General features: G+C 41.4%; 59 protein-coding genes (2 of these 59 only partly in view). All 59 read left to right on the forward strand.

What is annotated here, in order from left to right; genetic code table 11:
• Positions 1–934: the 3' portion of a signal recognition particle-docking protein FtsY gene (gene ftsY / locus DFO72_RS12000; protein WP_113881914.1), read on the forward strand. 71 nt of this gene lie to the left of the window's left edge; 934 of the gene's 1,005 nt are visible here — the last part of the coding sequence; its start codon lies beyond the left edge, outside the window; it ends in the stop codon at positions 932–934.
• Positions 935–1,225: 291 nt separating this feature from the next.
• Entirely contained in the window at positions 1,226–3,601 is a 2,376-nt protein-coding gene (locus tag DFO72_RS12005; RefSeq protein ID WP_113881915.1) for a hypothetical protein, read from the forward strand.
• The gene (locus DFO72_RS12010; RefSeq protein ID WP_009330794.1) at positions 3,598–4,533 is read left to right on the forward strand and encodes an ABC transporter ATP-binding protein; all 936 of its coding nucleotides are present in this window, start codon (positions 3,598–3,600) and stop codon (positions 4,531–4,533) included. The genes DFO72_RS12005 and DFO72_RS12010 overlap by 4 nt, the downstream gene beginning before the upstream one ends.
• A complete protein-coding gene (locus tag DFO72_RS12015; RefSeq protein ID WP_113881916.1) occupies positions 4,530–5,378 on the forward strand; it encodes an ABC transporter permease in 849 nt (282 codons plus the stop codon). The genes DFO72_RS12010 and DFO72_RS12015 overlap by 4 nt, the downstream gene beginning before the upstream one ends.
• Before the next feature lie 55 nt (positions 5,379–5,433).
• Positions 5,434–7,020, forward strand: coding sequence for a hypothetical protein (locus tag DFO72_RS12020; protein WP_243856137.1), 1,587 nt, complete (start codon positions 5,434–5,436; stop codon positions 7,018–7,020).
• A gap of 5 nt (positions 7,021–7,025) precedes the next feature.
• On the forward strand, positions 7,026–8,030 hold the full coding sequence (locus tag DFO72_RS12025; protein WP_113881918.1) for an AAA family ATPase: 1,005 nt from the start codon (positions 7,026–7,028) through the stop codon (positions 8,028–8,030).
• Entirely contained in the window at positions 8,030–8,896 is an 867-nt protein-coding gene (locus DFO72_RS12030) for a DUF58 domain-containing protein (protein WP_113881919.1), read from the forward strand. The genes DFO72_RS12025 and DFO72_RS12030 overlap by 1 nt, the downstream gene beginning before the upstream one ends.
• Before the next feature lie 7 nt (positions 8,897–8,903).
• Positions 8,904–10,676: a vWA domain-containing protein gene (locus tag DFO72_RS12035; protein ID WP_113881920.1), complete on the forward strand. Its 1,773-nt coding sequence runs from the start codon at positions 8,904–8,906 to the stop codon at positions 10,674–10,676.
• Positions 10,660–13,452, forward strand: a complete 2,793-nt coding sequence (locus DFO72_RS12040; protein ID WP_113881921.1) for a VWA domain-containing protein — start codon at positions 10,660–10,662, stop codon at positions 13,450–13,452. Before DFO72_RS12035 ends, DFO72_RS12040 begins: the two co-directional genes overlap by 17 nt.
• A gap of 177 nt (positions 13,453–13,629) precedes the next feature.
• The gene (locus DFO72_RS12045) at positions 13,630–13,962 is read left to right on the forward strand and encodes a putative DNA-binding protein (protein WP_009330786.1); all 333 of its coding nucleotides are present in this window, start codon (positions 13,630–13,632) and stop codon (positions 13,960–13,962) included.
• 12 nt (positions 13,963–13,974) lie between these two features.
• A complete protein-coding gene (gene ffh / locus DFO72_RS12050; RefSeq protein WP_113881922.1) occupies positions 13,975–15,327 on the forward strand; it encodes a signal recognition particle protein in 1,353 nt (450 codons plus the stop codon).
• A gap of 110 nt (positions 15,328–15,437) precedes the next feature.
• Positions 15,438–15,710, forward strand: coding sequence for a 30S ribosomal protein S16 (gene rpsP / locus DFO72_RS12055; protein ID WP_009330784.1), 273 nt, complete (start codon positions 15,438–15,440; stop codon positions 15,708–15,710).
• Between the two features lie 11 nt (positions 15,711–15,721).
• Positions 15,722–15,952, forward strand: coding sequence for a KH domain-containing protein (locus DFO72_RS12060; protein WP_009330783.1), 231 nt, complete (start codon positions 15,722–15,724; stop codon positions 15,950–15,952).
• Positions 15,953–16,291: 339 nt separating this feature from the next.
• Positions 16,292–16,678 (forward strand): YlqD family protein, encoded by a 387-nt coding sequence (locus tag DFO72_RS12065; protein WP_113881923.1) that lies wholly within the window; start codon positions 16,292–16,294, stop codon positions 16,676–16,678.
• Between the two features lie 12 nt (positions 16,679–16,690).
• Complete coding sequence (gene rimM / locus DFO72_RS12070; RefSeq protein ID WP_113881924.1) at positions 16,691–17,212, forward strand: ribosome maturation factor RimM; 522 nt, start codon at positions 16,691–16,693, stop codon at positions 17,210–17,212.
• Complete coding sequence (gene trmD, locus DFO72_RS12075) at positions 17,212–17,949, forward strand: tRNA (guanosine(37)-N1)-methyltransferase TrmD (protein ID WP_113882146.1); 738 nt, start codon at positions 17,212–17,214, stop codon at positions 17,947–17,949. The genes rimM and trmD overlap by 1 nt, the downstream gene beginning before the upstream one ends.
• 290 nt (positions 17,950–18,239) lie before the next feature.
• Complete coding sequence (rplS, locus tag DFO72_RS12080) at positions 18,240–18,584, forward strand: 50S ribosomal protein L19 (RefSeq protein ID WP_009330779.1); 345 nt, start codon at positions 18,240–18,242, stop codon at positions 18,582–18,584.
• 199 nt (positions 18,585–18,783) lie between these two features.
• Entirely contained in the window at positions 18,784–19,335 is a 552-nt protein-coding gene (lepB, locus tag DFO72_RS12085; RefSeq protein WP_113882147.1) for a signal peptidase I, read from the forward strand.
• A 42-nt stretch (positions 19,336–19,377) separates the two neighbouring features.
• Positions 19,378–20,250 carry a ribosome biogenesis GTPase YlqF gene (gene ylqF / locus DFO72_RS12090; RefSeq protein WP_113881925.1) on the forward strand — a complete coding sequence of 291 codons (873 nt, stop codon included), beginning with the start codon at positions 19,378–19,380 and terminating at the stop codon, positions 20,248–20,250.
• Positions 20,251–20,336: 86 nt separating this feature from the next.
• Positions 20,337–21,110, forward strand: coding sequence for a ribonuclease HII (locus tag DFO72_RS12095; protein WP_113881926.1), 774 nt, complete (start codon positions 20,337–20,339; stop codon positions 21,108–21,110).
• A 15-nt stretch (positions 21,111–21,125) separates the two neighbouring features.
• Positions 21,126–22,985, forward strand: a complete 1,860-nt coding sequence (locus tag DFO72_RS12100) for a hypothetical protein (RefSeq protein ID WP_113881927.1) — start codon at positions 21,126–21,128, stop codon at positions 22,983–22,985.
• Positions 22,982–23,278, forward strand: coding sequence for an EscU/YscU/HrcU family type III secretion system export apparatus switch protein (locus DFO72_RS12105; protein ID WP_113881928.1), 297 nt, complete (start codon positions 22,982–22,984; stop codon positions 23,276–23,278). Before DFO72_RS12100 ends, DFO72_RS12105 begins: the two co-directional genes overlap by 4 nt.
• 306 nt (positions 23,279–23,584) lie before the next feature.
• Complete coding sequence (gene sucC / locus DFO72_RS12110; RefSeq protein ID WP_113881929.1) at positions 23,585–24,745, forward strand: ADP-forming succinate--CoA ligase subunit beta; 1,161 nt, start codon at positions 23,585–23,587, stop codon at positions 24,743–24,745.
• A 132-nt stretch (positions 24,746–24,877) separates the two neighbouring features.
• A complete protein-coding gene (gene sucD / locus DFO72_RS12115; protein ID WP_113881930.1) occupies positions 24,878–25,780 on the forward strand; it encodes a succinate--CoA ligase subunit alpha in 903 nt (300 codons plus the stop codon).
• Between the two features lie 112 nt (positions 25,781–25,892).
• On the forward strand, positions 25,893–26,765 hold the full coding sequence (dprA, locus tag DFO72_RS12120) for a DNA-processing protein DprA (protein ID WP_113881931.1): 873 nt from the start codon (positions 25,893–25,895) through the stop codon (positions 26,763–26,765).
• A 500-nt stretch (positions 26,766–27,265) separates the two neighbouring features.
• The gene (gene topA / locus DFO72_RS12125) at positions 27,266–29,341 is read left to right on the forward strand and encodes a type I DNA topoisomerase (protein WP_113881932.1); all 2,076 of its coding nucleotides are present in this window, start codon (positions 27,266–27,268) and stop codon (positions 29,339–29,341) included.
• 243 nt (positions 29,342–29,584) lie between these two features.
• On the forward strand, positions 29,585–30,892 hold the full coding sequence (gene trmFO / locus DFO72_RS12130) for an FADH(2)-oxidizing methylenetetrahydrofolate--tRNA-(uracil(54)-C(5))-methyltransferase TrmFO (RefSeq protein ID WP_113881933.1): 1,308 nt from the start codon (positions 29,585–29,587) through the stop codon (positions 30,890–30,892).
• Between the two features lie 64 nt (positions 30,893–30,956).
• Positions 30,957–31,859: a tyrosine recombinase XerC gene (gene xerC / locus DFO72_RS12135; protein ID WP_113881934.1), complete on the forward strand. Its 903-nt coding sequence runs from the start codon at positions 30,957–30,959 to the stop codon at positions 31,857–31,859.
• 72 nt (positions 31,860–31,931) lie between these two features.
• On the forward strand, positions 31,932–32,474 hold the full coding sequence (gene hslV / locus DFO72_RS12140; protein WP_113881935.1) for an ATP-dependent protease subunit HslV: 543 nt from the start codon (positions 31,932–31,934) through the stop codon (positions 32,472–32,474).
• Between the two features lie 18 nt (positions 32,475–32,492).
• Positions 32,493–33,896: an HslU--HslV peptidase ATPase subunit gene (gene hslU / locus DFO72_RS12145; RefSeq protein WP_113881936.1), complete on the forward strand. Its 1,404-nt coding sequence runs from the start codon at positions 32,493–32,495 to the stop codon at positions 33,894–33,896.
• 138 nt (positions 33,897–34,034) lie between these two features.
• Positions 34,035–34,814 carry a GTP-sensing pleiotropic transcriptional regulator CodY gene (gene codY, locus DFO72_RS12150; RefSeq protein WP_113881937.1) on the forward strand — a complete coding sequence of 260 codons (780 nt, stop codon included), beginning with the start codon at positions 34,035–34,037 and terminating at the stop codon, positions 34,812–34,814.
• 428 nt (positions 34,815–35,242) lie between these two features.
• Positions 35,243–35,638 (forward strand): flagellar basal body rod protein FlgB, encoded by a 396-nt coding sequence (gene flgB, locus DFO72_RS12155; protein ID WP_113881938.1) that lies wholly within the window; start codon positions 35,243–35,245, stop codon positions 35,636–35,638.
• Positions 35,639–35,640: 2 nt separating this feature from the next.
• A complete protein-coding gene (gene flgC / locus DFO72_RS12160; protein WP_113881939.1) occupies positions 35,641–36,093 on the forward strand; it encodes a flagellar basal body rod protein FlgC in 453 nt (150 codons plus the stop codon).
• A gap of 12 nt (positions 36,094–36,105) precedes the next feature.
• Positions 36,106–36,411, forward strand: a complete 306-nt coding sequence (gene fliE / locus DFO72_RS12165; protein ID WP_113881940.1) for a flagellar hook-basal body complex protein FliE — start codon at positions 36,106–36,108, stop codon at positions 36,409–36,411.
• Between the two features lie 151 nt (positions 36,412–36,562).
• Positions 36,563–38,164: a flagellar basal-body MS-ring/collar protein FliF gene (gene fliF / locus DFO72_RS12170; protein ID WP_113881941.1), complete on the forward strand. Its 1,602-nt coding sequence runs from the start codon at positions 36,563–36,565 to the stop codon at positions 38,162–38,164.
• 12 nt (positions 38,165–38,176) lie between these two features.
• Positions 38,177–39,193, forward strand: a complete 1,017-nt coding sequence (gene fliG / locus DFO72_RS12175; protein WP_113881942.1) for a flagellar motor switch protein FliG — start codon at positions 38,177–38,179, stop codon at positions 39,191–39,193.
• Entirely contained in the window at positions 39,177–39,962 is a 786-nt protein-coding gene (fliH, locus tag DFO72_RS12180) for a flagellar assembly protein FliH (RefSeq protein ID WP_113881943.1), read from the forward strand. Before fliG ends, fliH begins: the two co-directional genes overlap by 17 nt.
• Complete coding sequence (gene fliI / locus DFO72_RS12185) at positions 39,959–41,275, forward strand: flagellar protein export ATPase FliI (RefSeq protein WP_113881944.1); 1,317 nt, start codon at positions 39,959–39,961, stop codon at positions 41,273–41,275. The genes fliH and fliI overlap by 4 nt, the downstream gene beginning before the upstream one ends.
• A 3-nt stretch (positions 41,276–41,278) precedes the next feature.
• On the forward strand, positions 41,279–41,722 hold the full coding sequence (gene fliJ / locus DFO72_RS12190; RefSeq protein ID WP_113881945.1) for a flagellar export protein FliJ: 444 nt from the start codon (positions 41,279–41,281) through the stop codon (positions 41,720–41,722).
• 8 nt (positions 41,723–41,730) lie between these two features.
• Complete coding sequence (locus DFO72_RS12195) at positions 41,731–42,342, forward strand: MotE family protein (RefSeq protein WP_113881946.1); 612 nt, start codon at positions 41,731–41,733, stop codon at positions 42,340–42,342.
• Positions 42,343–42,371: 29 nt separating this feature from the next.
• Positions 42,372–43,625, forward strand: coding sequence for a flagellar hook-length control protein FliK (locus tag DFO72_RS12200; RefSeq protein WP_113881947.1), 1,254 nt, complete (start codon positions 42,372–42,374; stop codon positions 43,623–43,625).
• Between the two features lie 12 nt (positions 43,626–43,637).
• Positions 43,638–44,090: a flagellar hook assembly protein FlgD gene (gene flgD, locus DFO72_RS12205; protein ID WP_113881948.1), complete on the forward strand. Its 453-nt coding sequence runs from the start codon at positions 43,638–43,640 to the stop codon at positions 44,088–44,090.
• Positions 44,091–44,104: 14 nt separating this feature from the next.
• Positions 44,105–44,494 carry a TIGR02530 family flagellar biosynthesis protein gene (locus tag DFO72_RS12210; RefSeq protein WP_113881949.1) on the forward strand — a complete coding sequence of 130 codons (390 nt, stop codon included), beginning with the start codon at positions 44,105–44,107 and terminating at the stop codon, positions 44,492–44,494.
• Between the two features lie 77 nt (positions 44,495–44,571).
• Positions 44,572–45,378: a flagellar basal body rod protein FlgG gene (gene flgG / locus DFO72_RS12215; RefSeq protein ID WP_113881950.1), complete on the forward strand. Its 807-nt coding sequence runs from the start codon at positions 44,572–44,574 to the stop codon at positions 45,376–45,378.
• A gap of 54 nt (positions 45,379–45,432) precedes the next feature.
• The gene (locus DFO72_RS12220; protein WP_113881951.1) at positions 45,433–45,657 is read left to right on the forward strand and encodes a flagellar FlbD family protein; all 225 of its coding nucleotides are present in this window, start codon (positions 45,433–45,435) and stop codon (positions 45,655–45,657) included.
• The gene (fliL, locus tag DFO72_RS12225; protein WP_113881952.1) at positions 45,644–46,072 is read left to right on the forward strand and encodes a flagellar basal body-associated protein FliL; all 429 of its coding nucleotides are present in this window, start codon (positions 45,644–45,646) and stop codon (positions 46,070–46,072) included. The genes DFO72_RS12220 and fliL overlap by 14 nt, the downstream gene beginning before the upstream one ends.
• Before the next feature lie 40 nt (positions 46,073–46,112).
• Positions 46,113–47,111, forward strand: a complete 999-nt coding sequence (gene fliM, locus DFO72_RS12230; RefSeq protein WP_113881953.1) for a flagellar motor switch protein FliM — start codon at positions 46,113–46,115, stop codon at positions 47,109–47,111.
• Positions 47,101–48,399, forward strand: coding sequence for a flagellar motor switch phosphatase FliY (fliY, locus tag DFO72_RS12235; protein ID WP_113881954.1), 1,299 nt, complete (start codon positions 47,101–47,103; stop codon positions 48,397–48,399). The genes fliM and fliY overlap by 11 nt, the downstream gene beginning before the upstream one ends.
• A gap of 18 nt (positions 48,400–48,417) precedes the next feature.
• Positions 48,418–48,780 (forward strand): response regulator, encoded by a 363-nt coding sequence (locus tag DFO72_RS12240; protein ID WP_113881955.1) that lies wholly within the window; start codon positions 48,418–48,420, stop codon positions 48,778–48,780.
• Positions 48,781–48,806: 26 nt separating this feature from the next.
• Positions 48,807–49,493, forward strand: a complete 687-nt coding sequence (locus DFO72_RS12245) for a flagellar biosynthetic protein FliO (RefSeq protein ID WP_113881956.1) — start codon at positions 48,807–48,809, stop codon at positions 49,491–49,493.
• On the forward strand, positions 49,486–50,151 hold the full coding sequence (gene fliP / locus DFO72_RS12250) for a flagellar type III secretion system pore protein FliP (protein WP_113881957.1): 666 nt from the start codon (positions 49,486–49,488) through the stop codon (positions 50,149–50,151). The genes DFO72_RS12245 and fliP overlap by 8 nt, the downstream gene beginning before the upstream one ends.
• A 17-nt stretch (positions 50,152–50,168) precedes the next feature.
• On the forward strand, positions 50,169–50,438 hold the full coding sequence (fliQ, locus tag DFO72_RS12255; RefSeq protein WP_009330744.1) for a flagellar biosynthesis protein FliQ: 270 nt from the start codon (positions 50,169–50,171) through the stop codon (positions 50,436–50,438).
• 4 nt (positions 50,439–50,442) lie between these two features.
• On the forward strand, positions 50,443–51,219 hold the full coding sequence (gene fliR / locus DFO72_RS12260) for a flagellar biosynthetic protein FliR (protein ID WP_113882148.1): 777 nt from the start codon (positions 50,443–50,445) through the stop codon (positions 51,217–51,219).
• A 1-nt stretch (position 51,220) separates the two neighbouring features.
• Complete coding sequence (gene flhB, locus DFO72_RS12265) at positions 51,221–52,306, forward strand: flagellar biosynthesis protein FlhB (RefSeq protein WP_113881958.1); 1,086 nt, start codon at positions 51,221–51,223, stop codon at positions 52,304–52,306.
• A gap of 90 nt (positions 52,307–52,396) precedes the next feature.
• Positions 52,397–54,433, forward strand: a complete 2,037-nt coding sequence (flhA, locus tag DFO72_RS12270) for a flagellar biosynthesis protein FlhA (protein ID WP_113881959.1) — start codon at positions 52,397–52,399, stop codon at positions 54,431–54,433.
• Positions 54,430–55,578: a flagellar biosynthesis protein FlhF gene (gene flhF / locus DFO72_RS12275; RefSeq protein WP_113881960.1), complete on the forward strand. Its 1,149-nt coding sequence runs from the start codon at positions 54,430–54,432 to the stop codon at positions 55,576–55,578. The genes flhA and flhF overlap by 4 nt, the downstream gene beginning before the upstream one ends.
• Positions 55,575–56,447, forward strand: coding sequence for a MinD/ParA family protein (locus DFO72_RS12280; protein WP_113881961.1), 873 nt, complete (start codon positions 55,575–55,577; stop codon positions 56,445–56,447). Before flhF ends, DFO72_RS12280 begins: the two co-directional genes overlap by 4 nt.
• Before the next feature lie 6 nt (positions 56,448–56,453).
• Positions 56,454–57,551 carry a protein-glutamate methylesterase/protein-glutamine glutaminase gene (locus DFO72_RS12285; RefSeq protein WP_113881962.1) on the forward strand — a complete coding sequence of 366 codons (1,098 nt, stop codon included), beginning with the start codon at positions 56,454–56,456 and terminating at the stop codon, positions 57,549–57,551.
• A 19-nt stretch (positions 57,552–57,570) separates the two neighbouring features.
• Positions 57,571–57,671, forward strand: the 5' portion of a protein-coding gene (locus DFO72_RS12290; RefSeq protein ID WP_113881963.1) for a chemotaxis protein CheA. It continues 1,936 nt past the right edge of the window; 101 of the gene's 2,037 nt are visible here — the first part of the coding sequence; the start codon lies at positions 57,571–57,573; its stop codon lies off the right edge, out of view.

Genomic DNA, 57,671 nt, shown 5'->3' on the forward strand with positions numbered 1-57,671 from the left:
CGGATTAACCAAAACGCGCGATAATTTTTCAAATAAGGTAAATGACCTTGTTTCCAGGTACCGTAAAGTGGATGAGGAATTTTTTGAGGAACTGGAAGAAATCTTAATTGGGGCGGATGTTGGATTTGACACTGTTATGGAATTGGTCGAAGAGCTGAGAAGGGAAGTAAAGCGCAAGAATATTCAGGATCCTCGCGATGTGCAGGCTGTCATCTCAGAGAAGCTTGTAGAAATTTATGACAGCGCAGGCGAAACCTCCACAGAATTAAATATTCAGACTGAGGGACTAACTGTTATCCTATTTGTTGGTGTAAACGGAGTCGGTAAAACGACGACGATCGGAAAACTTGCCCATAAGTTCAAAAATGAAGGAAAAAGTGTCCTGCTTGCTGCAGGGGATACCTTCCGTGCAGGAGCTATTGAACAGCTTGAGGTTTGGGGAGAACGTGTCGGCGTTGATGTCATTAAGCAGGGAGCTGGCTCTGACCCTGCGGCTGTCATGTATGATGCCGTTCAAGCTGCCAAGTCCCGCAATGCTGATATTTTAATCTGTGACACTGCGGGACGCCTGCAGAATAAAGTCAATCTGATGAAAGAATTGGAGAAAGTAAAGCGTGTAATAGAAAGGGAAGTACCGGGGGCCCCGCATGAAGTATTGCTAGTACTTGACGCTACCACTGGACAAAATGCCATGATTCAGGCTAAGACCTTCAAGGAAGCCACTGATGTTTCTGGTATAGTTCTTACAAAACTGGATGGAACTGCAAAGGGCGGCATCGTTCTTGCAATCAGAAATGAACTTGAAATCCCGGTGAAATTTGTAGGTTTAGGAGAAAAAATGGATGACCTGCAGGAATTCAATGCAGAACAGTATGTCTATGGACTCTTTGCCGACATAGTCGAAAAAGAAGCAGAAGAAGAAGAGGAAGAATAACAATTGATACACAGCCGGAGAGCGAGTTCTCCGGCTGTTTTTTATGAAATTTAAAATATGTAAAAATAGTTTGAAAATTATATTTTTTAGTGTAAAATTACACTATGTTAATAAATGTCTTTCAAATTAGGTCTGGCAAACTAATTAAATAATTATCAGCAGGAACTTTTTGTCAGCCGGCTGCGTCTATACTATGGAAGAAGTCATCAGGCTGGCAATAATTTATAGTTATAAAGACTGCCTAAAAAAACATAAGGCTGATACTTAAGATTTTTAATGGGGGAGATTGGGTTGCACGGAAAATTAAAAGTGATCATTATGGCTATATTCTGCTTTGTGTTAATGTTTCATCCATTCCAGACAGCAGAAGCTGCCAGCACAGACATCAAAGTTTCTCTGGATGAGGGCTTTGGCGGAAAAGTGAAAAGAGGAGAAGGCTTTCCTCTGCGGATTAAGATGGAAAATACAGGAGAGGCATTTAGCGGGGATTTGCTGATAAGTTACCATCCATCCTACAATACGAGCGGTACGGTTACTGTAAAAGTAGAGCTTCCTGCCGGAACAGCTAAGGAATACCTGGTTTCCATCCCTGGCATGACAGAGGACCACCCTTCCATGTATCAGAACATTCCATTGCTGACTCTTTATGCAGGAGATTGGAAAGACGGAAAAAAGGTTAGTTTTAAAGGCGAAAATACTTTAAAGCCGAAATTTATCGATATGGCAACTGAAGTAATTGGTGTTCTCAGTGAAAACTATGACCGTGTAAAAGAATTGAGGACTCTTCCTTCAAAAACGATGATTGAACTCAGTAAGGAAGATTTGCCGGATGAAGCGACAGGATTGGAAACACTCGATTATTTGCTGATTGATGAATACAAGATGTCCCAGCTTAGTGACAGACAACAACATGCTATAAGGGACTGGGTTTACAACGGTGGAGCATTGATTGCCGGAGGCGGACCTGATGCAAGCGGTGCCTATGGAGAGCTATATTCTTTGCTGCCAATGAAATCTGAAAACGAGGCAGCCGGTGCAGTAAAATTCCTCCAGGCAGCTAAGGGCGAGGAGCCGGATTTTAAAGAACTCAACTTCTTTACTGGTCCAATTGATACCGGTGCTGAAGTTATTGCTGAAAGCGGGGATCTTCCAGCAGCAGTGAAAAAGGAGTATGGAAGCGGGACGATCCTGCAGACAGCTTTTTCACTGGGAGATGAGCCTTTTTCTTCATGGGAGGGATACGACACATGGTTTGCAGACTTTATTAATCAGGCATCAGGTGCCGGCATTGGAACCAGTACATATTCTCAGGATTACCTGGACCAGCTGTATTGGGAATTTGCAGAAGTGAATGAATTCTTTCCTGCATCCAATTTTTCAATTGGGCAGCTTATTGGGCTTTTTGCCGGTTATATTATTCTGATAGTGCCTGTTCTTTATTTTGTATTAAGGAAGCTTGATAAACGGGAGCATTCCTGGTGGATCATTCCTTCCATCGCCATACTAATGGGTGCAGCGGTCTTTGGAATGGGGGCAAAAGATAGAATTTCTCAGCCGCAGCTGAACCAGATGGGGATATATAAAGTGAATAACAATCTGCTTACCGGATATCAGGCTTCAACCCTGCTTTCAAATAAAAGCGGCGGATATACCCTCTCAATCCCCAAAGGTGAATTTAATGCAGTGGTTTATTCAAACAATTCCACTTCATCTGATCCCCTTAGAGGAGGAATCATGGCTGAAAAGGTGAAAAACAATGAGATTATTTTTCCTGAGGTAGAATATTGGTCGTCCAAAACGATTTACGGAAAGGCCCAGACAGAAATCAATGGGAAGTTTAAAGCGGACCTCACCCTTAAGGAAAAAAGATTAACTGGAACAATCAAAAACGAGAGTGAGTATAATTTTGAAGAATTATATATTTGGTCAGGCAATGAAGCAATCAAATTAGGGCCAATCAATAAAGATGAGACAATTAAAGTGGATAAAACCATAAAGCAAACCCTGCTGAGCAGACCATATGGAGGAACTTTAAACGGGGCATACCCTGCCAATGGTCAAAATGATATAAATAGATTAAGAAGAGAAAAGCTTGAATACGCCTCCACTACATTTCTGCTTGGGGATGTTGCTCAGCCAGTCCTTGCGGGTATAACAAAAGAATCAATTATTGATGTAGCCATGATAGGGAAGAAGGAAAAACAGAATAACACAAATATGATCCTTCAGCCATTTGAGGCCATAAATGAGTTCTCCGGATCCTTTACACTGAAAGATGGAATGATGGCAGCTGATTGGAATGTGATTCAGGGCCAGATTTATGAAAAAGGCATGGGCAGCACGAATGCAGAAATGATGCTGGAAGACGGAGAATATGAATATATTCTCAGCCTTCCAAAGCAGCTAAAAGAGAAAACATATAGATTAGAAGAAATTTCGGTAAGGATCAATAGCCAAAACGTACTGTATTCGATAAAAAACCATAAAACTGGTGAGTGGCTGCCGATTGAACCGGATCAAAGGAGCATAAAGCTGACAAGTAAAGATGACTTAACCCAGTTTATTTCAAAAGAAGGCCGTTTTATTATAAAGCTGAATAAATCGGCTCAGGGAGATCCTTTCGTTCAATTGCCGGCTGTTACGATCAAAGGGGAGGTGGCAAAATGATCGAAATTATGGATTTATCGAAAAGATACGGAAAATTTACAGCACTTGATTCTTTAAATTTAAATATAGAAAAAGGCAGTGTATTTGGTTTTGTCGGACAGAATGGTGCAGGAAAATCCACAACATTCTCCATTTTGGCAACCCTACTTGCCCCCACTTCGGGCTCTGCTTACGTAAACGGGTATGATGTTCAAAAGGATTCAAAGCTCGTGAGAAAGCAGATAGGTTATATGCCGGATTTCTTCGGGGTTTATGACCAGCTTAAGGCTGATGAATATCTGCACTTCTACGGTGCGAGTTACGGCATACCATTCGCAGAACGTGAGAAGCTGATTCCGCAGCTTCTCGACTTAGTCAACTTGTCAAATAAAAGAGAGTCATATGTAGACCTATTATCAAGAGGCATGAAACAGCGTCTCTGTCTGGCCAGGTGCCTTATCCATGATCCTGAAGTGCTGATTCTGGATGAACCTGCATCAGGACTTGACCCAAGAGCAAGGGTTGAAATGAGGGAAATATTAAAAGAATTGAAAAGCATGGGCAAAACGATTTTAATATCCTCACATATACTGCCTGAACTTGCAGAAATGTGCGATACCATCGGCATTATTGACCAGGGAAAACTGGTGGCTCAGGGGTCTGTTGCTGATATTCAGTCACAGCTGAGGGGAGAAAGGCTGATCATTGTAAAAGTTCATGGAAGTTCAGAAAAGGCAGTTTCTTTCTTTGAGGATGATCCTAATATCTTCAAATTGGCTTTACTGGAAGACGGAGCATCTTTTCAATTTATTTATAAAGGGACCGCTGAAGAACAAACTGAACTGCTGAAAAGAGCCATTTTAAATAATTTAGCGATCACCAGCTTTGCTGAAGCAGAAACTGATCTGGAAGATGTTTTTATGGAAATTACAAAGGGAGTTGAGCTGACATGAAGAATTTAGTCGTAAATCCTGTTCTGAATAAAGAGTTTAAGCTCCGCTTCCGCAGCTTTAAAAGCTACCTGGGGGTACTCTTTTACCTCTTGGCATTAGGGCTTATCATTGTTGGTTTTATCTTTATAGAATCATTGTCAAATAACATGCAGGGCTTTTTTAAGCCTGATCAGAGCAGAACAATGTTTATGGTTTTATCTATATTGCAGCTTGGCTTAATTCTGTTTATTACTCCCGGTTTAACAGCTGGGGTTATCAGCAGTGAAAGAGAAAGGCAGACCTTAAATATCATGCTCACGACGACCCAAAGCTCTTCAAGCATTATATTAAGCAAGCTGATCTCTTCCATTTCATATTTGATTTTGCTTATTGCGGCAAGTCTGCCTCTTTATAGCTTTGTGTTTTTATTTGGAGGCATTTCCCCAGGTCAGCTGCTTACAACAATGGGATTTTATTTATTTACCATCCTGGTTTATGGAAGCCTCGGGGTCTTATTTTCAACGCTCATTAGAAAAACAATTGTCTCGATGGTTACTACCTATGGGGTTACTTTATTTCTAGCAGGAGGAACGGCATTCCTGACTTTGATCTTTATGCAATTAACCAATGCATATGGCTATTCAGGGACTCAGCCAACAAATCCTCTTGCATATTTCCCGGCTATGCTCAACCCGGTCATTATACTGATGAGCACCTTTGAGCCGGAAATGACCAATGAAATTACCAGATCAACAGGCATTGAATTTCCTTTATGGATTTCATACTTAATTTCGTACACATTGATTTTCATTGGAGCTATTCTGCTGAGCATAAAAAAACTCCGTCCCAATATGAAAAAGGGCTAGTATTTATTCGGGCAAATCCCTGAAAACGGGATTGCCCGTAAATTTTAATAAGGGAATGATATCGGTGGAAAACCGCAATCAATATCTTAGACTTTTAAAACCGGTAAAAAGACAGCTCCTATTTCAGCTGATAGTTAAGGAATTCCAGGTGTTCCTTTTATCAGCTGCTGTCTTGGCCTTTTTTCTTATGATGGCAGCAAGATTTTTGGTTATCCCATTTCTGCAAAACTATCTCTTCTTGATTTTATTTCTGTCTGCTCTTTATACAGCTTTTCGAATTTTGAAGAAGCGTCCTGACTTGATCCAGGCTGCCTCACTGTATAACACGTTTGTAGCGGAAGACAGGGTCATTACAGCCCATTCTTTCCTGCACGATGATGGCATTCTTGCAAGATTGCAGCTGGCAGATGCAGTAAAGCATATGAAAAAGGTGCATCATCTTGTTTTAGGCAGGAAGAAAACTTTCATTCTTCCCAAACCTTTTCTAATGTTTTTGCCCTTTCTTGGTTTGGCTGTGCTCTTATACATGATTCCCGGCGAAAAAATGGAATTGGCGCTAAAACAGGAGAAGGAAATCAAGATAGTTGAAGAGGCTAAAGAGAAACTTGAGAAAAAAGCTGAGAAAGAAAAGAATCCTGAAGTGAAAAAAGCATTAGAAGAAGCACAAGACAAGATTGCAGAAAAAAAGTCAGCTGAGGAAGCTTTGAAGGAATTAGAGAAGCAAACAAAAAGCTTAGAATTAAAAGCAATTAAAGAAAAAGAAAAATCAATAGCCCTGGAAAAGGTTAAAAATAATCTTGATAAGAGCGGGTTAGAACAATTAAGCCGAATGCTGAAAGAAAAAGATCTGGTTTCCTTTAGGGAAGAGTTGTCAAGGCTTGATAAGCAGAGGAAGGAACTTAATAAAGATCAAAGAAATGCCTTGAAGGAGCTTACTGGCAGTGATGCACAGTTGTCTAAAGAAGAGCTGTCAAGTCTCCTGGATCAGCTCGAAAAGGCATCGCAATCAGAAGAGCTTTTAAAACAGCTGGCTGCAGCACAAGAAGCTCTGCAGAGTTCAGGGGTTTCATTACAGCAGCAAATGGCTGCGAATGGAATGCCGCCGGGACAGCTCGCGTTTTCGCCGCCTGGCAAGCCAGGCAGTTCAGGAAACGCCTCCAATACTCCTCAGCAGGGGCAGCAGAATAATTCAAATCAGCAAAATAATCAAAATCAAGCCGGCAATAGCTCAAACAGCAGCAATGGCAGCGGATCGGGTTCAGGCAACGGCTCAGGAAATGGAACGGGCTCAGGAAATGGTTCGGGATCTGGTACCGGGGCTGGCTCAGGGAATGGGTCGGGCGGCGGTCTTGGAGGAGGTGCCGGGCTCGGACAGGGATCCAGGGATCTGCTCACCATTCCATCTGGCATGGAAGGGAAGACGAATATTGAAAATGACAGCGGCAGCCTTGGACAGGGAAGTCCAGGAGAGCAGCTTGAAGGGGAAGGTCCTGTTTTAAAAGGGAATATCAGACCGTACAGTGAAGTTTTTGGGAATTATGAAAAAGCATACAGACAAAGTACCGACCGGTATAAGCTTCCGGCTGATTTAGAGGAAATCGTTAAAAATTATTTTACTAGTATAGATCCTGACAAGGAGTGACTGTGATGTCGGTAATACAGGAAAAAGAACAGCAATTCGCACAAGCAGCAGATATTATAGCAAGAGTAAAAGATGAAATTCAATTATTTATAGTCGGCCAGGAAGAAGTGGTCGAACATGTACTATGGAGCATATTCTCAGGAGGGCATGTTTTGCTTGAAGGTTTGCCAGGGCTGGGTAAAACTATGCTGATTAAAACCATTGCTGAAGTACTTGATCTTAAATTTTCACGCATTCAATTCACCCCTGATATTATGCCATCCGATATAACTGGAACCATGCTGCTTCAGCCTGATGAGGCTGGCAGGCAAACATTCAGTTTTCATAAAGGACCCATTTTTGCCAACATCATCCTTGCAGATGAAATTAACAGGGCAACACCAAAAACACAAAGTGCCCTGCTCGAGGCAATGGGAGAAAAAACGGTCACTATTATGGGCGAAACCAAAAAGATGGAAAAGCCATTTTTTGTACTCGCAACTCAAAACCCAATTGATATGGAAGGGACTTATCCCCTGCCGGAAGCACAAACGGACCGGTTTTTATGCAAGGTGAATGTTGTGTATCCGACGAAAGAAGAATTAAAAGAAATTGCCCGGAGGACTACGGGGACGCAAAAAATCCATATAAATAAAGCTGCTGGATTGAAGGATGTCATTGCTCTACAGGAGCTTTCGAGAGAAATTCTCCTATCAGATGAAATCCTGGATTATGCCGTTTGGATGATCACTGCCACGCACCCGGATTCAGAGGGGGCACCAGAAACAGTGAAAAAGCACGTCCAATATGGCAGCGGTCCACGCGGCCTTCAGAGTCTGATAAGTATGGCAAAAGCAAGAGCCATGTGCTCCGGTCGATTCCATGTATCAATAGGAGACATTAAAAACGTTGCCTTTCCGGTTTTGCGGCATCGTCTTATTTTGAACTTTGAGGGAGAGGCAGCGGGTATTTCAGCGGATTCGATTATTGAAGCTATGTTAAACGAAACTTCCTGGGGAGCTAAGAGCTGATGAACATCCATCATGCTTTTCTTGGAAAGCTTCAAAAACGAAAGATTGCTGCAAAGACAAGGAAAAGAGGATTTCATTCAGGCTCCAGGCAATCCCATAAATTCGGATCTTCCATGGAATTCTCTGATTTCAGGGCCTATCAGCCTGGTGACGATATTAGACAAATAGATTGGAATGTCTATGGCAGAACACAAAAACATTATATCAAACGCTTCCTGGATGAGCAGGAGCTTTCTATTGCAGTTTACCTGGATGCAACGTCATCAATGACAAAAATCCAGCAGAAATGGGAATATGCCAAAGCGCTGGCATCAGCTTTGAGCTTTATGGTGCTTTCAAGTGAAGACCGGCTTTTCTTTTCAGCTGTTTCTTCTGCAGGAGTACAGCCTATCAAGAGGAAAGGCTCTGTTTACAGCAGGCGAACGTTCATGGAAATCCAAAAAATTGAACCTGCAGCTCTGTCCACAAACTTTCTGGGCTGTCTGAAAGAAACTCTTTCTAAACATCAGCAGCTTGCGGTATTAATAGCGGATGGCTTTGAGCCTCTCCAGGAATGGGAAAACCTTTTTAGGAAGCTCAGGGGGTTAAAACAGGAGTTCTGGCTATTTCAGGTGCAGGCAGATGAAGAACTGACTCCTGCATATTCTGGAGATATAAAGTTGATTGATAGTGAGATAGGGACTGCAGTAAATGTCAGCATGAGCCCTTCCGTATTAGCTGAATATGAAAAGCGCCTAAAAGAACATAATGAACAGCTTGAGACTTTATGCAAACGGTATGGCGGCCAGTATATCTATGCCCCGGAAACAAGAGATCTTCAGACCGTTCTTTTCAGGGATCTGTTTGCGAAGGGGCTGGTCAGGTGAGGACACAATGCAATTTTTAAATCCTATCTATTTTATATTAGCCATTTTCATAGGAGCAGTTATCCTATTTTATTTCTTTCGGAAGCAATACACGGAAAAGACCGTTTCATCCAATCTGCTCTGGGAGCAGGTGCTGAACGAATGGCAGGCTTCCCCTTGGCTGAAAAAGCTTCAGCAGAATCTATTATTTTGGCTGCAATTATTGGCTCTGATCTTATTGATGCTGGCCCTTGTGCGCCCATTTTGGCTTGAAGATTCTTTAAAAGGAGAACATTTAATCATCATTATAGACCCATCCGCCTCTATGTCGGCTGAACGCGGAGGAAAGAGCCGTTTTGAGATGGCAAAAGAGGAAATGCTTGAACTTGCCGGCAAGCTTAATGGTCAGCAGGTAACCTTGATTAAAGCAGGAGAGAAAAATGAGATCCTATTAAGCCGTGAAGATGATCCAACTGCCATTCGCAGAACCATTGATGGGCTGAATCTTACTTATGAACATGAAAATATGGATAAAGCCCTCTTATTGGCAGGTTCCTTATCTTCTGGAAAAGACACAGCTCTTCATATTTTTTCAGATTCGGCTGTGAAGAATGATTTAATGGAGGATCTGGCTGGTTTATACACTGTTGTACATAATATTGGAGAGGATGCAAGGAACGTCTCGCTCCAATCGTTTGGGACTGCTGCAGCTGGTGATGGAATCTCAGCCATTGCGGTGATAGAAAACCAGTCTGCCGGAAATATAGAAACAGGTTTTACCGTCCAATTTGAGAATGAAGTTTTGTTTGAACAAAATTTATCATTGAAAGCAAATGAACAAACAACCGTCCAAATTAAAAACCTGCCTGAAAAACCATATTATGAGGCATCCATCTCCATTAATGACGGCTACAGTGCAGATAATTTCGCAGCCTCTATTTACACAGACCCAAAACCAAAAGTTTACACAATGGGGGATGTAAATCCGTTTGCGGTGAAGGGTTTTCAAACCATAGGAGCCGAATTGCTGCAGACAGACCCAGCTGCTCTCAAAGGTTTTGAAATGAAGGGTGTGGTTGTAGCAGAAGGAAGCACATTATCGGAACTTCCTGAACTGCCAACGATCTTTTTTAACACAGGCAAGGAAAAAACAATACTTAAAGAGGCAATTTCAGGGGATAAGGATCCTTTATTTGAATATGCAGACTTTGAGCGTGTGTATATCAGTTCCGCTTCCGCTGCATTGGAAGGGGAATGGGAGACTGTTTTAAAAAGTGGAGACATTCCCTTAATTCAGAGGGGAATGCAGAATGGTCTGCCAATTATTATTGTCAATTTCGATCTATCCGACACAGATTGGCCACTCCTGCCAGGTTTTCCAATCTTTTTGTATAACTCTTACCATTGGTTATCCCAGCAATCAGATTTCCTCGGATATTTCAGCGCCGGAGAAGAGAGATGGATAAATATTGGCACAGGAAATGGTGGCTGGGAGATTTTCAATAATAAAGACGAAAATCTTTACTCCCTTGATTTAAACAAAGAAAACTTTAAAGCTCCTGTGATTCCCGGAACTTACCAGGCGGTATCAGGAAATCAAATTTATTATTTTTCTGTCCTTCTGGATGAAAGGGAGAAAAATGCAGGAATAGGAGAATCTTTCACATTGAATGAAAAATCTTCTGAAAAAAACAGCATGATACAAAGGCCCAACGAAAGCCTCTGGTTCTGGCTGGCATTAATTGCTTTTATACTGATTGCTATCGAATGGGAGGTATTTCGCCGTGGGCATCGAGGTTAAATATCCCTTCCTGTTTCTGCTCCTGATTCCTGCTGTCATTATGGTCTTTTTGTATATTCGAAATCACAGGGGAAAAGAAAATGGGAAATTTTTGATTGCGAGTCTAAGACTGGTCATTTTCTCATTGTTAATTTTTGCACTGACCGTCCCACAGTTCCTCCTTCCGGTTAAGGGGCAGACCGTCGTATATCTGGCAGACCGCTCTGCAAGCATTGGTGCAGATGAGGAAGCACTAGCCTGGATAGAAAACAGTTCCAGCCACAGGAAAAGTGAGGATCAATTTGCGGTGGCAGCCTTTGGCAAAAATGTAGTGCTTGAACAGAATTTGGGCAGGAACCGTGAAGCTGTTACCGAATTTAACGGGAAAGCAGAGGATTCTCAATCGAATCTGGAAGCAGGCCTGCAATTTGCCGCTTCACTCATTCCGAGGGATTCCTCTGGCAGAATTGTCTTGATGTCGGACGGAAATGAAACAGCAGGCAAAAGCCTGGAGGCAGCCTCAGTTCTAAAGAATCGAAATATCGAGATTGACCATGTAATATTAAGAACAGCAGCAGGTGACGATGTATCAATTTCAGACTTAAAGATGCCCCCATCACTTTATTTAGGAGAAGAGGCTCCGATTACAATTGAAGTTACCAGTAATACTGCCAAAGAAGCTGATATCAGATTATCTGTAAATCATAAAGAGGTTTTAAAGAAAACCGTTCAAGTGAATGAAGGGAAAAATGTATATACCTTTACTCACAAAGCAGATACTGCAGGGTTAACGGTATATAAAGCAGAGATAGCTGCTGACCAGGATGCCTTCTCTGAAAACAATACACTCCACTCGGTTGTTAATGTTAAGGGAACCCCTAAGGTCCTGATCGTACAAGGGGAGGACGCGGGTGATATTGCGAATTTGTTAATAGGTTCAGGCCTCGAGACAGACACGGTTCTTCCAGAGAAGCTTCCAACCGTTCTCTCAGGGTATTTGCAATATCAGTCGATTATTTTTAATAATGTTCCTGCAACAGTTATCTCAGAGCACCAAATGACATTGATGGAGAAGGCAGTTAAGGAATTCGGCACCGGTTTTATTATGTTCGGCGGTGAAGAAAGCTTCGGGCTGGGGGGCTATTTTAAAACTCCGATTGAGAAATTGCTTCCGGTAGATATGGATATCAAGGGCAAAAAAGAAATGCCTTCCTTAGGCCTGGTATTAGTTATGGACCGCTCTGGAAGCATGGCCGGGAATAAAATTGAATTGGCGAAAGAGGCGGCTGCCCGTTCAGTGGAACTGCTGCGTGAAGAAGATACACTCGGATTCATAGCATTTGATGACCGGCCATGGGAAATCCTTGAAACCAAGCCTCTCAAGGATAAAAAGAAGGCAATTGAAAAAATCAGATCTATTACACCAGGCGGAGGGACAGAAATCTTTACTTCTCTGGAACAAGCCTACAGTGAGCTTGAAGAATTGCAGCTTCAGAGGAAGCATATTATTTTGCTGACAGATGGCCAATCTGCCACAAATGGGGACTATGAGCTTTTAATCGAAAGCGGGAAAGAAAAGAATATCACTCTATCAACTGTTGCACTTGGTCAGGATGCTGACAGGGGGCTGCTTGAAGATCTTGCGGGAATGGGGTCAGGGCGTTTTTATGATGTTACTGACTCTTCCGTCATTCCAAGCATATTATCACGCGAAACCGTAATGGCTACGAGAACCTATATAGAAGACAATCCATTCTATCCTAGTGTTCAGCCCTACCCTGACTGGTCCTCACTCTTTGAAAAAGGTGTTCCAGAAATGAATGCCTATATAGCTGCTACGGCCAAGCCGCGAGCACAGGTACCGCTGTTAAGTGAAAAAGAAGATCCTGTACTTTCTGAATGGCAATACGGAATGGGGCGGGCAGCTGCCTTTACATCTGACTCCTCAGGCAAATGGTCAGGAGATTGGGCCCGCTGGGAAAAGTGGCCATCATTTATTAATCAGCTTGTCACTAAAACCCTGCCGCAATATGAAAGTGAACCATACAGGGTTGCTGTTGAGAATAAGGATGGCAATACAGTGCTCAGCCTGGAGTCTGCAGCAAGCAAGTCTTTGCCGATTGAGGCATCCATTGTGTCGGAAACGGGCGAACAGATAGAAACCAATATTAGACTCACTGCTCCAGGTAAATATGAGGCGGCAATGCCGGAAAGTGCAGGAATGTATTTTTTAAATATTAAACAGACAGATCAAAATGGGAATATACAGGTTCATCAGACTGGTTTTACTATTCCCTATTCAGAAGAGTATTTGCAAAAGGGAACAAATAAAGAGCATTTGGAGTCACTCTCAAAAATGACTGGAGGCAAGGAGCTGGAAACTGGAGAAGAAGCTTTCCGGCCACTGAAAAAACCAGCCAGCACCAAACAGCCAATCAGCGAATGGCTGCTTCTCGCCGCATTCCTGATCTTTTTTTCAGAAATCGCTGTAAGGCGCTTTGGCTTAGCTGCTCTCACTGCGAGAATTTTGAAGAAAAACAGAAATAAAAAGGAAAAGCCTGAGGCGCCTATGAAAATTCAAAACCTTAAAGCTTACAGGGAAAAACAATCTTCTTCCGTGCAGATGCCTGGTAAACTTCAAGCGGGAACTTCTGTAAAAGAAACAACGGAAAAAACAAAAGAAAAGAAAAAACCAAACCGGCCGAAGCCTGCAGCAGAATCCCCGCTGAAAGAAAGAGAAGAACGCATGAAAAGGCTGCTGGATGCGAAAAATAGGAAAAATAGGAAAAATCAGTAAAATCAGCAAAATCAGTAAAATCAGTAAAATCAGATTGGGTGCCAGCTTAATTTTTTCCTGAAGCTTTCATCCGGAAATAAGAATTGCCAATGCTGTAAAGGTATTTTCTTGACATGCTAAGAACTTCTATGTAAACTTACTTTGTAAAGGCTTTTCACTTAACAAGGAGGGATAGGGATGCTCGAAAAAACAACGAGGATGAACTACCTATATGATTTCTATCAATCGTTGTTAACTCCTAAGCAGAGAAGCTATATGTCCCTGTACTACCTGGATGATTTTTCTCTTGGAGAGATTGCCGAGGAATATGATGTTAGCCGGCAAGCGGTATATGACAACATTAAAAGAACAGAAGCAATGCTTGAAGAGTATGAAGAAAAGCTATTATTATTTCATAAATTTCAAGAGCGCAGCAAGCTGATTGCAGAAATAAAAGTGATGCTTCAGGAAGGCTCACCTTCCCGAGAAGCATTGGAAGAAGCAGTGGCAGAGCTTGAGAAATTAGATTAGGAGGCGGCATATATGGCATTTGAAGGATTGGCCGACCGACTGCAAAATACAATTCAGAAAATCCGCGGAAAAGGCAAAATCAATGAAGCGGATGTAAAAGAAATGATGCGCGAAGTCCGTCTCGCCCTTTTGGAAGCGGACGTAAACTTCAAAGTGGTCAAAGAGTTTGTCAAAAAAGTCAGCGAACGTGCTGTCGGACAGGAAGTATTAAAGAGCCTGACCCCAGGACAGCAGGTCATTAAGGTTGTTAAAGAAGAATTAACGGAACTTATGGGCGGAGAGCAAAGCAAAATTGCTGTTTCCAATCGCCCCCCGACAGTCATTATGATGGTCGGTCTTCAGGGTGCCGGTAAAACGACTACAACCGGAAAGCTTGCAAACCTGCTCCGCAAAAAGTATAACCGCAATCCGATGCTGGTTGCTGCAGATATTTACCGCCCTGCTGCGATTAAACAGCTCGAAACACTTGGCAAACAACTTAATATGCCCGTCTTCTCCCTTGGTGATCAAGTCAGCCCTGTTGAAATTGCAAAACAGGCAATCGCAAAGGCAAAAGAGGATCATCATGATTATGTTCTGATCGATACAGCAGGAAGGCTGCATGTAGATGAAGCCTTAATGGATGAGCTAAAGCAAATCAAAGAGCTTTCCAATCCAGATGAAATTTTCCTTGTTGTAGACGCCATGACTGGTCAAGATGCGGTGAATGTAGCGCAAAGCTTCAATGATCTGCTGGGTCTTACTGGAGTTGTCCTGACGAAGCTGGATGGCGATACTCGAGGCGGTGCGGCTCTATCCATTAGATCCGTAACAAACACGCCGATTAAATTCGTCGGTCTTGGCGAAAAACTGGATGCGCTTGAAGCGTTCCATCCAGAACGGATGGCGTCCCGTATATTAGGTATGGGAGATGTCCTATCCCTAATTGAAAAAGCACAGGCCAATGTGGATGAAGAAAAGGCAAAAGAGCTTGAGCAGAAGATGCGCACGGCTTCTTTCACATTCGATGATTTTTTGGATCAGCTTGGTCAGGTCCGCAGCATGGGACCGCTTGATGAACTGCTGAAAATGATGCCTGGTGCAAACAAAATCAAAGGCTTGAATAATATTCAAATCGACGAGAAGCAAATCACTCATGTTGAAGCGATTATTAAATCGATGACGAAGGAAGAGAAAATTCATCCTGAAATCATCAATGCAAGCCGCCGCAAACGGATTGCCAAGGGAAGCGGAAGAACCGTGCCTGAAGTTAACCGTCTGCTGAAGCAATTTGAAGACATGAAAAAGATGATGAAGCAAATGGCTGGCATGCAGCAAAAAGGCAAGAAAAAAGGCGGATTTAAGCTTCCTTTTAACCCTTTTTAAGCTGTCAGCAAAGCTTTTCATAAGATGTAAAGAAAAAAACCTTTACAAACTAATTGACTATCTGATATTATACTATCTTGTGTGAAACTATTCGGAGGTGCTTATTTAAAATGGCAGTAAAAATTCGTTTAAAGCGTATGGGTGCTCACAAAAACCCTTTCTATCGTATTGTTGTAGCTGATTCTCGTTCTCCTCGTGACGGACGTTTCATTGAAACAGTAGGAACTTACAACCCGGTTGCTCAACCAGCGATCGTTGAAATCAATGAAGAGTTGGCTCTTAAATGGCTTCAGACAGGTGCTAAGCCATCTGATACAGTACGCAACCTTTTCTCTAAGCAAGGCATTATGGAGAAATTCCATAACGCTAAAAACGGTAAGTAATTCATTATAAGATGAAAGAGCTTATCGAAACGATTGTTAAGCCCCTTGTTGATTTTCCGGAAGATGTTCAAGTGAATGTCCAAGAAGAGGATCAGCGCGTAACCTATCAGCTTTCCGTCAACAAGAATGACATGGGGAAAGTAATTGGGAAGCAAGGGCGCGTTGCGAAAGCAATACGGACCGTTGTCTATGCAGCAGGTTCATCAGAACAAAAGAAGATCTTTTTAGAGATCATCGAATAATTATCCTGCACTGAGCAGGGTATTACCAAAAAAGGAGGGGCTTCCCCTCCTTTTTTTACAATCTAAAAAATCCTGCTGTTTGAACTTTATTGTCCTCTGTTAAAACTGTTTCATCTGCTGAGTTGATTGGAGCGGAGGGCATTTGATCCTCGATAATGCTGCCGCATTACCCTCACTTCCCGCGAATAGCAAGTGATCCGTGCTGAAATCAACGGGCAGAATATATAAGTAACACAGCATTTCACGAGAAAAGTTAAAATATAGACATCGCCAACTAAGAATTTGACAGCAGTCAGTAAAGCAGTTTTTTAATCGGATCAAATTTGGGAGGCGCTGTACATGCACATCATTCAATCGGTTACAGTTAAGCAGGTGCTTACAGAGAACAGCAAGAAAGAACTGCTGGAAGGCTATATGGCCAAAAAAAAACAGCTGCAGAAAGAAAGTGATCAGCTGAAGTTTGAACTGAAAAAACAGGAAAAAACCAAAAAACTGCATCCGGCCAGTCTTAAAAAGCATTTTGAAAAGGAAATTCAAATGAGGCAGGAAAAAGTCCAGCTGCTCGATTTTCAAATAGAACAATTACATATGCTACCATTAGGAAGCGAATTAAAAGAAAAAGAAGTCCAGGCGATTATTGAGGTTCAAAAGGGTACCCGATGGGAAGACATAGAAAAAGGGAAAACCATCATCATAAGAGATGGAATTGTTGATGAAATACGCTAGAGGTGATAATACATGCAGAAATGGTTCAACGTAGGAAAAATCGTGAACACCCATGGCATAAAAGGGGAAGCAAGAGTCATTTCCAAAACAGACTTTGCAGAAGAAAGGTATAAGCCGGGAAATAAACTTTATTTGTTCATGCCTGACACAAAAGGTGATCCAATTGAGCTGACAGTGAAAACTCACCGTACCCATAAATCATTCGATTTGCTTACCTTTGAAGGATACGAAAATATTAATGAGATTGAAAAAATGAAGGGCGGCATCCTTAAAATTTCAGAAGATCAGTTAGGCGATCTTGAAGAAGATGAATTTTACTACCATGAAATCATAGGGTGTACTGTTGAAACGCTTGATGGAGCGGAAGTAGGTAAAATCAAGGAAATTCTATCTCCTGGAGCAAATGATGTATGGGTAATTAAAGCAAAAGGCGGGAAGGAAATACTGATCCCGTATATTGAAGATGTTGTTAAGGAAGTTAATGTGGAAGACAAACTTGTGAAAATTAATGCGATAGAAGGATTGCTTTCATGATGAATATTGATGTGCTCACTCTGTTTCCTGAAATGTTTGAAGGCGTTTTTGGGCATTCCATCCTAAAAAAAGCGGCTGAAAATGAAGCAGTGAAATACAACGTGGTCAACTTTAGGGAATATGCCGACAATAAGCACAAAACAGTAGATGATTATCCATATGGCGGAGGGGCGGGAATGGTTTTAAAACCGCAGCCCATATTTGATGCTGTAGATGATCTTCAAAGTAAAAGCGGGGCGTCTCCGAGGGTTATTCTCCTGTGTCCTCAAGGAGAACGCTTTACGCAGAAGAAAGCTGAAGAGCTTGCTGAAATGGATCACCTGATTTTTGTTTGCGGACATTACGAGGGGTATGATGAAAGAATACGGGAACATGTGGTAACCGATGAAATTTCGATTGGTGATTTTGTGCTGACTGGAGGAGAGCTTGGAGCCATGGTGGTAATCGATAGTGTTGTCCGTTTGCTGCCAGGTGTATTGGGCAACGAAGAATCGCACATGAAGGACTCTTTCAGCACAGGTTTTCTTGAACACCCTCATTACACCCGTCCAGCGGATTTCAGGGGTATTAAAGTGCCGGATGTCCTCATCTCGGGGAATCATCGCCTTGTCGACGAGTGGCGAGCCAAAGAATCCTTGAGAAGGACGTATTTAAGGCGTCCTGATCTTCTTGAGGATGCAGAGTTAACAAAAGAACAGCAAAAATGGCTAGAAGAAATAAAAGCGGAATCGCGTTAATCACCCCCGACATCTCGAGGGAATAGGCGCTCCATCCTAAAAGCTAACGCTTTTAGTCGTTCGATGATGATGCTGTCGAAGAGTTCCTTGTGGAGCTGGGCAGTTATCGAAGTTCAAAGATCTACTCTGATCTTAAAAAAAGAAGATAAATAACATTGAAGTTGCCGTCCAAGTATGGTATGATACTTTTTGTGACTTAGGCTGAACTTGTTCAGTTTGCGTCTGATAAAGATGTTCCGCTGCAAACATATAGGTTGTGCAAGAGCGTCTGCTGAGAGGAGTTGAAAACGATGCAAAAACTAATTGAAGAAATCACAAAAGAACAGCTTCGTACAGACCTTCCGTCTTTCCGTCCTGGTGATACTGTACGTGTACACGTAAGTATTGTTGAGGGAACTCGTGAGCGTGTTCAGGTATACGAAGGTGTTGTGATTAAGCGTCGTGGTGGTGGAATCAGCGAAACTTTCACAGTTCGTAAGATTTCTTACGGTGTAGGCGTTGAGCGTACATTCCCTGTACACACACCTAAGATTGCGAAGCTTGAAGTTATCCGCCGCGGTAAAGTCCGCCGTGCGAAACTTTACTACCTGCGTAACCTTCGCGGTAAAAAAGCTCGTATCAAAGAAATTCGATAATAAAGAAAAGAAGGAGCTTGTTAAATCAAGCTCCTTTTTCTTTCATGAGACAGCCGAATGCAAATAATATTACATAAATGTTAAATAATATATAAATAAGGTTCCCATCGTGTTTATTGAGAAGAATTTTTGTAAAATAAAAAAGACAACACTTTCCATGCAGATTAATTAATGGGGTAGAAGAATGGTGGGGGATTTAATGGCAAAAAATAAAAATGAATTGTGGGAATGGACAAAGGCTCTTGTAATCGCAGTCCTGTTAGCGGCAGTCATCAGATATTTTTTATTTGCTCCGATTGTGGTTGACGGCTTGTCCATGATGCCAACATTGCATGATCAGGATCGAATGATTGTTAATAAGTTCAGTTATAAGATTGGCGAGCCGGAGCGCTTCGATATCATTGTTTTCCATGCACCGGAAAACAAAGATTACATCAAAAGGGTAATAGGTCTTCCTGGAGATAAGATTGAATACAAAGATGATACTCTTTATGTAAATGGGAAAGCTTATGAAGAGCCTTACCTGGATGAATATAAAAAGCAGGTAATCGATGGGCCGCTGACGGAGCCGTTTACTTTAAAAGAAAAGATAGGACAGGAAACAGTGCCTGAAGGCCACTTATTTGTAATGGGTGACAACCGCCGCTTCAGCAAGGACAGCCGTCACATTGGCCCTGTTGCAATGGAAGAAGTACTGGGTGATGCTGGAGTAATATACTGGCCTATAGAGGACATTCGAATTGTTGATTGATTCTTTGCTTTGTAAATACATATTGGATGGAGGTGACCAGCTGTGACGATCCAGTGGTTTCCCGGCCATATGGCGAAAGCCCGCAGGCAGGTTACAGAAAAATTAAAACTGGTTGATATCATCTTTGAGCTCGTTGATGCAAGGATTCCATATTCATCACGAAATCCGATGATCGATGAAATTATTCAGCACAAACCCCGCCTTGTTTTATTGAATAAAGCTGACATGGCTGATAAAGAAGTGACAAAAAAGTGGATCAAACATTTTGAAGATAAGGGTATAAGAGCTCTTGCGATAAACTCACAGGCCGGACAAGGCATGAAGGAAATCGTTTCCGCATCTCAGGGTATTCTTCAGGAAAAGTTCGATCGCATGAAGGCAAAGGGTGTCAAGCCGAGAGCAATCCGGGCAATGATTGTAGGTATTCCAAACGCTGGAAAGTCCACCCTTATCAATCGCCTGGCCAAAAAGAATATAGCCAGGACAGGAAATACTCCCGGTGTTACAAAAGCCCAGCAATGGATAAAGGTAGGGAAAGAGATGGAGCTTCTCGATACCCCTGGAATCCTATGGCCAAAATTTGAAGATCAGGAAGTAGGTCTTAAGCTTGCTCTGACTGGAGCAATAAAAGATACTATACTAAATCTTCAGGATGTTGCAGTGTATGCTCTGCGCTTTCTCGGCCTCAGGTATCCAGATCGCCTGAATGAGAGATATCAGCTTGATGAAATTCCGGAAGATATTGTGGAAGTATTTGATAAAATCGGCAGGCTGCGCGGGTGTCTGATGGGCGGCGGCGAAATTGATTATGATAAGGTGACAGAGCTGGTCATCAGAGAATTCCGTTCTGAAAAATTGGGACCAATCACTTTGGAGCTGCCCGAAGAGATGGGAGTTCGGAGTGAAGCTGAATAATTTAGATGAAGACCTTCTGTTCACAGGAGGCCTTTATTTTTTTGCGAAAATGCCGATACATACATTAGATTGAAAAGGAGTATTATATGGAAAAATTGACCATTCGTCAAATTGAAGAAAAGATCAAAACACTTAAGTTAGAGGATGACCCATTTCTTCATTTCATAAGACATGATGAAAGAAAAGGAGTACAGCAGCTTTTAGAAAGATGGCATTCCCGAAATCTGCAGCAAAAAAAGATATATGAAAAGCATAAAGAAATGAGTCAGTATGAAGTTCGGTACAGGAGCCAGGGTTTTCAGTTTATTGCCGGAATAGATGAAGTAGGCAGGGGGCCGCTTGCAGGACCAGTGGTGGCTGCAGCAGTTATTTTGCCAGAAGACTTCTTCCTCCCTGGTTTAGATGATTCAAAAAAGGTGCCGGAGAGCAAAAGAGAAGAATTTTCTGAGATAATTAAGGCTAAGGCTGTAGCATTCAGCGTTGGAATCATTGATCCGGAAGAAATCGACCGCATCAATATATTTGAAGCGACAAAAAAGGCAATGCTTTCAGCAATTGAAGCGCTGAGCCCAAAACCGGACTTCTTGCTTGCAGATGCCGTAAAACTATTAACTCCTTACCCAATGGAAGCAATCATTAAGGGAGATGGCAAAAGCATATCGATTGCTGCAGCATCTATCATAGCTAAAGTCACGAGAGACAGAATGATGGCTGAAATAGGTACAGAGTTTCCGCAATATGGATTCGAGAAAAATATGGGCTATGGGACGAAGGAGCATCTTGAAGCCCTCACACTGCATGGAATATCTCCTTATCATCGGAAAAGCTTTGCACCAATAAAAAATCTTATTAGTGAATAGAAAAGAGGTGAGGGCATGAAGCCGTCTGATATTATCCAAAGAATCATAAGGCATGACCAGAACAATGCATTAAAAACGGCTGCATTTAAACCTGGGCAGATTGTCAGCGGTAAAATAGGAAAGCTATTTCCAAACCAGACGGCAGAGGTGCAAATTGGTTCACAAAAAGTGATAGCACAGCTGGAAACCCCTTTGTCAGCTAACATCAGATATTGGTTTAAAGTTGAGCCAGGTGAGGGAATGCTGCGCTTAAAGGTAATGAAATCTGCAAACAGACCAGGTTCGGCAGCCCCGGCTGAAAGCCTCTTAAGCCAGCTGGGAATGCAGTTATCTAGAGAAAATAAGATGCTTATTCAATTTTTTCTTAAAGAGCAGCTTCCAATTACAGGTGAAACTCTAAAAATGGCATCTGAATGGATCAAGGAAAGCCGATCAGCTGAAGATGGACTGCGGACAGTAAAAGAGCTGATTATAAGGCAGCTTCCCTTTTCAAAGGACGTTTTTTCAGCGCTATCCTCAGTCTTGGATGGGGACTCTCTTTCATCCCTTATGGGGGAATTGCAGGAGGAGTTAAAGGGTAGTGGTTTATCATCCAATGGGCAGCAAATATATTCGCTGCTTCGGGATCTGACAAAGACTTCAAGAGAAAAGTTGGGCCGGCAGGCGATATTCAGATTGTTTTCTGAATGGCTGAGTACAAAAAACCAGGCAAGTTCACACACTGCGTTCCAGCTCTTGAAAGTATTGGGGCTTATGCCAGGTGAAGCGGCCGAGGATGCGGCTTTAAAGCTGCTTATGGAAGGAAGCATCCAAAATAAACCGATTAGTCATGTCCTGACGGAAATTCTGAAAGCAAACGATTCCGGAAACAGGCAGGGATTTATATTGAACTTTGCAAAGCTAAATGGGTTTATTGGACAAAGATCGGAAAGCAGTGGACTAGCTCAAACTTTAGAAATCTTATTCAATGATATTCGAAATGGCAAGATTTCTTTTCCTGCAGAAAAGAATTTGCTTAACGACATTGTCAAATCAGCTCTATCCCACACATTAAATGATGATCTGGATCAATTATTGTCAGATGTTCAGGGGATAAAGCAGGCTGCTGTTCAGGCGGGGAGATTACTGGCCGGTGAGAAACCTTTGACAGCAGCGGCTCTCAATCTGAAGGAAATGACAATGCTGGAAGAACTGAAAAATAGCCTGCAAACAGAGTCTAACATTACATATGAACAGCGGAATTTTCATAGTGAGCTGAAGAGAATAATCAGAACATTGGGGCTTTCTCATGAATATGACGTCCTGAATTTATTAAAACATTCCGATGAAGGAGCTTCCGAAAAGCTGGATACCCTTAAACCGCTTCTAATGGGCTTTATAAATGAAGAAACTTCGCACATAGCTAAAGATGCAGCTGAACGGCTTCTGCATAAATTAACCGGCTTTCAGGCGCTCTCACAGGAATCCGGCCCATTGCAGCAATATATCTTTCAGCTGCCTATTTCCTTATGGGGAAAGACCTCAGATTTGACAATGCAATGGAGCGGCCGGAAAACGAAAGAGGGGAAAATAGATCCCAGCCATTGCCGGGTTATATTTTATTTGAATTTAGAGCATCTGGATGAAACCATTGTCGATCTCCAAGTTCAAAACAGAATCATTAAAATTTCAGTTATTAATGAGCACACAGAAATAAAGGATTTAACTGCTCCATTTGCCGCTGAATTAAAAGAAAATCTATTAAAATTAAATTATAAGCTGTCCTCAGTTTCCTTCCAAAAGGCAGAATCAGCAGGAGATTCACTTATGGCAAGAGATACAATGACATCGATTGTACATTCAAATCAATTCAGCGGAGTAGATCTAAGGATATGAAAAAAGTTCATGATAAACAAAGGAAAGAAGCGGTAGCACTAACCTATGATCCTGTTGGTCAGGGAGCACCAAGGATATCTGCAAAGGGGAAGGGTCTGGTTGCTGAAAATATCCTTGCGAAGGCCAAGGAACATGACATTCCGGTTCAGGAAGATCCTGCTCTTATGGAGCTTCTTGGCAAGCTTAACATCAATGAGGGAATACCGGAAGAACTATATCAGGCTGTTGCTGAGGTGTTTGCTTTTATCTACAGGGCTGATCAGAAAGCCGGGATGAGGGAAAATAAAAAATAATCTATTCTGGTAAACCAATATGGTTCATTCTCAGCGAATCAATTCGAAGGGATGACGGCGTGATTTTACTTGAGTCTAATAGAAAAGAAAACTGTCGAAAAGGCAGTTTTTTTTTATTTTAAAAAAATATTTTTATGATAAATTATGTTCAAAACATCTATTATGACAGGGTTTCTGCACTTTTTAATATTTTTAATTTTTAAAGAAATATAATATTTTAGAGTAAATGGTAGACAAGGGGTTTTTCATTTAATAAAATGAAAGCGCAGTCTATTTTTTTGAAAGAGTTAGATAGGAGGATGGGAAATGAATATACATGAGTATCAAGGTAAAGAAGTCCTCAGACAATACGGGGTGGCAGTTCCGAACGGAAAAGTGGCATTTACAGTAGAAGAAGCTGTTGAAGCTGCTAAAGAACTTGGCACTGAGGTATGTGTGGTTAAAGCACAAATCCACGCCGGAGGACGCGGTAAAGCTGGCGGTGTAAAAGTTGCCAAAAATCTTGACGAAGTTCGTACATATGCAGGTGAAATCCTAGGGAAAACACTTGTTACACATCAAACAGGCCCGGAAGGCAAGGAAGTAAAACGTTTACTGATTGAAGAGGGCTGTGACATTAAGAAGGAATATTATGTTGGCCTAGTATTGGACCGCGCAACATCACGTGTTGTTTTAATGGCTTCTGAAGAGGGCGGCACAGAAATCGAAGAGGTAGCTGAACAGACGCCTGAAAAGATCTTCAAGGAAGAAATCGATCCTGTACTTGGTTTAACAGCATTCCAGGCGCGCAGAATCGCATTTAATATCAATATCCCATCAAAGCTTGTCGGACAAGCTGTTAAATTTATGATGGGCTTATACAGAGCTTACATTGAAAAGGATTGTTCTATCGCTGAAATCAATCCATTGGTTGTAACTGGTGACGGCCAGGTAATGGCTCTGGATGCAAAGCTGAACTTTGATTCAAATGCTCTTTACCGTCAAAAGGACATCATGGCTCTTCGTGACCTTGAAGAAGAGGATGCAAAGGAAATCGAAGCATCCAAATATGACCTGAGCTATATTTCCCTTGATGGAAATATCGGCTGCATGGTTAACGGTGCAGGATTGGCGATGGCTACTATGGATATCGTCAAACACTATGGCGGAGACCCGGCCAATTTCCTTGATGTTGGCGGCGGTGCAACTGCTGAGAAGGTTACTGAAGCTTTCAAAATCATCCTTTCTGATAAAAATGTAAAAGGTATTTTTGTTAATATCTTTGGAGGAATCATGAAATGCGACGTCATTGCCACTGGCGTAGTGGAAGCAGCGAAGCAAGTAGGCTTGACTGTACCTTTAGTTGTACGTCTGGAAGGTACAAATGTTGAATTGGGCAAGAAGATCCTTGCTGAATCCGATATCGATATCATTGCGGCTGAATCAATGGCTGACGGCGCACAAAAAATCGTTTCTTTAGTAGGCTAAGAATCAAAATTGAGCGGCCGTTCAGTGTCTAAGGCAATTAGCGGAATCCGAAAGGCGTGTTGGCTGAAAGAGCTTTTGCTTATGACCTTTGAGTACAGAATGGCACTCTTTAGACAAGAAAGGAGAATTAACGTGAGCGTATTTATTAATAAAGATACAAAAGTTATAGTTCAAGGGATTACTGGTTCAACAGCCCTTTTTCATACTAAGCAAATGCTAGAATACGGAACGCAAATTGTCGGCGGTGTAACTCCTGGTAAAGGCGGTACTGAAGTAGAAGGTGTTCCTGTCTTCAATACTGTGGAGGAAGCAGTTAAGGCTACAGGTGCCAATGCCTCCGTTATCTATGTTCCAGCTCCATTTGCTGCAGATGCTATTCTTGAGGCGGTAGACGCAGAATTGGATCTTGCCATTTGTATCACTGAGCATATTCCAGTATTGGATATGGTAAAAGTTAAGCGTTATATGGAAGGCAAGAAGACTCGCCTTGTAGGTCCTAACTGCCCTGGTGTTATTACTCCTGATGAGTGTAAGATCGGCATTATGCCTGGATATATCCATACTAAAGGTCATGTTGGGGTTGTTTCCCGTTCTGGAACACTGACTTATGAAGCGGTACATCAGCTGTCACAGGCCGGAATCGGCCAGTCTACTGCTGTTGGAATCGGCGGAGACCCGGTTAACGGAACAAACTTCATTGATGTATTAAAAGCATTTAATGAAGATCCAGAAACTTATGCAGTAATCATGATTGGTGAAATCGGCGGAACAGCTGAAGAAGAAGCTGCAGAGTGGGTTAAAGCAAACATGACTAAGCCTGTTGTAGGCTTCATCGGCGGACGCACTGCCCCTCCAGGAAAACGTATGGGCCATGCCGGCGCAATTATTTCAGGAGGCAAAGGAACGGCTGATGAAAAAATCCGTGTTATGAATGAATGCGGTATTCAAGTAGCAGACACTCCATCCGTAATGGGTGAAACCCTGATAAAGGTTTTAAAAGAAAAAGGCCTTTTTGATCAGTGTAAAACTCATTAATCTTATTTAAATAACTTAAGAGTAGTCCCTCTGTTTGAGGGGCTATTTCTGCATTGCCAAATCCGTTTATCCCCGCACGTACCCCGCTTTATAAAAAAACAGGAGGCCACCTATGAATGAATTTAATATGAGGCTCACCCATCTCCATCATTGCAGAGGAATGAGCTGGAAAATGATCTATAATATTCTTAAGAAAGATCCCCAATTAAAATGTATGTATAATCATACACAAAGTCGAATAATACCCCGTATATTCACCTCCCAAGATTCTCTTTCAGTACTCCAAGATCTTCATTCGGATCAAATCCAGGAACAAATACGCCAATATTCACAAAATGGCATTAAAACCATAACAATTTTTGATAAGGAATATCCGAGTCTATTAAAAGAAACGTACCAGCCGCCATGGATAATCTATGCGAAAGGTGATATCAGTCTTCTGAATAGCGGAACTCACCTGGCCGTTGTCGGTTCCAGGCAGGCATCAGAGTATGGAGAAAAAGCCATTCAATACATGTTTCCCAAGCTTATTGAAAAAGGGGTAATTATTGTAAGCGGGCTGGCTGCTGGCATTGATGCCATTGCGCATAAGGAAGCAATCAAAAATAAAGGGAGAACAATTGGTGTCATAGCCGGAGGACTGTTCCATATTTATCCTCAGGCTAATCAAAAGCTGGCATATGAAATGATGAAAAATCAGCTGGTTATTTCTGAATATCCGCCGGACACCAGACCCTCAAGATGGCAGTTTCCAATGAGAAACCGGATCATCAGCGGCATTAGCAGAGGCACACTGATAATCCAGGCAAAAAGCAAAAGCGGCTCCCTTATTACAGCAAATTATGCGGTTCAAGAAGGAAGAGATGTCTTTGCCGTTCCCGGAAATATATTTAGCCCGTTTTCTGGGGGAACCAATGAATTAATACAGCAAGGTGCTAAATTGGTAAAATCAGCTGAGGAGATCTTAGAAGAATTCCTTTACTAATCAGGATAATGAAATAGGAGCCTTGCTTTGATTTAGTGATCCTTTTTCTTACATCGGCTCATTTTAAATATGTTAATTTAAAGGATTTTTTACAAAAAGGTTGAAATTCTATTAAAACTGTTATACATTTTGCAACAGGTATTATGGAAAGAAACAGTCTGCTTCTTTATTCATTTTTGTGTTTTTTCTTGGAAACGGTTGCGGAAATATTCCGCTTAAGTTTGACAAACTTGAATAGAATGTAGAATAATAATGAATATTTCAATACGAAAGCAGTAAAGCTGATGATACCAGCAAGCTGACAAAGAATAAATTATAATACTTCAATTATGCTAAAAGAGACATTTAAGCCGCTCCACAAAATGTAAATATTCAATTGAGGCTATTTAATATACGTTATTGATAAATGTAAGCAGGCAAGTTTAGCAGTATAAAAAATCCCGCATTTCAAGATTGATTTTGCCTGAATGTTTAAAAATCCCTCTCAAGGAGGACTATTGATGTCAGAGTTTCTTGTAATCGTTGAGTCACCTGCAAAGGCAAAAACGATTGAGCGTTATTTAGGAAAAAAATATAAAGTGAAAGCTTCCATGGGACATGTCAGGGATCTTCCTAAAAGCCAAATGGGCATAGATGTGGAAAATAATTTTGAACCAAAATACATAACCATTCGTGGAAAGGGCCCGGTTTTAAAGGAACTTAAGTCAGCGGCCAAAAAAGCCAAGAAAATTTACCTCGCGGCTGACCCCGACAGAGAAGGGGAAGCAATTGCCTGGCATCTGGCACATAGCCTGGACATGGATGTTACTTCAGACTGCCGTGTTGTTTTTAATGAAATTACGAAAGACGCCATTAAAGAATCCTTTAAGCATCCAAGGCCAATCAACATGGATCTTGTTGATGCCCAGCAGGCAAGACGGATGCTGGACCGGTTAGTCGGTTATAATATCAGCCCGTTATTATGGAAGAAAGTAAAAAAAGGATTAAGTGCGGGCAGGGTACAGTCTGTTGCAGTCCGTCTGATCATCGACCGTGAAAAGGAAATTAAGGACTTTATACCAGAAGAGTACTGGTCCATTGACGGTGAGTTCCTAAAAGGCAAAACAGCCTTCGATGCAGCTTTTTACGGGCTGGAAAATGAAAAAGTGGAATTGAAGTCTGAAAGCGATGTTCAAAATATATTAAGTAAAATGAAGGGCAATAAATTTAAGGTGGCGTCGGTTACCAAGAAGGAAAGAAAGCGGAATCCTGCCGCCCCTTTTACTACGTCATCACTTCAGCAGGAAGCTGCAAGGAAATTAAATTTCCGTGCCAAGAAAACCATGATGCTTGCACAGCAGCTTTATGAGGGAATTGATCTAGGCAAAGAAGGAACTGTTGGTTTAATTACTTATATGAGAACTGATTCAACACGCATTTCTGAAATTGCGCAAAATGAAGCAGCAGATTATATTCAAAACTCCTACGGGAAAGAATTCCTGCAGGGTGAAAAGAAAAAAGAAAAGAAAAACAGCAACGCCCAGGATGCCCATGAGGCCATCCGCCCGACAAGCACATTAAGGTCGCCTGCAAGTTTAAAAGAATTCTTGTCGCGTGATCAGCTTCGATTATACAGGCTCATTTGGGAACGCTTTGTTGCAAGCCAAATGGCACCAGCTGTTATGGATACAATGAGTGTGGATTTAAAGAATGGTGAAGTGATCTTCAGGGCAACAGGGTCAAAAGTGAAGTTCCCTGGATTTATGAAAGTCTATGTTGAAGGCACAGATGATCAGTCAGAGGAAAAAGATAATATGCTCCCAGACCTGAAGGAAGGGGATGAAGTCCTTAAAAAAGACATCGAACCCAAACAGCACTTCACTCAGCCCCCTCCAAGGTATACTGAGGCGAGGCTCGTAAAAACACTTGAAGAACAGGGGATTGGACGGCCATCCACTTTTGCTCCGACTCTTGACACAATTCAAAAACGGGGTTATGTTGCTCTAGACAACAAACGTTTTATTCCGACTGAACTGGGGGAAATTGTTCTTGAACTAATCATGGAATTCTTCCCTGAAATCCTTGATATCGAGTTTACAGCAAAGATGGAAAAAGACCTGGACTATGTTGAAGAAGGCAAGGTCAATTGGGTACAGATCATTGATGAATTCTATAAAGATTTTGAAAAGAATCTTGAGATAGCGGAAAAAGAAATGCAGGAAGTAGAAATTAAGGATGAACCTGCAGGTGAAGATTGTGAGCAATGCGGAAATCCAATGGTGTTCAAGATGGGGCGCTATGGAAAATTCATGGCATGCAGCAATTTCCCTGACTGCCGCAATACCAAACCGATTGTAAAGGATATTGGTGTGAAGTGTCCGAAGTGCAAAGAAGGAAATATAATAGAAAGAAAAAGCAAAAAACGCCGGATCTTCTACGGCTGTGACAGATTTCCTGAATGTGACTTTATTTCATGGGATAAACCGCTGCCAAGAAGCTGTCCTAAATGCGATAACCTTCTAGTTGAGAAAAAACTCAAAAAAGGTGTCCAGGTTCAGTGTGTTGAATGCGACTATAAGGAAGAAAAGCAAAGTTAAGGGTGGGCTTAAATGCTCACTCTTTTCTATTGAGGGATGTGCATCCAGAATACTTCCAGCAAGGTTTCCTTCGTTTGTTTCAAAGAATATCAGCTTCAAATCGTTCATGAAACTTTTTTATTTTTAAAACGTATTGTAAAATGGCAGAATGAATAAGAACAGGGTAAAGTAAGAGGGACTGTTTTTAAAAAATCTAAATTAATCATGACATCGTCATCATAAGTATATATGGAGGTTCATTTTATGAAAGATACAGCAGTAAATGTAATAGGAGCGGGATTAGCAGGCAGTGAGGCTGCATGGCAGCTGGCCAGCAGGGGAATAAGAGTAAAGCTCTACGAAATGAGGCCAGTAAGGCAGACTCCTGCCCATCACACAGATAAATTTGCCGAACTTGTCTGCAGCAACTCTCTGCGTGCAAATACTTTAACGAATGCTGTCGGTGTATTAAAAGAAGAAATGCGGAAGCTGAATTCTGTTATCATCCATTCAGCTGACAGCAGTGCCGTTCCTGCTGGGGGAGCATTGGCAGTTGACCGGCATGATTTTGCGGCTCGTGTAACGGAACAAGTCAAAAACCATCCGAATGTAACGGTAATAAATGAAGAAGTGACAGATATTCCGGAAGGGCCAACTGTAATCGCTACAGGACCGTTGACAAGTGAAGCCCTATCCGGAAAATTAAAAGAGCTGTCCGGAGAAGATTATTTATATTTTTACGATGCGGCTGCTCCAATTCTAGAAAAAGACTCAATCGATATGAATAAAGTTTATTTGAAATCACGGTATGATAAGGGAGAAGCGGCATATTTGAATTGCCCAATGACAGAAGAAGAATTTGACCGTTTTTATGAGGCTCTTACCTCCGCAGAAACAGTTCCATTAAAGGAATTTGAAAAGGAAATCTTTTTCGAGGGCTGCATGCCAATAGAGGTGATGGCAAACAGGGGAAAGAAAACAATGCTTTTTGGCCCGATGAAGCCGGTAGGTTTAGAAGATCCGAAAACAGGAAAAAGGCCATATGCAGTTGTTCAGCTTCGACAGGATGATGCTGCCGGAACTCTTTATAATATTGTAGGCTTCCAGACACATTTGAAATGGGGGCCGCAAAAAGAAGTAATCCGCTTGATTCCTGGTCTCGAAAATGCTGAAATAGTAAGGTATGGCGTTATGCACCGGAATACATTTATCAACTCTCCAAAAGTTCTGCGCGCAACATATCAATTCAAGAACCGGGATGATTTGTTCTTTGCAGGGCAAATGACAGGGGTTGAAGGTTATGTGGAATCTGCGGCCAGCGGACTTGTGGCAGGAATCAATGCTGCCAGGCTTGTTAAAGGAGAAGATCCTTTAGAGTTTCCTCATGAGACTGCGATTGGAAGCATGGCGCGTTATATTACTACCGCTAACCCGAAAAGTTTCCAGCCTATGAACGCTAATTTTGGTTTGTTTCCTGAACTTCCTGAAAAAATCAGAGGGAAAAAAGAAAGAAATGAAAAGCATGCGGAAAAAGCATTAGGAACAATTCAGAACTTTGTGAAAAATTTGTAAATTATGTTGCGTTGGGCTGCTGAGTTGTGATACTATTTAGTAGCCCTTGCGAGGTGAACATTTAATGTCTGAAAATGTGAACGTTTCTTTAAAGTTGTTTATTGAATATTTACAAATTGAGAAAAATTATTCACAATATACTATTGAGCATTACCAGCATGATATTGGTGAATTTTTTATGTTCATGTCTGAACAAGCAATTGCGGATTTAACAAAAGTCGAATATCAGGATGTCAGGATTTATCTAACCGATCTTTACGATAAAAAGATGTCCCGTAAGTCAGTTGCCAGGAAAATATCAAGCTTAAGGAGCTTTTTTAAATTTTTGCTCAGAGAAGAAGAAGTCGCTGAAAATCCTTTTGCACTTGTTTCCATTCCGAAAGCGCAGAAAAAGCTGCCGGAATTTTTCTATGAGGAGGAAATGATGCAGCTTTTCAATGCTTGTGAAGCCAGTTCTCCTCTAGGGCAAAGAAATAAAGCACTTCTTGAACTATTGTATGCAACCGGCATCCGGGTCAGCGAGTGCAGCCAAATCCGCATAAAAGACCTGGATATGTATCTTTCAACGGTTCTGGTCCGCGGCAAGGGCAGTAAAGAGCGGTATGTCCCTTTTGGAAGCTTTGCCCAGGATGCACTTGACACATACATAAACCATGGACGTAAAGAATTGCTTGCCAATGGGATCGTGCAGGAAAATTTGTTTCTGAATGCCCGTGGCGGCCCGCTTACAGCAAGGGGAATCAGGACTATCCTGGATAAGATTATCGAGAAATCATCCTTAACAGGCAAAATCCATCCCCATATGCTTCGCCACACATTTGCGACGCATCTAATGGCAAATGGAGCTGATATGAGAACAGTTCAGGAATTACTTGGACACGCATTTCTATCATCAACCCAGGTATATACACATGTTACGAATGAATACTTGAAAAAAACTTATATGGCCCATCATCCGCGGGCATAGCAAAAGACATTCATTACCTAATAGTCTGCAGAAAAAAATCAAAGGCAATATGCTCCAAAGGAGGAGTCTTTCATGTCCGAATTTCATGCTACAACAATATTTGCTGTTCATCATAATGGTGAATGTGCAATGTCCGGCGACGGCCAGGTTACCTTTGGAAATGCAGTTGTGATGAAACACACTGCAAGAAAAGTCAGAAAGCTATTTAATGGTAAGGTGCTGGCTGGATTTGCAGGCTCAGTAGCAGATGCATTTACGTTATTCGAAATGTTTGAAGCAAAACTTGAAGAGTATAATGGAAACCTTGAAAGAGCAGCTGTGGAGCTTGCAAAAGAGTGGAGAAGCGATAAGGTTTTACGCAAGCTCGAAGCAATGCTTATTGTTATGAATACGGATAGTCTGCTGCTTATCTCCGGTACAGGTGAAGTTATTGAGCCGGATGATGGAATTCTGGCTATTGGATCAGGAGGCAACTATGCCCTTGCAGCTGGAAGGTCTTTAAAGAGATTTGCAGGCGAACACCTGTCAGCAAGAGAAATTGCGAAGGCCTCGCTTGAAATGGCTGCGGAAATATGTGTATATACAAACCACAACATCATTGTGGAAGAACTCTAATAAAAGGAGTGCTGTTGCATGGGTAAAGGAACAAATTTAACTCCCCGCCAAATTGTTGAGCGTTTGGATCAATTTATCATCGGTCAAAAGGATGCAAAAAAAGCAGTCGCTGTTGCACTTAGAAATCGCTATCGCCGCAGCTTGCTTGAAGAAAAATTGCGGGATGAAGTAAATCCTAAAAATATACTGATGATTGGTCCGACTGGAGTAGGAAAGACTGAGATTGCACGCAGAATGGCTAAATTGGTCGGTGCCCCATTTGTTAAAGTGGAGGCAACCAAATTTACCGAGGTCGGATATGTTGGCAGGGATGTTGAATCCATGGTCAGGGATCTTGTGGAAACATCCGTCCGTTTGGTTAAAGAAGAGAAGATGGCCAGTGTAAAGGAAAGAGCAGAAGAAAGTGCCAACCTCCGCATCCTTGAATTGCTTGTACCGGGTGCCAAAAAGGCAGCTAATTATAAAAATCCTCTCGAAATGCTATTTGGCGGGGGTAATGATCAGCAGCAGGATACGCATCAGACAGAAGATTTTAACCTCCAGGAAAAGCGCAAGATTGTAAAAGAAAAGCTTGCACTTGGCGAATTGGAAAATGAAGTTATTACCGTTGAAGTAGAGGAGCAGCAGCCTTCCATGTTTGACATGCTGCAGGGCTCAGGTATGGAGCAGATGGGCATGAATATGCAGGATGCCCTCAGCAGCCTTATGCCGAAGAAAAGGAAAAAAAGGAAACTGACTGTACGGGAAGCAAGAAAGATATTAACAAATGAAGAAGCCCAAAAGCTGATTGATATGGACGAAGTCGGTCAGGAGGCTGTATTCCGCGCTGAACAGTCAGGAATTATTTTCATTGATGAAATCGATAAAATAGCCAGCAAAAACAGCGGCGGTTCTTCAGCTGATGTTTCAAGAGAAGGGGTTCAAAGAGACATCTTGCCGGTGGTAGAAGGTTCAACAGTAGTAACCAAATACGGTTCTGTAAAGACAGACCATGTATTGTTTATTGCTGCCGGTGCATTCCACATGGCGAAGCCTTCCGACCTGATTCCTGAATTACAGGGACGTTTTCCGATCCGTGTGGAGCTCACGAAACTAACCGTTGAGGATTTCTACAAAATACTCGTTGAGCCCGATAATGCATTAATAAAACAATACGAAGCATTATTGGTAACTGAAGGTATACAAATTGAATTTTCTGACGATGCTATTCGTAGGATTGCTCAATTTGCTTTCGAAGTAAACCAAAATACAGATAATATCGGTGCTAGACGTCTTCATACCATCATGGAAAAATTGTTGGAGGATCTATCATTTGAAGCACCGGATATCACAATGGAAAAAATCACAATTACCCCTCAGTATGTCGAGGAGAAACTGGGAGCCATTTCCCGCAATAAGGATTTAAGCCAGTTTATTCTATGACCCATTGTTTAGAGATCCATGTCATAGGGTACACGAGGAATGAATCTTAAATTTTATACGAATGTTTAAAGAAGTAATAAGTTATTTAATCTTAACAAAATATATGTTTATGGGTTATAGCAAATAGGAGGAAATACAATGGATTTATTAACAAAAACAAGAAAAATTAATGCAATGCTCCAAAGAGCGGCCGGAAAACCGGTTAACTTCAAGGAAATGTCAGAAACACTAAGCGATGTAATCGAAGCAAATATCTTCGTGGTGAGCCGTAGAGGCAAACTGCTTGGATTTGCTGTAAACCAGCAAATTGAAAATGAGCGCATGAAGCAAATGCTTGCAGATCGTCAATTCCCTGAAGAATATACTAAAAATTTATTTAACATCCAGGAAACTTCATCAAATCTGGATGTAGAAAGTGAATATACTGCATTCCCAGTTGAAAACAAAGATCTTTTCGCAAATGGTTTGACTACAATTGTTCCAATAATCGGCGGCGGAGAGCGTCTGGGTACTTTAATTCTTGCCAGATTACAGGAGCAGTTCCATGATGATGATTTAATTCTTGCTGAATATGGTGCTACTGTAGTTGGTATGGAAATCCTTCGTGAAAAAGCTGAAGAAATTGAAGAAGAAGCACGCAGCAAGGCTGTTGTACAAATGGCAATCAGTTCTCTTTCATACAGTGAGCTGGAAGCGATCGAGCATATCTTTGAAGAGCTTAACGGCAACGAAGGGCTTCTTGTAGCATCAAAAATTGCTGATCGTGTAGGCATTACGCGCTCTGTAATCGTAAATGCCCTAAGAAAACTGGAAAGTGCAGGGGTTATTGAGTCCCGATCGTTAGGTATGAAAGGTACTTATATCAAAGTTCTAAACGATAAGTTTCTGGTTGAATTAGAAAAACTTAAATCTAACTAATATAGTCCTTTAAAACCCGTCTATAAATGACGGGTTTTTTATTACAAATAGATTACAAAATCGTTGGTAAATTTATGTAATTTTATCATTTTTTATAAGGATTTTTGGCTTATTTTACATTATAAGCATTTGCCTTGTTTAGATTAGATAGTTCAAAAGAATCACGAGCGGGGTGTGGATGAATTTTAGATGGGAGAAAGAAGTATGTGCGATTGGTAATTATTAGAAATAAATCAATGTAACTTTCAGCATATTTAAAAGATTTGTCGAAAATAGGACAAAAGAATCATTAAAATTAACCTTATGTTCATAGACATATTATTTCATATTCATTACAATAATGTTTATGATGACATAATTTGTCCATTATCACCAAATTTCTACAATAATTACCATGATAAAAATTGTGTTTATATGAGGTGTTGTGATTGAAACTGTTTTCAGGCACTATATCAACTTTAGAAAAAGCATTGGATTACTCTTCGCTTAAGCAAAAGGTAATATCTCAAAATATTGCAAATGCGGACACTCCAAACTATAAAGCAAAAGATGCAAGCTTTAAAGAGGCTTTTCAGAGCGCTCTAAAAGGATCAATGGAAGCAAACAAAAGTGACTTCAGGCATTACGACTTTAAGAATGGATCATCTTCGGCGCAAGGTGCAGTGACAAAACGCAATGCTTCTTACAATCATAATGGCAACAGTGTAGATGTAGATAAGGAAATGGCGGAACTGGCTACAAATCAGATTTACTATAATGCAGTGATTGAACGAGTAAGCGGGAAGTTTTCTAGCCTGCAGAATGTATTGCGGGGAGGAAAATAGTAATGTCTATGTTTCATAGTATGAATAACACAGCATCGGCTCTTACTGCCCAAAGGCTCCGCATGGATGTAATTTCTTCTAATATGGCCAATGCGGACTCTACCAGAAGTGTGAATGGAGAGGCCCCCTACAGAAGGAAATCAGTAGTATTGGAACCGGAAGAAGGACAATTTTCATCTTTTTTAAATATGGCAATGAGCCGAACAGGCGGAAGCTCTGCAGGAAACGGTGTAAAGGTTTCAAGAATTGTAGAAGATCGGGAGACGCCAGCTAAAATGGTTTATGATCCCACCCATGTCGATGCTAATGAGGATGGATATGTTGAAATGCCGAATGTGGACCCTCTAAGAGAAATGACGGATCTGATTAGTGCGACAAGATCTTATGAAGCCAATGTAACTGTTTTTAATGCATCTAAAGGCATGATGATGAAAGCTTTGGAAATCGGCAAATAAGGAGAACGTTAAATGAATAATGTAACTTTTATGCCAGTGAATACTTTAAAGCCTGCTGAAAATCAAAAGACTCATACATATACATCATTCGATGCTCAGCAAAGTTTTTCGTCCGTTTTAAAGCAATCAATTGAAAAAATAAATAATGCCCAGATTCAGTCAGATGTTATGACTGAAAAACTTGCAAAGGGAGAAAATGTTGATCTTCACCAGGTGATGATTACATCACAGAAAGCGAGCATTACAATGCAGGCTGCACTGGAAATCAGAAATAAAGTAATTGAAGCTTATCAGGAAGCGATGAGAATGCAAGTTTAATTTTACAGCTGTTCCCTTTGAATAAAAATAAAAAATTGAAAGGATCCACTGAATGGTGAGATTTTTTCAATTTTTTCATGAATGAAAATGATTAAAGCTAAAAACTAGTTATGGCGGTTATTAGCTTAGACAGAATAACCGGAGGATTGTAATGAATGAGACGCTACAGAGATATATAAGCAAAGTGAAAGAATACTGGAGCAGCAGGACGAAAAAACAAAAGACGGTTATGATTGGTGCTGCTGCGATATGTATATTGCTGATTGCGGCTGCCGCGATCCTAAGTACGAGGACTACTCTAGTTCCTCTTTATAGCAATTTAACACCTTCGGAGACTGGGACGATCAAAGAAAGTCTCGATACCAGGGGCGTTGTATCTGAAATCGCAGATGGCGGTACAACGATCAAAGTTCCTGAAGAGGTAGTGGATACTCTGAAAGTAGAACTGGCAGCAGAAGGAATACCGAAATCCGGAAGCATTGATTATTCTTTTTTCAGCCAGAATGCCGGCATCGGCATGACTGAAAACGAATTTAATGTCCTTAAGCTGGAAGCAATGCAGACTGAGCTTGCGAATTTGATGAAAGGGATCGATGGAGTAAATGATGCCAAGGTAATGATTAATCTTCCGGAGAAAGGAATCTTTGTAAATGATTCTCCGGAGGAAGCATCCGCCTCTATTGTTCTTAACACGAAACCAGGCTATCAATTTGAAGAATCGCAAATCCAGGCTCTATATCACCTGGCTGCGAAAAGCATACCAAATCTTCCCACTGATAATATCGTCATTACCAATCAGTTTTTTGAGTATTTTGACTTAAAAAATAAACAAAACTCTTCACCAGAAAGCACTTTTGCGGCACAGCATGAAATTAAAAAAGAAATAGAACGCGATGTACAGCGCCAGGTGCAGAATATGCTGGGCACTTTAATGGGGCAGGATAAGGTTGTTGTATCTGTAACCGCCGATATTGACTTTACCCAGGAAAACAGGGAAGAAAACCTGGTTACGCCTGTTGATGAAGAAAATATGGAAGGTATAGCTATCAGTGCTCAAAAAATTACGGAGACTTTTACCGGCAATGGCGAAGGAGCAGGAGGAACTCCTGCGCTGGGAGGAAACGATGAACCAGCTGGGACAGATTCATATGTAGCGACCGGTGATTCAAACGGGGATTATGAGCGGATAGAAGAGACTATTAATAATGAAGTAAATAAAATCCGCAGGGAGATTGTCGAAAGCCCTTATAAAGTCAGAGACCTGGGCATTCAGGTAATGGTGGAGCCGCCGACGGCAGATGATCCTGCATCACTTCCTCAGGAAAGAATTAATGATATTACCCAGATACTTGGGACTGTTGTTCGCACAACCATTAATAAGGATGCTGCAGCTGATGCAGAATTAACAGATGAGGCAATTCAGGAAAAAATTGTCGTCTCCGTACAGCCTTTCAATGGTAAAGTTGAGTTTTCAAATGAGACCAGCACCAGCATTCCGTGGTGGATTTATGCAATTGGAGGAGTACTGCTATTAGTCATTGCTCTATTAATCTTCCTTTTTGTTAAAGCGAGAAAGAGGCAGAAGCAAGAAGAAGAGATAGAAGGACCAACTGCAGAGACATTCAATCTTCCCGATGTAAATGAAGAGCATGAAACAGAAAGTACAGTGAGACGCAAGCAGCTGGAAAAAATGGCGAAGGAAAAGCCTGAAGACTTTGCAAAACTGCTTCGCTCTTGGATCGCAGAAGACTAAGGAGGATGAAAAATGCCAAAAAAAGAGCAAACAGAACTAACAGGTAAACAAAAAGCGGCAATTCTTCTTATTTCACTTGGTCCTGATGTTGCATCCTCTGTTTATAAACATTTAAGCGAGGAAGAAATTGAGAAGCTGACCCTGGAAATCTCCGGGGTCAGAAAAGTTGATTCGTTTGCTAAAGAAGAAATACTAGAAGAATTCCATCAAATTGCCCTGGCGCAGGACTATATCACTCAGGGCGGGATTGGTTACGCAAAAACAGTTCTCGAGAAAGCACTTGGCACCGAGCAGGCTTCAGCTATTATTAATAGACTGACGTCTTCTCTGCAGGTAAGGCCATTCGATTTTGCCAGAAAGGCAGATCCTGCACAAATTCTGAATTTCATTCAAAATGAACATCCGCAAACAATCTCATTGATATTGTCCTATCTTGATCCAGCGCAGGCAGGGCAGATCCTGTCAGAGCTGCCGCAGGAAATGCAGGCGGATATTGCAAAAAGGATTGCCGTCATGGATAGCACATCTCCCGAAATTATCAATGAAGTTGAACAGATTCTCGAGAGAAAGCTGTCTTCTACTGTAACACAGGATTATACTCAGACTGGCGGAATTGAATCGGTTGTCGATGTTCTTAATGGGGTTGACAGGGCGACAGAAAGGACTATTCTGGATGCACTGGAAATTCAGGATCCTGAGCTTGCTGAGGAAATTAAGAAGAGAATGTTTGTATTTGAGGACATCGTTACCCTTGACAGCCGCGCCATACAGCGTGTTATCCGTGACTGTGAAAGTGAGGACCTCATGCTTTCATTAAAAGTGTCCAGTGATGAAGTTAAGGAAATCGTCTTTAAAAATATGTCATCCAGAATGGTTGAAACCTTTAAGGATGAGATGGAATATATGGGTCCTGTAAGATTAAGAGACGTTGAGGAAGCCCAATCAAGAATAGTCGGCATTATCCGAAGACTAGAAGAATCAGGAGAGATCATCGTCGCTCGCGGCGGAGGGGATGATATTATTGTCTAGGCTTATTAAATCATCTTCTTCAGCTGTGCCGAAAGAAGAAAAGAAAGTCATTTCTATCAGACTGCTGCAAAGCAATTTAACCCCCATTGAAGATGCAATGGAGCAAAACTTGGCTAGAACAGATGAAGAACTTCAAGCCATGCTAAAAAGTGCCCGTGAGGAAGCTGAACGGATTGTCAATACTGCTAGAATAGATTCAGAAAATATGACACGGCAAATTGAGGAGCAGCTCAAAGCGCTAGACAAGGAAAAACAAAGAGTTCTTGAGGAAGCCCGCTCTGAGGGATTTGCTGCTGGAGCTGATGATGGCAGAAAAAACGGTCTCCGGGAATACAGTGAACTGATTCATATGGCAAGAGAAGTTGTAAACTCAGCCAAACATGATTATCAGCAGCATATCGAATCATCAGAACAGACTATTCTAAATCTGGGGTTAAAGGTTGCAGAAAGAATTCTTGGAGAAGTTCTTGATAAAAATGGTGATCAATTCCTTTCTATTGTAAAAAGAGCAATAAAGGAAGCGAGGGAATACACTGAGATTCAGCTCCATGTACATCCTATGCATTATGATTTGATCCTTTCCCATAAGGATGAACTAATCCGGGTATTTCCAAAAGAGACAGATTTATATATTTATCCAGATGAGGAACTAAGCAATACAAGCTGCATAATTGAATCTGCAAATGGGCGTATTGAAGCAAGTGTTGACAGCCAGCTTGAAGAAATAAAAAGAAAACTCTTTGAGATGCTGGAGAGTGAACCCAATTGAACCTTAAACAGCTGATCGATGAGGTGGATAAAATTGATAGCTTTAAACGTTTTGGCAGAGTAAAAAGAGTAGTCGGTTTGATGATTGAGTCTCAAGGTCCGGAAAGTTCAATTGGGGATGTATGCATTATTCATATAGGCAAAGGACGGACAAGAAGGATCAAGGCGGAAGTCGTCGGTTTTAAAAATGAGAATGTGATTCTTATGCCTTATACTGCTGTACAGGATATTTCGCCAGGCAGCCTTGTCGAGACGACCTCGAAGCCTCTTGAGGTGAAAATTGGTCCTGCTCTTATAGGACAGGCAATAGACTCACTGGGACAGCCTCTCGATGGGGGGAATTTGCCAAAGGGTTTAACACCAGTCCTAACCGAACAAACGCCTCCTAATCCGCTGAAAAGACCGCCAATCTCTGAGCCTATTGAAGTAGGAGTACGAATGATCGACAGCCTGCTGACTGTAGGAAACGGGCAGCGGGTCGGGATTTTTGCAGGAAGCGGTGTCGGAAAAAGTACACTTCTTGGAATGATAGCACGCAATACCAATGCGGATTTAAATGTGATCGCACTTATTGGCGAGAGGGGAAGAGAGGTTAGGGAGTTTATTGAGAGGGATCTTGGCCCGGAAGGGTTGAAAAGGTCCATCGTGGTGGTAGCTACGTCAGACCAGCCGGCACTCATGAGAATTAAAGGGGCATACACGGCCACAGCAATTGCTGAGTATTTCAGGGACAAAGGCTTAAATGTCATGTTAATGATGGATTCAGTAACCCGGGTGGCTATGGCGCAGCGGGAAGTCGGCCTCGCAGTCGGTGAACCGCCTACAACAAAAGGTTATACACCTTCTGTTTTCGCTGTTCTTCCTAAGCTGCTTGAAAGAACAGGAACAAACGAATATGGCTCTATAACTGCATTTTATACCGTATTGGTCGACGGTGACGACATGAATGAACCAATCGCTGATACAGTCAGGGGAATACTGGATGGACACTTTGTTCTGGATCGGGCTTTAGCGAACAAAGGGCAATATCCGGCTATTAATGTCCTGAAAAGTGTCAGCCGGGTTATGAACCATATTGCAGATGCCTCCCATTTAAAATCAGCAGAAAAAATAAGGGAAATACTTAGCACGTATATAAATGCAGAGGATTTAATTAATATTGGAGCATACAAGCGCGGGTCATCGATGGAAATAGACGAAGCCATTCGATTATATCCTTCGATTATCTCTTTTTTGAAACAAGAAACGAATGAAAAAATTTCTATCTTGGAAAGCATTGGCCAATTAAAAGGATTAGCTGGAAAAGGGGAATAAAAATTGCAGTATCAATTTAAGTTCAATAAAATCTTGAAGATAAAAGAAAGAGAAAAAGATCAGGCGTTTGATGTATACAATCAGGCTGTCATACGATTTGAAGAAACTGCCAAGAAACTATACGATCTTCTGAAAAAGAAAGAAGATCTGGAGGAATATCAGCAATCAAGACTGGCTGAAGGCCTTCCGGTTCAGGAAATCAGGCATCACCAGCATTTTGTGAGCAGCCTTGAGAAAACAATTGACCATTATCAAAAAATGGTCGCCAATGCGCGAACCCAAATGAATTTTCAGCAGGAAAAACTAATGGAAAAGAATATTGAAGTAAAGAAATATGAAAAAATGCAGGAAAAAGATTTAACTGGCTTTTTGGAAAGCATAAAGCAAGCAGAAGGAAGGCAAATGGATGATATCTCGATTCAGCTGTATATGAATCGGGGAAATTAGGTGGTTAAATGGAAAGAATGCCAGAAGAACAAGAGACACCCAAAACAAGCAGGTTTCAATGGTTTATATTCGCTTTCTTGATTCCGATCCTTTTCGGAATAACTGTAGCCCTGCTGGTTTTCACATTATCAGGAAACAACATTTTTGAAACAGCCAGAGAATATAGCCAAAAGGTGCCCTTTTTAGCTTCCGTTTTGGATGACAAGAAATTCCGTTCACAGGAAGTGATGGAGGAGGAGCTCATCGGACTGCAGGCAGAAGTTAAAGATCGTGAAGCAAGGATATCTCAGATGGAAAGCCAGCTTGACAGCAAAGACCTGGAATTAGAAAGAGCAGCGCTCGAAAAACAGAGGCTCGAAGAAGAAATCAACGAGCTTACGGCTATAAAGGAAGAAAACAAGCGAGCATTTAAAGATATCGTAAAAACCTATGAAAATATTACCGCTAAAAAAGCAGCACCGATTTTAACTGAGATGAAGGATGAGGAAGCTGTAAAAATATTATCAAATGTTAATTCTGACACGCTGGCTGCCATTATGGAGAAGATGAACCCGGAGGATGCCGCACGGTATACAGCACTCCTGACCGCTGCCAAAGAAAAAAGCGGATCGAATAATTAACAAAAAGTCTTGAGAGGAGGTGAATTTAAGTGCAGATCGGAAGATTAGGATTTATTCAGGCACAATATTCATCCGAAGATAAAATATCTCTGCAAGATACAAGCAGCACTGGTTTTGGGAGTCTTTTCTTTGCTTTAACCGGAACTGCCAAACCGCAAGCAGAAAGCTTGCCTGCAGCAGCTGATGCGGAGAAGGTCGAACAGTTAAAAGAATTAATGGAGTTTCTTAAAGTGGGTGAGATCACCGAATTAGAAAACGGAAGCGAGCTTCTGGAGAAGATTTCCTTTCAAACAGACACTGACATCATAGAGGTCATTTCGGAGCAGCTGAATCTTACACAGGAAGAATTAGTGCAGATGCTAGAGGGTTTTATGGACCAGGTTTTGCCAGGTGTAAAGCTTGAAGATGTATATTCTATGGAAGATTTAGAGGATGGCAACAAAATCCAATTATTAATTTCAGCAATCTCAAATTTTGATGTAAAAGAAGGCATGATCCTGCAGGGAAAAGATTTTAGCGGAGCATTAAAAGCTTTGAAATTGTATGACATTCTGTCTGCAAAAAAGGATTTTCTCAGCAGCAAAATGAATGTGAAGGAATTTCTAAATCATGTCCAAATAAAAGTTGAGGGGCTAATAAACAGTACTTCTGTTGATAAAGGCAGTATTATACAAAAAGTTTTTACCCCGCTTGCTAACGAATTAAACACTGCAAAACAACAAAATAACTCTGCTAATGAAAATTTGGGTCAGGCAGCCTTTAAAATCATAAATAGACCGGAAACTGCTTTGCAGGGTTTTGTTCAGGTTCAATCATTTTCAAAACCGGAACAGATGGCTCTGCTGAATCCGCAGGGAAGGACAGTAAGTCCAGATCAGCTTATGCAGCAATTTGAAAACATATTATCCAAGAGCAGCTTTCTCAAAACGGGAGGAACACAAAAGTTATTTATCAAGCTGAATCCTGACCATCTTGGAGCGCTGCGCATAGAGCTTATTCAAAAGGACTCTGCGATGATTGCCAGGATACTTACATCAACTGGCTCAGCCAAAGAAATTCTTGATTCACATATTAATGGTCTAAAGCAGGCCTTCAGTTCACAAAACATTCAGATTGAGAGAATTGAAATCTCTCAGCAAATGACGCAGCAGGACCGCTCCTTTAACAGGGATCCCCAGCAGCAGGAACAGAGGCAGCAGCAAAATAAGGATGAAAATAATATGCAGCCTGAGAGCGAATTTAACAGCTCGTTTGAAGAAGCACTTCTTAATACCGAAGCATAGGAGTGATAGTAATTGGCAAACACAATAGATTCTTCCCTAATGCTATCAAACTACCAAAGCCAAACCCGAAAGACCGGCTCAGATATATTAGGCAAAGATGACTTTCTAAAAATTCTAATGACACAGCTGCAAAACCAGGATCCAATGAACCCTATGCAGGACAAGGACTTTATTGCACAGATGGCAACCTTTTCGTCATTGGAGCAGATGACTAATATGAATAAGACGATGGAGAAGTTAGTGGCTTTTCAGGAGCAGAACCAGCTAATGACTTACAATAACTTTTTAGGCAAAAATGTCACCTGGCATAAATTGACAGAATCAAGTGAACCAAACCAGGAACCAATTATTGAAGAAGGAACTGGAAAAGTAGTTTCTATCCAGTATAAGAATAATACAGCTGTATTTATTTTGGATGATGGAACGAAGCTTGAACCTGCAAATATTTCTCAACTAAATGAGTAAAAGGAAGTGAGTGGGTGGATAAACTTATTTATCGTCCGATCCACACCCAGCCGGTAATTACACCAAAGGGGAATGCTGTTCAAACTTCTAAGCAATCACAAAATAAATTCTCTGCCCACCTCCAAACAGCCCTGCAGACTGAAGGCAATTTAATTGTCAGCAAACATGCAAAGCAGAGACTTGAACAAAGAGGTATACATATAAGTGCAGAGCGGTGGAAGCAAATTGAAGATAAGGTACAGGAAGCCAGGGATATGGGTGTTAAAGAATCCTTGGTATTGCTCGACAACGCAGCACTTGTAGTCAGTGCTAAGAATAATACAGTAATCACTGCGATGGATCGTAAGGAAGCTCGAACACAAATATTCACTAATATTGATGGAACTATAATTCTGGATCAATAAAAATAATGGCTGGACCTTTTAAGGAAGCCTATGCTGCCGACTGACAGAAGCAGCATTAAAGAGAGGAGCAAAAATTAATGCTACGTTCAATGTATTCAGGTATAAGCGGGATGAAAAACTTTCAGACGAAGCTGGATGTTATTGGGAATAATATTGCGAATGTTAATACATTTGGATATAAAAAAGGTCGCGTGAATTTTAAAGATATGGTGAGTCAGACTATTTCAGGTGCAACAGGAAGCGGAGCAAATTCGGGAGGTATTAATCCTAAGCAGGTAGGTCTTGGTTCACAATTATCATCTATAGATACAATTGATACACAGGGGAGTCTGCAAACCACTGGCCGTGTATTGGATATAGGGATTCAAGGTGATGGCTACTTGATGGTTCAGCGAGGGAATAACACCTATTATACCCGCGCTGGAAATTTGTATCTTGATGATGATGCAAACCTTGTTACGGCATCAGGAGATAAAGTAAAAGGAGCTGATGGGGCAGCTATCCAATTAAATGGGGGGGATGCTACCGTAATTAAAAGCTTAAGTATATCGAATGACGGAACTATAAACTTCTTAATAGACGGGAACGATGCATTGCAGTCTGCCGGACCAATTGGAATAGCACGCTTTAATAATAATGGCGGTCTTGAAAAAATTGGAGACAATCTATATAAGGACACTGTAAACTCAGGTGATGCAGTCACATTAACCCCAGGAGAAAATGGTGCAGGAGTTCTCGTTTCCGGAACCCTGGAAATGTCCAACGTAGACCTTTCAGAAGAATTCACTGAAATGATTACAGCTCAGCGCGGTTTTCAGGCAAATACCCGTATCATTACAACATCAGATGAAATTCTGCAGGAGCTTGTTAATTTAAAACGATAATCTAAAGGAGGGTCAGGGCTGAGGGCAAAGAACCTTTAGCCCTGAGAAAAAACATTGATTAAAGTATCTCGCCTGAACGGCAAAACTTTTGTATTAAATGCTTTGTACATAGAAACAGTGGAATCTTTTCCAGATACGACGATAACGCTCACTAATGGAAAGAAGTATGTTGTAAAGGAATCTGAAGTTGTAGTCATGCAATCGATTTTAGGATTCTATCAATCTGTTAATCTTCTGGGGCAGCAGCTGGCGGAGGGAAATAAAAATGAAGAACAATAAGCTGTTAATTATAATGTTGATGATGCTTGTAGCGATCACACTTGTAGGAGCTATTGCCCTGGTGATTGTGATGAAATTTTCGGGTGATGGTGAAACAAAAGAGCCAACCATTGATGATGTACTGGAAGCCTCTGTTGATATCCCGCAAATTACAGCTAATTTAGCGAGTGATGATTATATCAGGATTTCTTTTAAAATCCAGACTGAAAACAAAAAAGCTAAAGAGGAATTGCAGAAAAGAGATTTTCAGGTGAAAAACCTCATCATTCAGGAATTGTCTGAAATGAAAGCAGAGGATATACAGGGGAAAGAAGGCCAAATCAAGCTGCAGGAAGATTTGAAAACCAAGATTAACGGTTTAATGCAAGAAGGAAAGATCGTTCAGGTGTACATTACTGAATCTCTCCTCCAGTGATAACCAAATAACTAACTGCAATAGATGGAGGTGAGGATTCATGTCAGGTGAGGTTTTATCGCAAAGCGAGATTGATGCGCTGCTCTCGGCTCTCTCTACCGGAGAAATGGATGCAGATGAACTGAAAAAAGAACAAACGGAGAAAAAAGTAAAAGTTTATGATTTTAAGAGAGCATTAAGATTTTCTAAAGATCAAATTCGCAGTTTAACAAGAATACATGAGAATTTTGCCAGGCTCTTAACCACCTTTTTTTCTGCCCAGCTGAGGACCTATGTGCAGATATCGGTTGCTTCTGCGGATCAGATACCATATGAGGAATTTATCCGGTCCATCCCGAAAATGACAATACTAAATGTAATTGAAGTGCCGCCTCTGGATGGAAGAATTCTTATGGAAGTGAATCCAAATGTCGCCTATGCCATGATGGACAGGCTGATGGGCGGCAGGGGGACCAGCATAAATAAAGTTGACAATTTAACAGAAATTGAAACAAAAATCATGTCTGCTACATTTGAAAGGGCATTTGAAAACCTAAGGGAAGCCTGGAGTACAATCGCGGATATTGATCCGCTTTTGGCTGATTTTGAGGTGAATCCGCAATTTCTGCAAATGGTCTCGCCTAATGAAACAGTCGTCGTTATTTCATTAAACACGACTATTGGGGAAACGAGCGGGATGATTAATATATGTATACCTCACGTCGTTCTCGAGCCGATTATTCCCAAGCTGTCTGTACATTATTGGATGCAGACGGATAAAAAGGAAAGGGAGCCGGAGGTCATTGCCCGGCTAGAACGAAATATACAAAAGGCGGAAGTTCCAGTCATATGTGAACTCGGCAGTTCTGACATAGCCATTCAGGATTTCTTATCTCTTGATATTGGTGATGTCATTGAGTTAAATCAAGGAATTGACCAGGCGCTAACAATAAAAATCGGGAATATTCCTAAATTCATCGGACAGCCTGGGAAAATGAACAAAAAAATGGCCGTGCAAATTTTAGACACTGTGAAAGGGGGAGATGAGGATGATGAGTGATGATATGCTTTCGCAAGATGAAATTGATGCTCTGTTAAGGGGAGCAGCTGATGACAGCGATGAAACGGAAAGTTATAATGAGGCATTTTTTCAAACCGAAGATTATCTGTCCCATATGGAGCAGGATGCGTTAGGGGAAATCGGCAATATCTCATTTGGGAGCTCTGCAACAGCATTGTCTACATTATTGAATCAGAAAGTTGATATCACAACTCCAGCTGTTTCAGTTGTTTTGCGTCAGAAATTAGCTGAAGAATTCCCACATCCTTATGTAGCAATTCAGGTGAATTATACGGAAGGTTTCTTCGGAAGCAACTTGCTTGTAATTCAGCAATCGGATGCAGCTATCATTGCTGACTTGATGCTTGGGGGAGATGGAACCAACCCGGCTGAACTAATGGGTGAAATTCAGTTAAGCGCGGTTCAGGAGGCAATGAACCAGATGATGGGTTCTGCAGCAACTTCGATGTCAACCATCTTTGGAAAAAAGGTTGATATTTCACCGCCGGCAATTGATATACTTGATTTGCCGCAGGGGGAAGGTGCTGATCGAGTTCCTGCTGATGACATGCTTATAAGGATTTCATTCCGATTAAAAATAGGAAGTCTGATCGACTCGAATATTATGCAGCTGCTTCCTCTGGAATTTGGCAAAAGCCTAGTAAATGAATTATTGAATCCGGGTCAGGGTCTTCCGGCAGATAACACAGTTTCTGAAGAGAAGCAAGCAGTTCAAGGACAGCCCGAATATCAGGAAAGCCAGCTTTCGTTTGATAAGAAACCTGAAGTACACACAGGCGGATTAGACCAGCCTTACATTCAGACAGGTTATTCCGGAGAGCCGCCGGCATATTCACAGCCGGTTATGAATCAGGCATCAAACCCTCAAAGCTATATACCGGCTCAAAACCAGGCTCAGCAATCCGGTCCACAGCATTTTGGAGGCTCTTATGCAAATGGAGTGCAGCCGAATGTACAGCCGGCAGCCTTTTCGAGCTTTGAACCATATCACATGCAGGAGCATGAAACAAAGAATTTAGATATGCTTTTGGATATACCGCTTCAGGTAACGGTCGAACTCGGAAGGACCAAACGTTCCGTTAAGGAAATTCTTGAACTGTCTTCAGGATCGATTATTGAACTGGATAAACTGGCAGGTGAACCTGTTGACATTCTGGTCAATAACCGATTAATCGCCCAGGGTGAAGTGGTTGTCATTGATGAAAACTTTGGTGTGAGGGTTACAGATATTATCAGCCAGAGCGACCGAATAAAAAAACTAAGATGATAAGCGGGGGTTATTAAAATGGCACATAAAATTTTAATAGTTGATGATGCAGCTTTTATGCGAATGATGATAAAAGATATTTTATCCAAGAATGGCTATGAGGTAGTGGGTGAAGCTGCTGACGGTGCACAAGCTGTTGAAAAATATAGGGAAACTCAGCCTGATCTTGTCACAATGGATATTACCATGCCGGAAATGGATGGAATTACAGCTCTAAAAGAAATCAAAAAATTAAATCCGAGTGCAAAAGTCATTATGTGTTCTGCTATGGGCCAGCAGGCAATGGTCATTGATGCTATTCAGGCTGGCGCCAAGGATTTTATCGTAAAACCTTTCCAGGCTGATAGAGTGCTCGAGGCAATCGGCAAAACATTGGGCTAGTGATTATTCTTTTTAGAGGGTGCAAAATGGTGTTGAATGTAAAGAAAGTGATTTCTTTGCTGCTGTTGTTTTCAATTGTTCTGCTGGGCGTGCAGCCGCTGGCCCAGGCAGAGCAATTAAATAATAGTGTTAAAGAATGTATGGAAAATCCTAAGGAATGCGAGAAGCAGGAAACAAAGGAATCAAATGATTCAAAGACAGAGGAAGAGCAGACTCAGCAGGATAAAAGCGGCAAAATTGGTCTTGATTTTTGGGACTTTATAAAGATGATTTTAGCAACAGGCTTCACTATTGGACTTTTGTATGCTCTTCTAAAGTTCATTAACAAAAAAAGTAAGGTATATAACAGGTCGCAGTTAGTTGAAAACCTCGGCGGCACAGCTTTAGGTGCGAACAGGTCAGTTCAGCTGATAAAAGTGGGAAATCGCATTTTTGTAGTAGGGGTAGGAGAAAATATTCAGCTGTTAAAAGAAATAGACGATTCGGAAGAATACAGTCAAATCATCAATGAGCATAATGACAAATTGGAACAGCTTATCCGACCAAGCGATATTGTGACAAAGGTGATGAAAAGAACACAGCAAACAGAAGGAAGCAAGCAAGGCAGCCCCAATTTCAGCTCGCTGCTCGGGATTCAGCTGGATGATATCAAAAAGGGCAGAAAGAAACTGTTTGATGAGTTAGAAAGAAAGGGCCAGAAGAAAGATGAATGAATTCATGGAGTTTTTTAATAGCAGTTCTCCTGAAAATGTATCTACATCTGTGAAGCTTTTTTTATTGCTGACGGTACTGTCTCTCGCGCCCAGTATTCTAATTTTAATGACGTGCTTCACAAGGATTGTCATTGTTCTTTCCTTTGTCAGAACGGCGCTGGCTACTCAGCAAATGCCGCCAAATCAGGTTTTAATCGGCTTGTCCTTGTTCCTGACATTTTTTATAATGGCACCGACGATGCAAGAAGTGAACGAACAGGCTTTAACACCTTTATTTAATGAAGAAATAAATCTGGAAGAAGCTTATGAAAAAGCTTCGATCCCGTTTAAAGAGTTTATGAGTGCCCACACAAGACAGAAAGATTTGGCTTTATTTCTTGAATATTCCGGAGCGGAAGCGCCATCTTCGATTGAAGATATCCCGCTTACGAGTCTTGTTCCGGCATTTGCCATAAGTGAGATCAAAACAGCTTTCCAAATTGGTTTTATGATTTTTATTCCATTTCTCGTTATCGACATGGTTGTAGCCAGTGTATTAATGTCTATGGGGATGATGATGCTTCCTCCGGTTATGATTTCTTTGCCGTTTAAAATATTATTATTTGTACTTGTAGACGGCTGGTATTTAGTAGTTAAATCTCTTTTACAAAGCTTTTAAGCAGGTGAACATTCAGAATGACTCCAGAAACAGTTATATCCATTGCAGAAAGAGGGATTATCACCGTACTTATGATTTGCGGTCCCTTGCTTATTCTGGCACTCGTAGTCGGCTTGGTTGTCAGCATCTTTCAGGCTACAACTCAAATTCAGGAACAGACGCTGGCATTTATTCCTAAGATCGTGGCGGTCCTTGTAGGTGTTGTTTTCTTTGGGCCATGGATGCTTAGCCATATGCTCTCTTATGCCAATGAAATATTCTCTAATTTGACCAGGTTTGTTGGCTGATGCTATGTTAGATTTTCTGCCTTCTTTTCCTGCCTTTTTACTTATTTTTGTAAGGGTGACATCTTTCTTTTTAATGATGCCCCTTTTTTCATACAGATCCATACCGGCCGCACATAAAATTGGCCTTGGCTTCTTTCTGGCATGGATAATGTTCCTGGGAATGGATGTGCCAGTGCTTGAAATTGACGGCACATATTTTCTTTTAATAATTAAAGAAGCATTAGTAGGGCTGATGGTAGGATTTATAGCGTATTTGATTCTTTCTGCGATTCAAATTGCAGGGGGGTTCATTGATTTCCAGATGGGTTTTGCCATTGCAAATGTGATTGATCCTCAAACAGGCGCACAAAGTCCATTAATGGGACAGTATTTGTATACGATAGCTCTCTTTTTTCTATTAACTGTCAATGGGCACCATTTAATGCTTGATGGAGTGTTCTATAGCTACCATTTTATCCCTCTGGATCAGGCATGGATTTCTTTTGGGGATGAGGATATGGCGGAATATGTCATAAAAGCCCTGAATACGATGTTCGTTATTGCCTTTCAGATGTCCATTCCTGTTGTTGGCAGTCTATTTCTTGTTGATGTCGCATTAGGGATTGTTGCCAGGACAGTTCCGCAGCTAAATGTCTTTGTCGTTGGCCTTCCTTTGAAAATTGGCGTTAGTTTTATTGTTTTAATCATTGTTATGAGCGTATTAATGTATGCTGTTTCCCTTGCGTTTGAATCGATGCTGCAGACAATGAGAGGGCTCATGGAACTTATGGGAGGTTCTTAGAATGAAGTTATTGCTCTCTTTAGATCTTCAGCTTTTTTCCGGAGAAAAAACAGAAAAAGCCACACCGAAAAAGAGGCAGGATTCCAGAAAAAAAGGGCAAGTAGCAAAAAGCCAGGATGTAAATACAGCCATCGTCCTTCTTGCTGTGTTTCTGTTTCTGCTGTTTGCCGGATCGTATTTGAAGAATATCATCTTATATATTTTTACGCACTCATTTAACGATTATATGATGATGCCGCTGACAGAGGCGAATATACAGGTAATCTTTCTCGATGTCTTAAAAGAATTGGTGCTTTTTTTAGGTCCCATCATGCTGGTTGCTATGCTGGCGGGGATTACTGCAAACTTTATGCAGGTGGGCACTCTTTTTTCAACAGAAGCTATACAGCCTAAATTAGAGAAAATGGATCCAATAAAAGGATTCAAGCGGATTTTTTCCATGAGAGCGATCGTGGAACTGCTGAAGTCGATGCTCAAAATTGCTTTTGTGGGTGTCGCTGCGTTTGCTGTTTTATGGTTAAGAATAGATGAAATATTAATTCTTTCTCAAAAATCGGTTGGAACAGCGATGGTCACACTTGCCAGCCTGACCGTTCAAATGGGTTTAATTGCTTCAGCGGCACTCCTGTTTTTATCGGTCCTGGATTATCTATATCAAAAATATGATTTTGAAAAGAACATCCGAATGTCAAAACAGGATATAAAAGATGAGCACAAAAATATTGAAGGGGATCCATTAATTAAATCCAAGATTAAACAGAGGCAGAGGGAAATGGCGATGAGAAGGATGATGCAGGAAGTCCCTAAAGCGGATGTGGTCATTACCAATCCAACTCATTTTGCCATAGCTCTGAGCTATGATGAAACCAAAAGTGATGCCCCCATCGTAGTGGCAAAAGGGGTTGACTTTGTTGCCCAAAAGATTAAATTAATCGCAAAGGAAAATGATGTGATTGCTGTTGAAAACAGGCCTCTTGCCAGGGCTCTATATAGCCAGGCGGAAATAGGGCAGGCCATCCCTGAGGAATTTTTTAAAGCTGTCGCAGAAATTTTAGCCTATGTGTACAGAATCCAAAACAAAATTTAACCAGATTAATATTTATTAGAAATAGCTGGTCTTAGGAAGCTGTTGAAGGGCTGCCAAGGCGTTTCCGCTTTTTGTAAGGAGAGAGTTTCGATGCAATTAAGAGACTTATCAGTATTGATGAGTGTAATTCTAATAGTAGCCATGCTAATTATCCCTTTTCCCCCTTGGCTTTTAAGTGTACTGATCATTATAAATATTGCGCTTGCACTAATGGTTTTGCTGACATCCATGAATATGAAGGAAGCGCTCGAATTTTCCATTTTTCCTTCGTTAATATTGTTAATGACATTATTCAGGCTGGGGTTAAATGTTTCTACGACAAGGTCCATTCTATCAGAAGGGGAAGCTGGTAAAGTCGTTGAAACATTTGGCTCTTTCGTAACCGGAGGAAACGTCATTGTCGGTCTTGTTGTATTTTTAATACTCATCATTATCCAGTTTATCGTTATTACGAAGGGATCTGAGAGGGTCTCCGAAGTAGCTGCGCGTTTTACACTCGACGCGATGCCGGGTAAACAAATGAGTATCGATGCAGACTTGAATGCAGGTATGATCTCAGAGCATGAAGCCCGGGAACGCCGCGAAAAAATCAGCCGTGAATCTGATTTTTACGGTTCTATGGATGGTGCGAGCAAATTTGTTAAAGGTGACGCCATTGCTGGGATCATCATAACTCTAATCAACCTTCTGTTCGGTGTGGTCATCGGGATGATGCAGCTTGGGCTCCCTTTTGGAGAAGCAGCCATGAAATACTCGACGCTTACAGTTGGTGACGGAATTGTCAGCCAAATCCCGGCACTGTTAATTTCCACTGCAACGGGTATTGTGGTTACAAGGGCAGCATCTGATGGAAATATTGGTAAAGATATTACTTCCCAGCTGTTTGCTTATCCGAAAATGTTATATGTTACTGGCGGAACTATTATTCTTTTAGGTTTACTGACACCAATAGGGCTCTTGCTGACTTTGCCGATTGGCGGCTTAATGATTTTCGGAGGTTACACGATTGCAAAGACTCCCCAGCCTGATAAGGAACAATTGCTGGAGATGGAAGAAGAAATTGAAACCGATGAAATGAAAAGTCCTGAAAGTGTGGTTAACCTTTTAAATGTAGATCCAATTGAATTCGAGTTTGGCTATGGGCTAATTCCTCTTGCCGATACAAATCAGGGCGGTGACCTTCTTGACAGGATTGTGATGATCAGAAGGCAGCTGGCGATCGAATTGGGGCTTGTCATACCTGTGGTAAGGATACGTGATAATATTCAGCTGCAGCCGAATGAATATAGGCTGAAGATAAAAGGAAATGAAATGGCACGCGGCGAGCTTCTGCTCGATCATTATTTAGCCATGAGTCCTGGTATTGAAGATGATAGCATCGAAGGTATTGATACGATTGAGCCTTCATTTGGTCTGCCGGCAAAATGGATAACAGAAGAAATGAAAGAGCAGGCAGAAATATTTGGCTATACAGTCGTTGACCCTCCATCTGTTGTATCTACTCATATTACAGAAGTAATAAAAAGCAATGCCCATGAGCTATTAGGCCGCCAGGAAACAAAACAGCTGATTGACCATGTCAAGGAAAGCTATCCAATCCTTGTTGAAGAGGTGACCCCAAATCCATTGTCAGTGGGCGAAGTTCAAAAGGTGCTTGCGAAATTACTAAGGGAAAACGTTTCAATCCGGAATTTGCCGGTTATTTTTGAAACACTTGCTGACTTTGCAAAATCTACAAGTGATACAGACCTGCTTACCGAGTATGCCCGTCAGGCTTTGGCCAGACAAATTACTAACCAGTTTTCACAGCAGGGTGACTCCATAAAAGTCGTAACCCTATCAGGGAAAGTCGAGAAATTGGTTGCAGAAGGTGTTCAGCAGACAGAGCATGGCAATTATTTATCCATGGACCCAACAGTATCGCAGGATATCCTGGAATCAATTGCTTCGCAGGTGGAACAGCTTTCACTGATTGAGCAGACGCCAATTGTCCTTTGTTCTCCAGCAGTCAGAATGTATGTCAGGCAATTAACAGAAAGGTATTTTCCGCAAATACCGATTCTTTCCTATAACGAACTTGAAGCAAATGCGGAAGTTCAGAGTGTCGGGGTGGTGAATATTAATTGAAGGTAAAAAAGTTTATGGCAGCATCGATGCCTGATGCGATGAAGCAAATCCGGACGGAGCTAGGCAAGGATGCTGTAATTCTAAATTCAAGAGTAGTATATACCGGCGGGGTTCTGGGCTTTTTTAAAAAAAGGATTATTGAAGTAATGGCCGCGGTGGACTCGAATCAGGAATTAGAGCAAAAGCCCTCAGTAAAGCCGGCAGCGGTCCCAGCTCCTTCAGACCATTACAGGGGGAATGCAGGAGAAGCTCAAATTTCGAGCTTAAAAACTTCAGATGAGCTGATTAGAGAGCTAAGCAGCCTGAAAGAGATGATTTCCTCTTTTGCCGGTGCACAGCAGGAAGGTTCAATTTACCCCGAAGCGATAAGAAAAGCCCTGTTCATTCTTGATGAACAGGAAATTGAAAAGTCCGTTCAGGTTCATGTTCTTCAAGCATTGCTGGAGAAATGGTACCTGTGCGGTGCGAATGCTAAGGATTCTGAAATAGAGGACTGGCTGCACGATGAACTTATAAAGCAAATTGAGGATATTCCATTTGGCGGTATGTCTCTCAGCAAAAAATATATCAATGTAGCCGGCCCAACAGGTGTTGGAAAAACAACTACTTTGGCGAAAATGGCAGCAGAATGTGTTATTAAGCATAGAAAAAAGGCTGCATTTATCACAGCCGACACTTACAGGATAGCTGCGATCGATCAGTTAAAAACCTATGCAAGTATCCTGAATATACCCTTGGAAGTTTGCTATACAATAGAAGATTTCAGACAGGCAGCCGATAAACTGAAGGAATATGACGTGGTTTTAATTGATACAGCAGGGCGGAATTTCAGAAACAAACAGTATGTAGAAGATTTAAAGAATGTCATTGATTTCGAAAATGAAATGGAAACCTTTTTAGTGCTTTCACTTACCTCGAAACAAAAGGATATGGAAGAGATCTATAATCAGTTTTCAATTATAGACATTGATAAGCTGATCTTTACAAAGGCAGATGAAACGTCAACTTATGGTTCCATGTACAACATAATTCATAAATACAAAAAAGGTGCAGCATATATTACAAATGGACAGGATGTTCCTGATGATATCCTGATGGCAGGGCCAGAGGCTATTGTAAAACAACTAATGGGGAATAAAAAATGAACGATCAGGCAGAAAGGCTAAGAGCCAGGCTGAAAGAAGAAGACAGCCGAAATCATCAAGTTAAAACAATAGCAGTTGTAAGCGGAAAAGGTGGAGTAGGGAAATCTAATTTCTCATTGAATTTTTCCATTTCCCTATGCAAAACTGGCGACAGGGTATTGTTATTCGATTTGGATATTGGTATGGGGAATCTTGAAATACTAATGGGAAGGTCTGCTAACTATTCAATTGCTGACTTTTTAGAAAAGAATATCCCACTGAAAAATATTATTTCTGAGGGTCCTCTTGGACTTGACTATATCGGCGGAGGGACTGGCCTTTCGCATTTTGTGAAACTGGATGATGAGCAAATTTCAAGATTCACAGAAGAACTTGCTGACCTCATCAAAAACTATGATTATATCATCTTTGATATGGGTGCAGGCATTACAGAGGAATCGGCTAAGTTCATACTCTCAGTCCAGGAAATTGCAGTTATTACGACACCTGAACCAACGTCTATCACTGATGCATACTCTGTAATGAAACATATACACCTTTTGGATGGGACGATTCCATTTCATTTGGTCATTAATCGATCTGAAGGAGAGAGAGAAGGGAAGGAAACGTATAAGAGGATTTCAGCTGTCGTATCAAGATTTTTAGGGAGGGAGGCTGACCTCTTAGGAATCATTCCGGATGATCACAGCATACAGCAGGCAGTTAGACGGCAAATCCCTTTTATTTTGCATCAAGGGAATTCAGCTGCTTCAAAAGCAATTCGGAAAATGACTGAGAAAGTTGGCGGCAGGCCAATCGGACATACTGGTGAACACCATTCTGCCCAATTTATATTAAAACTAAAAAAATTTCTTTTTAATAGGGGGTGAATCAGCATGAAGACAGTCAAAGTGCTTGTAGTAGATGATTCAGCCTTTATGAGAAAACTGATTGCGGATTTCCTTTCTGAAGATGACAGAATTCAAGTTGTCGGGACAGCCAGAAACGGCGAAGAGGGTCTAAGGAAGATAAAAGAATTAAATCCTGATGCAGTAACCATGGATGTTGAAATGCCGGTCCTAAATGGCCTGGAAACTCTAAAGATTATTATGAAGACCATGCCCGTTCCTGTAGTGATGCTTTCAAGCACCACGAAGGAAGGTGCTGAAAACACCTTCACAGCTATGGAATATGGTGCAGTAGATTTTATTGCGAAACCATCTGGTCCAATTTCATTGGACCTGCATAAAATAAAAACTGAATTAACAGAAAAGATAGTGCAGGCGAGTAAGGCAAATATAAAAGGGCTGGTTAAATTTTCAGCTATTGGAAAAAAACCTGCCGTACTACAGCAAAGTTATAGTAAAATAGAACTATGTCAATCTATGCAGATCAGCCGCTCTGCTTCCATATCGAGTTCAAATCCCAGAAAGCTAATTTGCATAGGGACTTCCACAGGCGGACCGCGGGCTCTTCAAAAAGTGCTGTGTGACCTCCCTGGAAATCTGAACGCTCCGGTACTGATTGTTCAGCATATGCCTGCCGGATTTACGAAATCGCTGGCCAGCAGATTAAACGGTTTATCAGATTTATCGGTAAAGGAAGCCGAGGAAGGGGATATTCTTCTGAACGGCACGGCATACATAGCTCCAGGAGGCTTTCATCTAACAGCAGCAAGATCAGGCAAGGATCTAGTTATTCATCTGGATGATTCACCGCCAAGGAACGGACACAGGCCTTCAGTTGATGTGATGTTTGAGTCCTTAGGTGAAATCAGCGGGATTCAAAAAATTGCTGTTATCATGACAGGAATGGGTGCAGATGGAAAAAATGGCCTGATGGAAATGAAGAAAAAAGGTGAAGTAAAGGCTATTGCCGAATCAAAAGAAACATCGATTGTATTTGGAATGCCAAGAGCAGTGATTGAGTCCGGTCTGGCAGATGATGTGCAGAATATTGAACGTATAGCAGAATCCATATTGAAATTTGTTTAAAGCCGAGGGGTGCAGGCACATGGAGATGAATCAATATTTAGAGGTATTTATTGAAGAAAGCAAGGAGCATTTGCAGGCGTGCAATGAACAGCTTCTGGAATTAGAGAAAAATCCTGAAGA

The organism is Cytobacillus oceanisediminis (assembly GCF_004366035.1).
GTDB classification, from domain to species: Bacteria; Bacillota; Bacilli; order Bacillales; family Cytobacillaceae; genus Cytobacillus; species Cytobacillus oceanisediminis_C.

Coding starts and splice junctions, on each gene's coding strand:
- DFO72_RS12035 (WP_113881920.1), top strand. CDS start 8,904: ATGCAATTTTTAAATCCTATCTATTTTATATTAGCCATTTTCATAGGA.
- codY (WP_113881937.1), top strand. CDS start 34,035: ATGGATTTATTAACAAAAACAAGAAAAATTAATGCAATGCTCCAAAGA.
- fliH (WP_113881943.1), top strand. CDS start 39,177: ATGATATTATTGTCTAGGCTTATTAAATCATCTTCTTCAGCTGTGCCG.
- fliR (WP_113882148.1), top strand. CDS start 50,443: ATGTTAGATTTTCTGCCTTCTTTTCCTGCCTTTTTACTTATTTTTGTA.
- lepB (WP_113882147.1), top strand. CDS start 18,784: ATGGCAAAAAATAAAAATGAATTGTGGGAATGGACAAAGGCTCTTGTA.
- DFO72_RS12015 (WP_113881916.1), top strand. CDS start 4,530: ATGAAGAATTTAGTCGTAAATCCTGTTCTGAATAAAGAGTTTAAGCTC.
- DFO72_RS12100 (WP_113881927.1), top strand. CDS start 21,126: ATGAAGCCGTCTGATATTATCCAAAGAATCATAAGGCATGACCAGAAC.
- DFO72_RS12240 (WP_113881955.1), top strand. CDS start 48,418: ATGGCACATAAAATTTTAATAGTTGATGATGCAGCTTTTATGCGAATG.
- DFO72_RS12285 (WP_113881962.1), top strand. CDS start 56,454: ATGAAGACAGTCAAAGTGCTTGTAGTAGATGATTCAGCCTTTATGAGA.
- rpsP (WP_009330784.1), top strand. CDS start 15,438: ATGGCAGTAAAAATTCGTTTAAAGCGTATGGGTGCTCACAAAAACCCT.
- flgG (WP_113881950.1), top strand. CDS start 44,572: ATGCTACGTTCAATGTATTCAGGTATAAGCGGGATGAAAAACTTTCAG.
- DFO72_RS12025 (WP_113881918.1), top strand. CDS start 7,026: ATGTCGGTAATACAGGAAAAAGAACAGCAATTCGCACAAGCAGCAGAT.
- fliQ (WP_009330744.1), top strand. CDS start 50,169: ATGACTCCAGAAACAGTTATATCCATTGCAGAAAGAGGGATTATCACC.
- DFO72_RS12095 (WP_113881926.1), top strand. CDS start 20,337: ATGGAAAAATTGACCATTCGTCAAATTGAAGAAAAGATCAAAACACTT.
- sucC (WP_113881929.1), top strand. CDS start 23,585: ATGAATATACATGAGTATCAAGGTAAAGAAGTCCTCAGACAATACGGG.
- hslU (WP_113881936.1), top strand. CDS start 32,493: ATGGGTAAAGGAACAAATTTAACTCCCCGCCAAATTGTTGAGCGTTTG.
- dprA (WP_113881931.1), top strand. CDS start 25,893: ATGAATGAATTTAATATGAGGCTCACCCATCTCCATCATTGCAGAGGA.
- flhB (WP_113881958.1), top strand. CDS start 51,221: ATGAAGTTATTGCTCTCTTTAGATCTTCAGCTTTTTTCCGGAGAAAAA.
- fliL (WP_113881952.1), top strand. CDS start 45,644: ATGAAGAACAATAAGCTGTTAATTATAATGTTGATGATGCTTGTAGCG.
- DFO72_RS12010 (WP_009330794.1), top strand. CDS start 3,598: ATGATCGAAATTATGGATTTATCGAAAAGATACGGAAAATTTACAGCA.
- DFO72_RS12020 (WP_243856137.1), top strand. CDS start 5,434: ATGATATCGGTGGAAAACCGCAATCAATATCTTAGACTTTTAAAACCG.
- DFO72_RS12195 (WP_113881946.1), top strand. CDS start 41,731: ATGGAAAGAATGCCAGAAGAACAAGAGACACCCAAAACAAGCAGGTTT.
- fliY (WP_113881954.1), top strand. CDS start 47,101: ATGATGAGTGATGATATGCTTTCGCAAGATGAAATTGATGCTCTGTTA.
- xerC (WP_113881934.1), top strand. CDS start 30,957: ATGTCTGAAAATGTGAACGTTTCTTTAAAGTTGTTTATTGAATATTTA.
- ffh (WP_113881922.1), top strand. CDS start 13,975: ATGGCATTTGAAGGATTGGCCGACCGACTGCAAAATACAATTCAGAAA.
- DFO72_RS12105 (WP_113881928.1), top strand. CDS start 22,982: ATGAAAAAAGTTCATGATAAACAAAGGAAAGAAGCGGTAGCACTAACC.
- DFO72_RS12245 (WP_113881956.1), top strand. CDS start 48,807: ATGGTGTTGAATGTAAAGAAAGTGATTTCTTTGCTGCTGTTGTTTTCA.
- DFO72_RS12045 (WP_009330786.1), top strand. CDS start 13,630: ATGCTCGAAAAAACAACGAGGATGAACTACCTATATGATTTCTATCAA.
- flgC (WP_113881939.1), top strand. CDS start 35,641: ATGTCTATGTTTCATAGTATGAATAACACAGCATCGGCTCTTACTGCC.
- DFO72_RS12060 (WP_009330783.1), top strand. CDS start 15,722: ATGAAAGAGCTTATCGAAACGATTGTTAAGCCCCTTGTTGATTTTCCG.
- trmFO (WP_113881933.1), top strand. CDS start 29,585: ATGAAAGATACAGCAGTAAATGTAATAGGAGCGGGATTAGCAGGCAGT.
- topA (WP_113881932.1), top strand. CDS start 27,266: ATGTCAGAGTTTCTTGTAATCGTTGAGTCACCTGCAAAGGCAAAAACG.
- DFO72_RS12280 (WP_113881961.1), top strand. CDS start 55,575: ATGAACGATCAGGCAGAAAGGCTAAGAGCCAGGCTGAAAGAAGAAGAC.
- DFO72_RS12065 (WP_113881923.1), top strand. CDS start 16,292: ATGCACATCATTCAATCGGTTACAGTTAAGCAGGTGCTTACAGAGAAC.
- fliG (WP_113881942.1), top strand. CDS start 38,177: ATGCCAAAAAAAGAGCAAACAGAACTAACAGGTAAACAAAAAGCGGCA.
- rimM (WP_113881924.1), top strand. CDS start 16,691: ATGCAGAAATGGTTCAACGTAGGAAAAATCGTGAACACCCATGGCATA.
- fliP (WP_113881957.1), top strand. CDS start 49,486: ATGAATGAATTCATGGAGTTTTTTAATAGCAGTTCTCCTGAAAATGTA.
- DFO72_RS12030 (WP_113881919.1), top strand. CDS start 8,030: ATGAACATCCATCATGCTTTTCTTGGAAAGCTTCAAAAACGAAAGATT.
- fliF (WP_113881941.1), top strand. CDS start 36,563: ATGAATGAGACGCTACAGAGATATATAAGCAAAGTGAAAGAATACTGG.
- flhA (WP_113881959.1), top strand. CDS start 52,397: ATGCAATTAAGAGACTTATCAGTATTGATGAGTGTAATTCTAATAGTA.
- rplS (WP_009330779.1), top strand. CDS start 18,240: ATGCAAAAACTAATTGAAGAAATCACAAAAGAACAGCTTCGTACAGAC.
- fliM (WP_113881953.1), top strand. CDS start 46,113: ATGTCAGGTGAGGTTTTATCGCAAAGCGAGATTGATGCGCTGCTCTCG.
- hslV (WP_113881935.1), top strand. CDS start 31,932: ATGTCCGAATTTCATGCTACAACAATATTTGCTGTTCATCATAATGGT.
- fliE (WP_113881940.1), top strand. CDS start 36,106: ATGAATAATGTAACTTTTATGCCAGTGAATACTTTAAAGCCTGCTGAA.
- trmD (WP_113882146.1), top strand. CDS start 17,212: ATGAATATTGATGTGCTCACTCTGTTTCCTGAAATGTTTGAAGGCGTT.